This is a genomic window from Lysobacter tyrosinilyticus, assembly GCF_054779815.1.
Genome location: NZ_BAAGXN010000001.1, coordinates 455,774 through 511,888 on the forward strand (window position 1 = coordinate 455,774; position 56,115 = coordinate 511,888).

At 66.6% G+C, this 56,115-nt stretch carries 50 protein-coding genes (2 of these 50 only partly in view); 28 read left to right on the forward strand and 22 right to left on the reverse strand.

What is annotated here, in order from left to right:
• The 9 genes from ACYVGK_RS01925 to ACYVGK_RS01965 all read left to right on the forward strand — a co-directional run.
• Window positions 1–15, forward strand: the 3' portion of a protein-coding gene (locus ACYVGK_RS01925; protein WP_460731537.1) for a gamma carbonic anhydrase family protein. Its footprint begins 525 nt before the window's first position; only the last 15 of its 540 coding nucleotides appear in the window; its start codon lies beyond the left edge, outside the window; its stop codon occupies window positions 13–15.
• An 83-nt stretch (window positions 16–98) separates the two neighbouring features.
• On the forward strand, window positions 99–680 hold the full coding sequence (locus ACYVGK_RS01930) for an RDD family protein (protein WP_460731538.1): 582 nt from the start codon (window positions 99–101) through the stop codon (window positions 678–680).
• A complete protein-coding gene (locus tag ACYVGK_RS01935) occupies window positions 680–1,360 on the forward strand; it encodes an RDD family protein (RefSeq protein ID WP_460731539.1) in 681 nt (226 codons plus the stop codon). The genes ACYVGK_RS01930 and ACYVGK_RS01935 overlap by 1 nt, the downstream gene beginning before the upstream one ends.
• A 130-nt stretch (window positions 1,361–1,490) precedes the next feature.
• Window positions 1,491–2,501 carry a stage II sporulation protein M gene (locus ACYVGK_RS01940; protein WP_460731540.1) on the forward strand — a complete coding sequence of 337 codons (1,011 nt, stop codon included), beginning with the start codon at window positions 1,491–1,493 and terminating at the stop codon, window positions 2,499–2,501.
• 22 nt (window positions 2,502–2,523) lie between these two features.
• Entirely contained in the window at window positions 2,524–4,095 is a 1,572-nt protein-coding gene (locus ACYVGK_RS01945; protein WP_460731541.1) for a DUF4129 domain-containing protein, read from the forward strand.
• Window positions 4,092–5,315, forward strand: a complete 1,224-nt coding sequence (locus ACYVGK_RS01950) for a DUF4350 domain-containing protein (protein ID WP_460731542.1) — start codon at window positions 4,092–4,094, stop codon at window positions 5,313–5,315. Before ACYVGK_RS01945 ends, ACYVGK_RS01950 begins: the two co-directional genes overlap by 4 nt.
• Window positions 5,312–6,337 carry an AAA family ATPase gene (locus ACYVGK_RS01955; protein ID WP_460731543.1) on the forward strand — a complete coding sequence of 342 codons (1,026 nt, stop codon included), beginning with the start codon at window positions 5,312–5,314 and terminating at the stop codon, window positions 6,335–6,337. Before ACYVGK_RS01950 ends, ACYVGK_RS01955 begins: the two co-directional genes overlap by 4 nt.
• Before the next feature lie 292 nt (window positions 6,338–6,629).
• Window positions 6,630–7,910 carry a DUF58 domain-containing protein gene (locus tag ACYVGK_RS01960; RefSeq protein ID WP_460731544.1) on the forward strand — a complete coding sequence of 427 codons (1,281 nt, stop codon included), beginning with the start codon at window positions 6,630–6,632 and terminating at the stop codon, window positions 7,908–7,910.
• Between the two features lie 226 nt (window positions 7,911–8,136).
• The gene (locus ACYVGK_RS01965) at window positions 8,137–8,436 is read left to right on the forward strand and encodes a hypothetical protein (RefSeq protein WP_460731546.1); all 300 of its coding nucleotides are present in this window, start codon (window positions 8,137–8,139) and stop codon (window positions 8,434–8,436) included.
• Window positions 8,437–8,459: 23 nt separating this feature from the next.
• Here the strand turns inward: ACYVGK_RS01965 and ACYVGK_RS01970 are convergent, their stop codons facing one another.
• Window positions 8,460–8,717, reverse strand: coding sequence for a YkgJ family cysteine cluster protein (locus ACYVGK_RS01970; RefSeq protein WP_460731547.1), 258 nt, complete (start codon window positions 8,715–8,717; stop codon window positions 8,460–8,462).
• Between the two features lie 11 nt (window positions 8,718–8,728).
• Window positions 8,729–9,574, reverse strand: a complete 846-nt coding sequence (gene aroE, locus ACYVGK_RS01975; protein WP_460731548.1) for a shikimate dehydrogenase — start codon at window positions 9,572–9,574, stop codon at window positions 8,729–8,731.
• 180 nt (window positions 9,575–9,754) lie between these two features.
• Here aroE and ACYVGK_RS01980 point away from each other — a divergent pair, with 180 nt between their 5' ends.
• Window positions 9,755–10,645, forward strand: coding sequence for a TolB family protein (locus tag ACYVGK_RS01980; protein WP_460731549.1), 891 nt, complete (start codon window positions 9,755–9,757; stop codon window positions 10,643–10,645).
• A gap of 739 nt (window positions 10,646–11,384) precedes the next feature.
• Here the strand turns inward: ACYVGK_RS01980 and hemB are convergent.
• The 6 genes from hemB to ACYVGK_RS02010 all read right to left on the reverse strand — a co-directional run bounded on the left by hemB (window position 11,385) and on the right by ACYVGK_RS02010 (window position 18,245).
• The gene (gene hemB, locus ACYVGK_RS01985; protein WP_460731550.1) at window positions 11,385–12,374 is read right to left on the reverse strand and encodes a porphobilinogen synthase; all 990 of its coding nucleotides are present in this window, start codon (window positions 12,372–12,374) and stop codon (window positions 11,385–11,387) included.
• Between the two features lie 150 nt (window positions 12,375–12,524).
• Complete coding sequence (locus tag ACYVGK_RS01990) at window positions 12,525–13,586, reverse strand: sulfate/molybdate ABC transporter ATP-binding protein (protein ID WP_460731551.1); 1,062 nt, start codon at window positions 13,584–13,586, stop codon at window positions 12,525–12,527.
• A 204-nt stretch (window positions 13,587–13,790) separates the two neighbouring features.
• Window positions 13,791–14,612: a sulfate ABC transporter permease subunit CysW gene (gene cysW / locus ACYVGK_RS01995; RefSeq protein WP_460732421.1), complete on the reverse strand. Its 822-nt coding sequence runs from the start codon at window positions 14,610–14,612 to the stop codon at window positions 13,791–13,793.
• Between the two features lie 31 nt (window positions 14,613–14,643).
• Complete coding sequence (cysT, locus tag ACYVGK_RS02000) at window positions 14,644–15,510, reverse strand: sulfate ABC transporter permease subunit CysT (RefSeq protein ID WP_460731552.1); 867 nt, start codon at window positions 15,508–15,510, stop codon at window positions 14,644–14,646.
• A 250-nt stretch (window positions 15,511–15,760) separates the two neighbouring features.
• The gene (locus ACYVGK_RS02005; protein ID WP_460731553.1) at window positions 15,761–16,777 is read right to left on the reverse strand and encodes a sulfate ABC transporter substrate-binding protein; all 1,017 of its coding nucleotides are present in this window, start codon (window positions 16,775–16,777) and stop codon (window positions 15,761–15,763) included.
• Window positions 16,778–16,793: 16 nt separating this feature from the next.
• Window positions 16,794–18,245 (reverse strand): OprO/OprP family phosphate-selective porin, encoded by a 1,452-nt coding sequence (locus ACYVGK_RS02010; RefSeq protein WP_460731554.1) that lies wholly within the window; start codon window positions 18,243–18,245, stop codon window positions 16,794–16,796.
• Between the two features lie 179 nt (window positions 18,246–18,424).
• On the opposite strand from ACYVGK_RS02010, the gene ACYVGK_RS02015 reads away from it, so the two are divergent.
• Genes ACYVGK_RS02015 through ACYVGK_RS02025 form a run of 3 tightly spaced genes read left to right on the forward strand, consistent with a single transcriptional unit; the run spans window position 18,425 to window position 21,008 of the window.
• Window positions 18,425–19,282: an ABC transporter permease gene (locus ACYVGK_RS02015; RefSeq protein WP_460731555.1), complete on the forward strand. Its 858-nt coding sequence runs from the start codon at window positions 18,425–18,427 to the stop codon at window positions 19,280–19,282.
• Entirely contained in the window at window positions 19,279–19,461 is a 183-nt protein-coding gene (locus ACYVGK_RS02020; RefSeq protein WP_460731556.1) for a hypothetical protein, read from the forward strand. The genes ACYVGK_RS02015 and ACYVGK_RS02020 overlap by 4 nt, the downstream gene beginning before the upstream one ends.
• Entirely contained in the window at window positions 19,458–21,008 is a 1,551-nt protein-coding gene (locus tag ACYVGK_RS02025; RefSeq protein ID WP_460731557.1) for a dipeptide ABC transporter ATP-binding protein, read from the forward strand. The genes ACYVGK_RS02020 and ACYVGK_RS02025 overlap by 4 nt, the downstream gene beginning before the upstream one ends.
• 265 nt (window positions 21,009–21,273) lie before the next feature.
• Here ACYVGK_RS02025 and ACYVGK_RS02030 read toward each other — a convergent pair whose 3' ends face one another.
• Both ACYVGK_RS02030 and ACYVGK_RS02035 read right to left on the reverse strand, forming a co-directional pair.
• A complete protein-coding gene (locus ACYVGK_RS02030) occupies window positions 21,274–21,522 on the reverse strand; it encodes a hypothetical protein (protein ID WP_460731558.1) in 249 nt (82 codons plus the stop codon).
• Between the two features lie 99 nt (window positions 21,523–21,621).
• On the reverse strand, window positions 21,622–22,626 hold the full coding sequence (locus tag ACYVGK_RS02035; RefSeq protein ID WP_460731559.1) for a chorismate transformation enzyme, FkbO/Hyg5 family: 1,005 nt from the start codon (window positions 22,624–22,626) through the stop codon (window positions 21,622–21,624).
• Between the two features lie 316 nt (window positions 22,627–22,942).
• Between ACYVGK_RS02035 and ACYVGK_RS02040 the strand changes: the two genes are divergently transcribed.
• The 9 genes from ACYVGK_RS02040 to ACYVGK_RS02080 all read left to right on the forward strand — a co-directional run bounded on the left by ACYVGK_RS02040 (window position 22,943) and on the right by ACYVGK_RS02080 (window position 30,308).
• Entirely contained in the window at window positions 22,943–23,221 is a 279-nt protein-coding gene (locus tag ACYVGK_RS02040; RefSeq protein WP_460731560.1) for a phosphopantetheine-binding protein, read from the forward strand.
• A gap of 112 nt (window positions 23,222–23,333) precedes the next feature.
• A complete protein-coding gene (locus ACYVGK_RS02045; RefSeq protein WP_460732422.1) occupies window positions 23,334–23,942 on the forward strand; it encodes a COG4648 family protein in 609 nt (202 codons plus the stop codon).
• A gap of 63 nt (window positions 23,943–24,005) precedes the next feature.
• Window positions 24,006–24,287: a hypothetical protein gene (locus ACYVGK_RS02050; RefSeq protein WP_460731561.1), complete on the forward strand. Its 282-nt coding sequence runs from the start codon at window positions 24,006–24,008 to the stop codon at window positions 24,285–24,287.
• Window positions 24,284–25,279 (forward strand): LpxL/LpxP family acyltransferase, encoded by a 996-nt coding sequence (locus tag ACYVGK_RS02055; RefSeq protein WP_460731562.1) that lies wholly within the window; start codon window positions 24,284–24,286, stop codon window positions 25,277–25,279. The genes ACYVGK_RS02050 and ACYVGK_RS02055 overlap by 4 nt, the downstream gene beginning before the upstream one ends.
• A complete protein-coding gene (locus ACYVGK_RS02060) occupies window positions 25,203–25,862 on the forward strand; it encodes a LolA-related protein (protein WP_460732423.1) in 660 nt (219 codons plus the stop codon). Before ACYVGK_RS02055 ends, ACYVGK_RS02060 begins: the two co-directional genes overlap by 77 nt.
• Before the next feature lie 330 nt (window positions 25,863–26,192).
• Window positions 26,193–28,586: an MMPL family transporter gene (locus ACYVGK_RS02065; RefSeq protein WP_460731563.1), complete on the forward strand. Its 2,394-nt coding sequence runs from the start codon at window positions 26,193–26,195 to the stop codon at window positions 28,584–28,586.
• Window positions 28,587–28,603: 17 nt separating this feature from the next.
• Window positions 28,604–29,041 carry a phosphotransferase gene (locus tag ACYVGK_RS02070; protein WP_460731564.1) on the forward strand — a complete coding sequence of 146 codons (438 nt, stop codon included), beginning with the start codon at window positions 28,604–28,606 and terminating at the stop codon, window positions 29,039–29,041.
• Complete coding sequence (gene fabG, locus ACYVGK_RS02075) at window positions 29,038–29,784, forward strand: 3-oxoacyl-ACP reductase FabG (RefSeq protein ID WP_460731565.1); 747 nt, start codon at window positions 29,038–29,040, stop codon at window positions 29,782–29,784. Before ACYVGK_RS02070 ends, fabG begins: the two co-directional genes overlap by 4 nt.
• A 116-nt stretch (window positions 29,785–29,900) precedes the next feature.
• On the forward strand, window positions 29,901–30,308 hold the full coding sequence (locus ACYVGK_RS02080; RefSeq protein ID WP_460731566.1) for a hypothetical protein: 408 nt from the start codon (window positions 29,901–29,903) through the stop codon (window positions 30,306–30,308).
• A 129-nt stretch (window positions 30,309–30,437) separates the two neighbouring features.
• On the opposite strand, the gene ACYVGK_RS02085 is transcribed toward ACYVGK_RS02080, so the two are convergent.
• The 8 genes from ACYVGK_RS02085 to ACYVGK_RS02120 all read right to left on the reverse strand — a co-directional run bounded on the left by ACYVGK_RS02085 (window position 30,438) and on the right by ACYVGK_RS02120 (window position 43,140).
• Entirely contained in the window at window positions 30,438–31,259 is an 822-nt protein-coding gene (locus tag ACYVGK_RS02085; RefSeq protein ID WP_460732424.1) for a glycosyltransferase family 2 protein, read from the reverse strand.
• Entirely contained in the window at window positions 31,253–32,053 is an 801-nt protein-coding gene (locus ACYVGK_RS02090; RefSeq protein WP_460731567.1) for a beta-ketoacyl synthase chain length factor, read from the reverse strand. Before ACYVGK_RS02090 ends, ACYVGK_RS02085 begins: the two co-directional genes overlap by 7 nt.
• The gene (locus ACYVGK_RS02095; RefSeq protein WP_460732425.1) at window positions 32,050–33,249 is read right to left on the reverse strand and encodes a beta-ketoacyl-[acyl-carrier-protein] synthase family protein; all 1,200 of its coding nucleotides are present in this window, start codon (window positions 33,247–33,249) and stop codon (window positions 32,050–32,052) included. The genes ACYVGK_RS02090 and ACYVGK_RS02095 overlap by 4 nt, the downstream gene beginning before the upstream one ends.
• Before the next feature lie 209 nt (window positions 33,250–33,458).
• Entirely contained in the window at window positions 33,459–35,276 is a 1,818-nt protein-coding gene (locus tag ACYVGK_RS02100; protein ID WP_460731568.1) for a DUF885 domain-containing protein, read from the reverse strand.
• Window positions 35,277–35,462: 186 nt separating this feature from the next.
• The gene (locus ACYVGK_RS02105; protein ID WP_460731569.1) at window positions 35,463–38,111 is read right to left on the reverse strand and encodes a sensor domain-containing protein; all 2,649 of its coding nucleotides are present in this window, start codon (window positions 38,109–38,111) and stop codon (window positions 35,463–35,465) included.
• Entirely contained in the window at window positions 38,108–38,554 is a 447-nt protein-coding gene (locus ACYVGK_RS02110) for a response regulator (RefSeq protein ID WP_460731570.1), read from the reverse strand. Before ACYVGK_RS02110 ends, ACYVGK_RS02105 begins: the two co-directional genes overlap by 4 nt.
• Window positions 38,555–38,568: 14 nt before the next feature.
• Window positions 38,569–40,779, reverse strand: coding sequence for a PAS domain S-box protein (locus tag ACYVGK_RS02115; RefSeq protein ID WP_460731571.1), 2,211 nt, complete (start codon window positions 40,777–40,779; stop codon window positions 38,569–38,571).
• A gap of 138 nt (window positions 40,780–40,917) precedes the next feature.
• Window positions 40,918–43,140 (reverse strand): S9 family peptidase, encoded by a 2,223-nt coding sequence (locus ACYVGK_RS02120; RefSeq protein WP_460732426.1) that lies wholly within the window; start codon window positions 43,138–43,140, stop codon window positions 40,918–40,920.
• Between the two features lie 211 nt (window positions 43,141–43,351).
• Here ACYVGK_RS02120 and ACYVGK_RS02125 point away from each other — a divergent pair, with 211 nt between their 5' ends.
• Window positions 43,352–44,401, forward strand: coding sequence for a saccharopine dehydrogenase family protein (locus tag ACYVGK_RS02125; RefSeq protein ID WP_460731572.1), 1,050 nt, complete (start codon window positions 43,352–43,354; stop codon window positions 44,399–44,401).
• Between the two features lie 68 nt (window positions 44,402–44,469).
• The gene (locus ACYVGK_RS02130; RefSeq protein ID WP_460731573.1) at window positions 44,470–45,117 is read left to right on the forward strand and encodes a TIGR00645 family protein; all 648 of its coding nucleotides are present in this window, start codon (window positions 44,470–44,472) and stop codon (window positions 45,115–45,117) included.
• 9 nt (window positions 45,118–45,126) lie between these two features.
• Here the strand turns inward: ACYVGK_RS02130 and ACYVGK_RS02135 are convergent, their stop codons facing one another.
• On the reverse strand, window positions 45,127–46,089 hold the full coding sequence (locus ACYVGK_RS02135; RefSeq protein ID WP_460731574.1) for a M61 family metallopeptidase: 963 nt from the start codon (window positions 46,087–46,089) through the stop codon (window positions 45,127–45,129).
• 105 nt (window positions 46,090–46,194) lie between these two features.
• Between ACYVGK_RS02135 and uvrD the strand changes: the two genes are divergently transcribed.
• Together uvrD and ACYVGK_RS02145 are read left to right on the forward strand one after the other, a co-directional pair.
• Entirely contained in the window at window positions 46,195–48,381 is a 2,187-nt protein-coding gene (uvrD, locus tag ACYVGK_RS02140; RefSeq protein ID WP_460731575.1) for a DNA helicase II, read from the forward strand.
• A gap of 172 nt (window positions 48,382–48,553) precedes the next feature.
• On the forward strand, window positions 48,554–48,922 hold the full coding sequence (locus ACYVGK_RS02145) for an HU family DNA-binding protein (RefSeq protein WP_187711007.1): 369 nt from the start codon (window positions 48,554–48,556) through the stop codon (window positions 48,920–48,922).
• 273 nt (window positions 48,923–49,195) lie between these two features.
• Here ACYVGK_RS02145 and ACYVGK_RS02150 read toward each other — a convergent pair whose 3' ends face one another.
• Entirely contained in the window at window positions 49,196–49,483 is a 288-nt protein-coding gene (locus ACYVGK_RS02150) for a DUF2782 domain-containing protein (RefSeq protein ID WP_460731576.1), read from the reverse strand.
• A 118-nt stretch (window positions 49,484–49,601) separates the two neighbouring features.
• Between ACYVGK_RS02150 and polA the strand changes: the two genes are divergently transcribed.
• Window positions 49,602–52,376: a DNA polymerase I gene (polA, locus tag ACYVGK_RS02155; protein WP_460731577.1), complete on the forward strand. Its 2,775-nt coding sequence runs from the start codon at window positions 49,602–49,604 to the stop codon at window positions 52,374–52,376.
• A gap of 653 nt (window positions 52,377–53,029) precedes the next feature.
• Complete coding sequence (locus ACYVGK_RS02160; RefSeq protein WP_460731578.1) at window positions 53,030–53,548, forward strand: DUF421 domain-containing protein; 519 nt, start codon at window positions 53,030–53,032, stop codon at window positions 53,546–53,548.
• 11 nt (window positions 53,549–53,559) lie between these two features.
• Here ACYVGK_RS02160 and hemF read toward each other — a convergent pair whose 3' ends face one another.
• Both hemF and ACYVGK_RS02170 read right to left on the reverse strand, forming a co-directional pair.
• Complete coding sequence (gene hemF, locus ACYVGK_RS02165) at window positions 53,560–54,477, reverse strand: oxygen-dependent coproporphyrinogen oxidase (RefSeq protein WP_460731579.1); 918 nt, start codon at window positions 54,475–54,477, stop codon at window positions 53,560–53,562.
• Window positions 54,478–55,134: 657 nt separating this feature from the next.
• Window positions 55,135–56,115, reverse strand: partial view of a S9 family peptidase gene (locus tag ACYVGK_RS02170; protein WP_460731580.1) — the final stretch only. It continues 1,380 nt past the right edge of the window; 981 of the gene's 2,361 nt are visible here — the last part of the coding sequence; the start codon falls outside the window, past its right edge; the stop codon is at window positions 55,135–55,137.

The window sequence follows — 56,115 nt, forward strand, 5'->3', positions numbered from 1 at the left end:
ACCGGCGCGGCCTGAGGGGCACGCGCCGAGGTTTCGCCGGTGATGCCTCAGCGGCTAAAGTCAGCGTCGGGGAAACACATCACAAAACCGGGGAAATCATGGATCCGTACAACAGCGCCGACGCGCATCTGCCCAAGCAGCCGCCTGGATTGCCGCCCGCATTGCCGCCCGCATTGCCGCCAGCGAATCCGTATGCCGCGCCCGCGGCTCGTGTGGCCGACATGCGCGACGACGAGGTGCTGGTGATGTCTTCGCGCGGCTCGCGCCTAGGCGCAGTGCTGCTCGATGGCGTCATTCCAGGCGCCGTGGCGATGGTGTTCGCGGTGATGTTGCCGGCCTTCGGCAGCAGCGCGGACGGTGGACTTTCCATCGGCGGCAGCGTGGTGGTCGGATTGTTCGTGCTGGGCCTGATCGCTTTCGTGGCCATGCAGCTGATCCTGCTGTATCGCCACGGCCAGACCATCGGCAAGAAGCTGGTCGGCATCCGCATCGTGCGCACCGACGGCAGCCGTGCCGGGTTCGCGCGTCTCTTCTTCCTGCGTGGGTTCGTACCCGGCCTGATCGGCGCGATCCCGCTGCTCGGTCCGCTCTTCAGCCTGGTCGACGCGTTGTTCATCTTCGGCGAAGAGAAGCGCTGCGTGCACGACCTGATCGCGGACACGATCGTCGTCGACGCCTGATGCTCGATACCTACCGCGAAGTCGTCACACCCGAAGGCGTGGCCCTGCACCTGCCCGCGGCCGGACCGGTGCCGCGCGCGCTGGCCTGGGCCATCGACCTGGCCATCCGCATGGCGGCGCTGATGGTCGCGAGCATGGTGCTGGGATTGCTCGGCACCGCGGGGATGGGGCCTTACCTGGTGCTGATGTTCGCGGTGTTCTGGTTCTACCCGGTGTTGTTTGAAGTGCTCGATCGCGGTCGCACGCCGGGCAAGCGCGCGCTCGGGTTGCGCGTCATCGCGGTCAACGGCGCGCCCGTCGGCTGGCTCGCCGCCTTCACCCGCAATCTGCTGCGCACCGTGGACATGCTGCCGTTCGGTTACGCCACGGGCCTGGTCGCAAGCCTGGCCGATCCCTGGGGACGCCGCCTGGGCGACATGGTCGCGGGCACGCTGGTGGTCCACAACGCGCGGCCGCGCGAACGGCAGGCCGCGCTCGCAGGCGCCGCGCTGGCGCCGGCCGTCGTGCTGCTGCCGCACGAACAGGCGGCCGTGGTCGCCTTCGGCGAGCGCGGTCCGCAACTGACGCCGGAACGCCAGGCCGAACTCGCCGATCTCGCCGAACCCCTGGTGCAGGCGCGCGGCACGCTCGCGGTGGCGCGCCTGTACGGCATCGCCAACTGGCTGCTGGGACGCCGATGAGTCGCCGCAACGTCCATCCTCTCTTTGTAGAGCGGAGCTTGCTCCGCTGCTTTGGCTCCTGCGCGTTTGGCAACAGCAACAACAGCAACAACAGCGGAGCAAGCTCCGCTCTACAAGGCGGGAGCGGCGGGTGAGGCAGGAAATCTTCGTCCAGCGCCACCAGGCCGAATGGACGGCGCTCGAGCAGTGGCTCGAGGCGCGCGGCGACAACGCACGCAAGGCGCGCGCGCACCGGCGCGAATGGCACGGCCTGCCGGATCACGAAATGCCGGCGCGTTATCGCCGGCTGTGCCAGCAGCTCGCGCTTGCGCGCCGCCGCGGCTACAGCCCGGTGGTCACCGATCACCTGCAGCAACTGATGCAGCGCGGGCACGGCGTGCTCTACCGCACGCCCTCGCCGCGCTGGCGCCGTGCGGTCGAGTTCCTGCTCGCCGGCTTCCCGCGCCTGGTGCGCGCGGAGAAAGGTGTGATGCTCGCGGCCCTGGCGCTGTTCGTGCTGCCGCTGTTGACGATGTACATCGCCATCCAGATCCAGCCCGATCTCTCCAGTGCGCTCTACGACCCAGTGCAGCTGGCCGGCATGGAGGACATGTACGACCCGAACGATCCGCAACGTGCGCTCGGCCGCGACGACGGCACCGACGTGGCGATGTTCGGCTTCTACATCTGGAACAACATCAGCATCGGCTTCCGCGTGTTCGCCAGCGGTCTGCTGGTGGGGCTGGGCCCGATCCTGTCGCTGGGCACCGAAGGCATCCGCGCCGGCGCGATCGCCAGCCACCTGCAGGCGGTGGGGCATGGCGATCCGTTCTGGCGCTTCGTCTGCGGCCACGCCGCCTTCGAACTCACCGCGATCGTGATAGCGGGCGGTGCGGGACTGCGCCTGGGCCTCAACTTCATCGCGCCGGGCCAGCGTCGCCGTATCGATGCGCTGGTCGAGGCCGGCCGTCGCGGCGCACTGCTGTGCGTGGGCGTGCTGGTGATGCTGCTGATCGCCGCCTTCATCGAGGCCTTCTGGTCGTCGATCGGCTGGATGCCGGCATGGATCAAGTATTCGGTGGCGGCGGCGCTGTGGAGTGGTGTGTTCACGTGGCTGCTCGCCGGTGGGCGCAACGCGCTGTACGCGGAGGAGAGCCGATGAGCGCGCGCTCAGGATCGGGATCATGAGGATCGAAGATCTCAACGTCGCGCTGCGTCCGCGCACTGCGTGGGAGGCCGTCGAACTCGGCACTGCGCTGGTGCGCCGGCATGCGGCCGCGATATGGACGCCGTGGTTGCTGGTGACAGTGCTCGCGTGGACGGTCGTCAACGCTCTGTGCTGGTCGATCGGTGCGATCTGGCTGGCGAGCCTGCTGATGTGGTGGCTGAAGCCGGCGTTCGACCGCATCCCGCTGTATGTGCTCTCGCGTGCCGTCTTCGGCCATGTGCCGGCCACGCGCGAGACCGTGCGCGCGCAATGGTCGTTCGGGCGCCGCTGGCTGCTGCCATACCTGACCTGGCGACGCCTGAGCCCAGTGCGCAGTATGTATTTGCCCATCGATCTGCTCGAAGGCGGCGTCGGCGAGGAGGCGCGCATGCGTCGCGGCGCCCTGGGTTCACCCGCGTACGGCGTGGCGGCCCTGGTGCAGCTGGTCATGGTGCATTTCGAAATGGTGCTGGTGCTCGGCATGCTGTTCACGGTGATGCTGTTCGCGCCCAACGACCTGCTGCAGGAAACCGGTGCGCGGATGTGGAACGCGCTGGAATCGCAGGAAGACTGGGTCCAGCTCGCAAGCAACGCGCTGCTGTGGTTGGCCGTAAGCGTGCTGGAGCCGTTCTATGTCGGTTCCGGTTTCGGCCTCTACCTCAATCGCCGCACCGAGATCGAAGCCTGGGACATCGAAATGGTGCTGCGCCGCCTGCGCAAGCGCCTGGCGAATGCCGCCGCGCCGTTGCTGTTGCTGTGTGTGCTGTCGCTGGGTGCGCTGGCACCGGTGCGTGCGCAGGACGAGCCCTTCGTCGATGAAGACGAAGCGACTCAGACGGTGGAGGCCGCGCCGGCCGATGCAGCACCGTCGTCGACCCTGCGCGAGGTCTTCGGCGACGAGGTTCTCGATGACGACGACTGGCGCCAGTCGATCAAACGCGCCTACGAGGATCCGCGCGTCAGTCCGAAGCGCACGTTGACGCAGTGGGTGCCCAAGGATCCGCAAAAGCCCGCCGACCCGAAGCAGTGGCGCGGATTCGCCGGCTTCGGCGCATGGCTGGCGACCATCGGCGAATACGGCCTGTGGATCGTGGTCGGTGCGCTGGTGCTCATATTGCTGCTCACCGCGCCCAAGTGGCTGGGTTGGGTGCGCGATCCGGCGCGGCGTCGTCCGCAGAAGGCGGAGGAAGTCCAGCACGAGGTGGCGCCGCAAGAGGCGCCGCTCCCCGACGATGTGCCGGCCGCGGCGCGTCGCCTGTGGCAGTCGGGTCATCAGCGCGATGCGCTGGCTTTGTTGTATCGGGCCAGCGTCGACGCGATGACTCATCGCGCGCATGTCGTGCTGGTTCCCGGCGCGACCGAGGCGCATACGTTGCGTGCATCGCGCCAACTGCCCCTCGCCGAGGATCGCGAACTGTTCGCGCGCGTGGTGAAGATCTGGCAGATCGCGGCGTATGCGCATGGCCTGCCGGGCGGCGATGAGTTCGAGGAACTGGTTGGGCAGTTGTCGCAGCGCTTCTTCCGCATGAAGACGGGAGCGCCGGCATGAACGCAAAACGCGCGGGACGCCCCAGTCTGCTCGTAGTGTTGCTGGTCCTGCTCGGCCTGGTCGCGGCCTTCGGCCTGATCGGTTGGTGGCTGCACACCCACGAGCGCGTGCAACGCGTGGTCGACATGCCACGCACGGGCGAGGCGCGGCGCAATCCGTTGTTCGCCCTGCAGGTTGCGCTGGAGAAGGACGGCATTGCGGTGAAATCGCGCCGCCGCCTGCAGTTGTTCACCGAGGGCGCCCGCGAACCCGTCGTACCGCTGGCGCCTCGCGACACGCTAGTGCTCTACAACGATCCGCGCGCACTCAGTACCCGGGAAGTCGATGCACTGCTGCAGTGGGTCGGGAACGGCGGACACCTGATCGTACGTACGCCGCCGCTGGGTCTGCTGGCGAGGAATTCGCCGGTGCCGCTGCTGGGCAAATTGCAATTGCTGGCGCTCGACCAGGAGCACAGCGGCTGCGAGGACGTGACAGGCGCGCACGCGCATCCGATGGACACCGCGGAGGCAGTGGCCAAGGCGGTCGAGATGGGCGATGAAGGTTCGGGCTTGATGTTCTGCGGCGCGCGCCGTTTCACCCTGACCGGCGCCAATCCCGTCCACAGCTGGGGCGACTTGCAGAACGGCTACGTGTTCGCCCGCGTGCAGCGCGGCCGCGGCAGCGTCGATGTGCTCGCCGATCTGGATTTCCTCGGCACTGACAATCTCGACGACGCGGCCAGCTATCAGCTGACGCGCCAGCTGCTGCAGCCCAACCACGATGCCGGCACCGTGCACCTCGTCTATGCCACGCAGATGCCGTCGCTGTGGGCGACGATCATCCGGCATAGCTGGATGGCGTGGGCACCGTTGCTGCTGGCGCTGGCGTTCTGGCTGTGGCGGCGCATGCAGCGTTTCGGCCCGGCGTTCGCCGCGCCGACGCTGGAGCGCCGTTCGCTGCTCGAACACATCACCGCCAGCGGCGAACTCGCCTATCGCTACGGCTACGCGCACCTGCTGTACGACGCCGCGCGCAATGCCTTCCTGTCGTGCCTGCGCCGCCGCGATCCGCAGGCGGCTGCGCTGCAGGGCGAGCCGCAGTTGATGCTGCTCGCCGAACGTTTCAAGGACGTACCAGCCAGCGAGATTCGCGACGCGCTGCTGCCGCCGTTCGCGAACGACCACACCGCCTTCCGCACCCGCATCGCCACCCTGATCCGACTGAGAAACCGACTATGAGCGACACGCTGATCCCACCGCTGGCACCGGACCATGTCGCTGCACCGCGCGCGATCGAACCGATCATCGGCGCGGCCCTCGCGGAGCGCGCCGCCGCGATTCGCGACGAAGTCGGCAAGGCCTTCATCGGCCAGGCCGATGCGCTCGACCACGTGCTGATCGCGCTGCTCGCCGGCGGTCACGCCCTGATCGAAGGCGTGCCCGGTCTGGGCAAGACGCTGCTGGTGCGCGCCTTGGCAAAGGCGCTCGACTGCGGCTACGCACGCGTGCAGTTCACGCCCGACCTGATGCCGAGCGACATCAGCGGGCATGCCGTGTACGACCCGAAGACCGAGACCTTCAATATCCGTCGCGGCCCGGTGTTCACCAACCTGCTGCTCGCCGACGAAATCAACCGCGCCCCGGCGAAGACCCAGTCGGCGCTGCTGGAGGCGATGCAGGAACAACAGGTGACGATCGAAGGCCACAGCTTTGAACTGCCGCCGCCGTTCCTCACCCTGGCGACGCAGAACCCGGTCGAGCAGGAAGGCACCTATCCCTTGCCGGAGGCGCAGCTCGACCGCTTCCTGCTCAAGGTCCTGATCGGCTATCCCACGCGCGCGGACGAGAAGAAGATGGTCGCCGCCGTGAGCCAGGGACGCATGGCTTCCGATTTCGATCTGTCGCAGGTGCGGCGCGTGGTCGGTCCGGAAGAGATCGTCGCGATGCAATTGGGCACCGCGCAGGTGACCGTCGATGACGCGGTGATCGACTACGCGGTGCGCATTGCCGCAGCCACGCGCGACTGGGCCGGCATCGCGCTCGGCGCCGGTCCGCGCGGCAGCCTTGCGTTGGTGCGTGCGGCGCGCGCGCAGGCGGTGCTATCCGGCCGCGATTTCGTCACGCCCGACGACGTGCGCGAAATCGCCAAGCCCGCCCTGCGTCATCGCATCGCGCTGGCGCCGGAGCTGCTGATCGAAGGTCAGGAACCCGACGACGTGCTGCACGCGCTGCTGTCGAAGGTGGAGGCGCCGCGGCAGTGAGTCTGGTCCGCGATCCAGGATGTTCCGTTCGTCCTGAGCGTAGGCGCGAAGCGCCGAAGTCGAAGGACAACCCGGAAGCCACGGGTCCTTCGACTCCGCGCCTCCGGCGCTACGCTTCCTTCGACTCCAGCGACTACGCCGCCTACGCTTCCTTCGACTTCGGTGGCTATGCCGCCTACGCTTCCTTCGACTTCGGCGGCTACGCCGCCTACGCTCAGGACGAACGGTAAATATCCAGGTCATGGCGACGAATCCCAACCCACAACGCAGCTGGCCACGCCCAGCACCAGCAATGCTGTTACTGCTGGCGCTATGGGCCGCGCTCGGCCTGGCCGCGAGCATCGAGGCCGTGCCGGCGGCCGCTTGGTGGTTCGCGGGTCTGGGCTTGCTGTTGCTCGGCGCGCTCGACGCCTGGCGTGTGATCGCGTCGGCCACTCCCAGCGTGCAGCGTCGCGTGCCGGACACCTGGCCGATCGGCGTCGAGCGGCCGGTGACGTTGAAGCTGGAAACCGCGAGCGCGCAGCGACTCGATGTCTTCGACCTGCATCCGGGCAGCTGGGCGATGCACGGCCTGCCGCGCCGCCTGCAACTACGCCGCGGCGAAGCCACCAGCTTCGAATACGCGCTGCGCGCCAACGCGCGCGGCGACTTCGTCTTCGACGGCGTGCAGGTGCGGCTGCATTCGCCGTGGCGGCTGTGGTGGCAGTCACGCGTGGCCGGCGAGCCGCAGCGCGTGCGCGTGTTTCCGAACTTCGCGCCGCTCGCGCGCTTTGCGATGTTCAGCGCGGAACAGGCCTCGCGCCTGGTCGGCGCGCATGTGAAGCGCCGGCGAGGCGAAGGTACCGACTTCCACCAGATGCGCGAATACCGCGTCGGCGACAGCCTGCGCCAGATCGACTGGAAGGCCACGGCACGCGCCCGCCGCCTGATCTCGCGCGAATACCAGGACGAGAAGAACCAGCAGCTGGTGCTGCTGCTCGACACCGGTCGACGCCTGCTCGCTCGTGATGGAGAACTCGCGCATTTCGACCACGTGCTCGATGCCGCGCTGGTGGTGTCCTATCTCGCGTTGCGTCGGGGCGACGGCGTCGGCCTGCTTGCCGCCGGCGGCGACAGTGCCTGGGTCCCGCCGCAGCGCGGCGTCGGCGCGATCGACAACCTGCTGCGCGCGACCTATGCGCTGCAGCCCAAGCCGGTGGCCACCGATTTCTTGCAGGCCGCGACCGAGCTCTCGCTGCGCCAGCGCCGCCGCGCGCTGGTGATGCTGGTCACCAACCTGCGCGATGAGGATATGGACGATCTGCTTGCCGCCGTGCAGATGCTGCGCAAGCGTCATCTGGTCTGCGTGGCGAGCCTGCGCGAAGCCGCGCTCGACGAGACCCTCGCGCAGGATGTACACGATCTGCCGTCGGCGATCCGCGCCGGCGCCACCGCGGAGTACCTGGCCAAGCGCAACGCCGCGCACGATGCGCTGCGCAGCCACGGCGTGATGGTGCTGGATGTCGCCTGTGAGCAGCTGGCGGCGGCGTTGGTGGAGAAATATCTGGCGGTGAAGCGCGATGGGTTGCTCTAAGCGATTGCCGTGGTCGAAAGTGTTCGTCCCCAAGCTGGTATCGATCCCGGATTGCAACGCGGAAAGGTGACGTCGTCGGCCAAAAACGTCGATGCATGCTCCGCCACCCCGATGAACGGATCATGCCGATAAAACACCGCTAAAAGGGCTGGTCGCGACGTCGCGATTTCACTAGACCGGCACATCGCGCCGCGCGCAATGGAGGTCCTGGAATAGGAGGGACTCCATGGACCGCCTCCATTGCTCCCGCCGCATGCAAGTGGCGCTCGCAATCATTGCCACCATTGCCGTGATCGTCGTTGGCGTGGCCATCAAACTGGGAAACGACATGGCCGGTTATCTCGAAACCTCGGTCGCGCACACCGCCGAAGATATTGCCATCGATGGTGCGACGCCCTCGATCGCGCCGGCGCCACGCGGGGCGCCCACGCCCGCCGTCGTAGCGAGTTCGCCGTCAGCGGAAACCGGTACGGCTGGCGATGCCGCAGACCCGCGCACCGACACGAGCGTCGCCAGCGTTCATTGAACGACGGTGAATGAGGTGTCGACTCAATCCGGGCGCGTCGCGCATTCGAGCGCGAGCAAGGTGGCTATCGCTTCGTCGCGCGAGAGCCCACACATCGACTGCAACGGCCGCAACGACGCACAGAACGCCGGTCGCTCCGGCTGGCCGAACAAGCGGCAGCGGTAGTCGTCGTCCAGCTGCACGCAGGGAATTCCCGCGGGCTTGCCGTGCGGCATGCCGGGAATGGGCGAGGTAATCGAGGGCGCGATGCAGCACGCGCCGCAGCGTTCGCGGCAGTCCATCGGGTACGGCTTCAGTCAGCGTTGACGAGAATCGAACTGCGATCGCGCAGCATCGCGTAGACCGCGTCGGTTTCCGGGCGCACCTTGTGCCAGCGCTCAAAGCTTTCCGCGGCCTGCTCGACCAGCATGCCCAGGCCATCGATGCAGTCGTGCGCGCGCGCGGAGCGCGCCCAGGCCAGGAACGGTACGGCCGCTTCGCCATAACTCAGGTCGACCGCCGCGCCGCGTGGCGCGAGCACGTTCACCGGCAGCGCGGGCAATGCGGAGCCGCGGGCTGCCGAAGTGGCGTTGATGACCAGATCGAAGTTGCCCAGCGTCCCGACGTCCTCGAGATAGCGCGGATGCACGCGGCCGGGCAGGGCGAGCGCATCGGCGAGCGCGTCGGCACGTTCGGGCGTGCGGTTGACGATGTACAAGTCGCCGATCAGCGCATCGAGCAGCGCGGGCGCGATGCCGCGCGCGGCGCCGCCGGCGCCGATCAGCAAGGTGCGACGCGCGCGCAGGTCCAGGCCGTGGCGTTCGGTGAGGTCGCGCACCAGGCCAACGCCGTCGGTGTTGTCGCCGTGCCAGCCGGTGGTCGAACGGATCAGTGTGTTGACCGCGCCGGCCCGCTGCGCCGCTTCGCTCAGGTGCGTGCAGATCTGCGCCGCGCGCGGCTTGTGCGGCAGGGTGATGTTGGCACCGACGCCGCCTTCGGCCGCAAACTCGGCCAGTGCTGCATCGAAGGCCTCCGGCGCCGCGTCGATCGCGGTGTATTCCAGCGCGATCCCGGTCTGCTGCGCGAAGGCCGCATGGATGCGCGGCGACAGGGAATGGGAAACCGGGTGGCCGATGACGGCGAAGCGCTGGATGGACATGGATTCCTCGCGCGACAGGCGGGTGGATATTGGGCGGAACGCGAAGGGCGCCGCAGGACGGCCGCGTCCGTCTACGAGTCTACGCCCGCGATCGCGAACTGTGCGCCGACGACAGCTTTTGCGATGGCGGCGAGTCAGCAACTGCGGCACATTGATGGCTCGTTCATCCGGAACCTCACGATGCGCCGCCATTCCTTGCTTCTCGCTGGTACGTTGCTGCTGACTTGTGGCCTGGCGCATGCGTGGCTGGCGGAATTCGGCATCGAAGGCATGCATGTGGTCTCCACGCCGGCCGCGGAAGTGCGCGCGACGATCAGCCCGGACGGCAAGCGCATCGTCTGGGGCAGCACCGACCGTGAAGGCGGCAAGGGCGGCTGGGACTTGTGGCAGGCCACGCTGAAGCAGGGGCGCTGGCAGGACCCGCAGCCGTTGTCGATCAATTCCAAGGCCAATGACTTCGACCCGGCGTTCAGCGCGAATGGGCGCTGGCTGTATTTCTTCTCCAATCGCGACGGTGGCCTGGGCGGCGACGACCTGTATCGCGTCGCCGTACGCGAGGACGGCGGCTTCGGTGCCGTGGAGAACCTCGGCCCGGGCGTGAACAGCAAGGGCAACGAATGGGCACCCGCGCCGAGCCTCGACGGCAAGTCGCTGATGTACGCCAGCGACGGTTTCGGTGGCGCGGGACGCCACGACCTGTTCGTCGCGCACTGGGACGGCGGCGCCTTCGTCGACCGCAAGCCGGTGCCGGGCGTGAATACGAAGGCCGACGAATTCGACGCGGCCTGGCTGGATAGCGGCAAGGCGATCGTGTTCACGCGCTCGGCTAATGCCGATGAGAAGCCGATGCAGCTGTTCATCGCGCAATGCGATGGCAAGCGTTATGGCGAGGCGACGCCGGTGGCGTTGTCCTTCAACACGGCCGATGCCTGGACGCTGGGTCCGTCGGTCGACTGGAACAAGCCGGGCGAGCTGCTGGTCACCGGCAAGGCGAAGGCGCCCAGTGCCGGCAAATTGGACATCTATCGGATGAAGGCGCCGGCGGTGACGGGGAAGCCGGGCTGCGTGTGATGTTGATGGTTGCTCGTCATCCCGGCGCAAGCCGGGATCCATTTTGCTGTTGCCTTTGTCTTCTCGTCGCCAAAGCAGGATCAACAGCTTCCGCCTTGCGGCGGGTCACTTTCTTTGCTGGCCCAAAGAAAGTAACCAAAGAAATGGCCATCTTTGACACTGCACACCCATAGCGTCATTGCTACGGGGATTTTTCGACACGCCATCCATGGCGCGGTCGAAAAACGGCGCGCATCCATGCGCGCCGCCCTTCGGGTCTACGAATCAACGGGCGTTCGGGCAAAGAGGCACATGCGAACGCGCGTGCTTTTCGTTCTGTATCAAGATGGCCTGGAGGCGATCTGGCGGCAGACTCGCTGACGCAGCCTCAGTGCAGTGCTGGAGGTATCGGGCGCAGAAGCGCTGGGCCAAACGCCGGCATGAGAACTGGGCGCCGCGTTTGCTTCGAGTCTACGTGCTAGGTGCACAGACAATTTCGGTGCGGATTTCGCAGCGGTGGCCACGGTAAACAATTGCTACGTTTGGAGACCCGTAGGGCGGCCGGCATGGATGCCGGCCGTTTTTCGACCACGCCATGGATGGCGTGTCGAAAAATACCCGTAACAATGAAGCTATGGGTGTGACGTGTCAGGGACGGCTCTTTCTTTGGTTACTTTCTTTGAGCCAGCAAAGAAAGTGACCCGCCGCAAGGCGGAAGCTCTTGAGCTTCGCTCCTGATTTCGAAAGCGAGAGAAGGCGATCAGCCTTCGCGCAGCCACCGCGCTGCATCCAGCGCAAAATACGTCAGCACCGCATCGGCGCCAGCGCGCTTGATCGACGTCAGCGCTTCCAGCGCGCAGCCGCGCTCGTTGATCCAGCCGTTCTGCGCGGCGGCCTTGAGCATCGCGTACTCGCCGCTCACCTGGTACACGAACGTCGGCACGCCGAACTCGTCCTTCACCCGGCGCACGATGTCGAGATACGGCAGGCCCGGCTTCACCATCACCATGTCCGCGCCTTCCTCGAGATCCTGCGCGACTTCCTGCAGCGCCTCGTCGGAATTGGCCGGATCCATCTGGTAGGTGTACTTGTTGCCCTTGCCCAGCGCCGATGCGGAACCCACGGCATCGCGGAACGGGCCGTAGAACGCGCTCGCATACTTGGCGCTGTAGGCAAGGATGCGCGTGTGAATGTGGCCTTCGCCTTCCAGCTGGCCGCGAATCGCGCCGATGCGCCCATCCATCATGTCGCTGGGCGCGACGATGTCGGCGCCGGCGCGCGCATGCGAGAGTGCCTGTTGTACGAGTGCTTCGACGGTCTCGTCGTTGAGCACGTAACCATTGGCATCAATCAGGCCGTCCTGGCCGTGCGTGGTGTACGGATCGAGGGCGACGTCGGTGATCACGCCCAGTTCCGGGAAGCGTTGCTTGAGCGCGCGCACGGCGCGCTGCACCAGACCATCGTCGGTCCATGCGGCCTCGGCGGTGAGCGATTTGGCGTCGGGCGCGGTGACCGGGAACAGCGCGAGCGCGGGCACGCGCAGTTCGCTGGCCTGTTCGGCGACCTTGAGCAGTTCGTCGATGGAGACGCGCTCGACGCCTGGCATGGACGCCACGGCCTCGCGGCCCTTCAGTTCGTGCACGAAGACCGGATAGATCAGGTCGTTGGCGGTGAGCACGTTCTCGCGCATCAGCCGGCGCGAGAAGTCATCGCGGCGCATCCGCCGCAGGCGCGTGTAGGGGTAGCTCATGGGGCGCCATTGTACGCCGCGGCCGCGGCAAAGCTTGGCTGACGGGACGCGACAGTCTGTTGCTGCCTTGTAGAGCGGAGCTTGCTCCGCTAACCGTCAGGTCACGTAAAAAAGCAGCGGAGCAAGCTCCGCTCTACAAAAAGATCCGGATCATGGTTTCTGCGGATACACCTGATACCGCAGCGGTCGCACTCCGATCAGCTGCCCCACCGCCGGCGTCTCCACATCCGGCGTCGCGGCGAAATCGACTTCCAGCAAGCGCGGCTGGGCTTCGATGTCCAGTTCCAGAGTGATGCGATCAGCCAACCGGTGCGCGGCGATCACCCGCGCCGGCCAGCCTTCGTTGGCGCTGGTGATGGCCAGGTCGTGCGGACGCACGTACAGACGCGCGGGCTGCGTGCCGGCGGCGAATGCCTCGCTGGTGACCGGCAAGCGCAACTGGCTCGAGTAGGCGATGAAGTGGCCGTTGTCGTAGCGACCCTCGATCGAATTCGCGCGGCCGATGAAGTCGAATACGTATTCGGACGCCGGCGCGCTGTAGATCTCCTGCGGCGTGCCGACCTGTTCGATGCGGCCTTCGCGCAGCACCACCACGCGGTCGGCCAGCTCCAGCGCTTCTTCCTGGTCGTGGGTCACGAAGACGGTCGTCTGCCCCGTCTGTTCGTGCAGGCGGCGCAGCCAGCGGCGCAGATCGACGCGCACCTTGGCATCGAGCGCTCCGAAGGGCTCGTCGAGCAGCAGCACGGTCGGATCGATCGCGAGCGCGCGCGCGAGCGCCACGCGCTGGCGCTGGCCTCCGGACAGTTGCTCCGGATAGCGCTCGCCTAGGTCCGCGAGCTGAATCAGCGTCAGCAGCTCCTCGACGCGACGCTTGATCGTTGCCTTGTCCGGTCGCTTCGAGCGCGGGCGGCTACGCAGGCCGAAGGCGATGTTCTCGGCTACGGTCATGTGCTTGAACAATGCGTAGTGCTGGAACACGAAGCCGACGTTGCGTTCGCGCAGGCTCAGCCGGGTGGCATCGGTCTCGCCAAACAGGACCTGGCCGCTATCCGCGTGCAGCAGGCCGGCGATCACGCGCAGCAGCGTAGTCTTGCCCGAGCCGGAAGGACCCAGCAACGCGACCAGCTCGCCGGAGGCGATGTCGAGGTCGACCGCATCGAGTGCGGCGACGTCGGTGTAGCGCTTGCTGAGTTGGCGGATGTGGAGGTCCATGCCGCGCCGCGCTGCCGGAGATTTGGGCTCATGTTGTACCAGCACCGGCGCCCCGAGTGGGTGAGTCCCGGCTGGCGGCGCCTTTGCTTTTTCGAAATCGACTCTGACGACGTTCAATTCAATGTCTCCGCGCCGCTGTGAAATCGGGCCATGAGAATGTGGTGCTACCGGTGTACCGGGTGACGAACTTTCAGTCGCGGACACTCAATGCCTCCGATGCGACTTGGCCAAGGCATCGCTATGCCGCGCCTCCAGCCAGAACTTGACGATCAGCGTCACCAACGCCAACCCACTCAACAACGACGCCGCCGCAAACGCCGCCGTGCTGTCGAACTCGTTGTAGAGGATCTCGATATGCAGCGGCAGTGTGTTGGTGAGGCCACGGATATGTCCGGAAACCACCGAAACTGCGCCAAATTCGCCCATCGCACGCGCGCCACACAGCAGCACGCCGTAGAGCAGACCCCACTTGATGTTCGGAAGCGTGACGCGCCGGAACATGGTCCACGCACCGGCACCGAGCGACCGCGCGGCGAGTTCCTCGTCGGCGCCCTGCTGCTGCATCAGCGGAATCAGCTCGCGCACCACGAACGGGAAGGTGATGAACAACGTCGCCAGCACGATGCCTGGCCGCGCGAACAGGATCTTGATGTCGAAGTATTCGAGTAGCGAGGCGAACCAGCCGTGCGTCGTGCTGAACAGCAGCACCAGGCACAGGCCCGCGACCACCGGCGAAACCGCGAAGGGCAGATCGATCAGCGCCAGCAGCACGCGCTTGCCGCGGAACTCGAAGCGCGTCACCGCCCACGCCAACAGCGCGCCGAATACGGCATTCACCGGCAGCACGATCGCGACGGTGAACAGCGTGAGTTTGAGTGCCGACACCGCATCGGGTTCGCGCAGCGCCGCCCACCAGGCCTTGAAGCCATCGCCGAACGCGGCACCGAGGACCATCGCCAGCGGCAGCACCACCAGCCCGAGCATGATCAGCACGGCGAGCGCGATCAGCAGCGTGCGCAGCCACATCGGTTCATGCAGCGCATCACGAGGGCGCGACTCAGCCACGGCCCTTCTCCCGGCGCTCGTGCGCGAACAGCGACGGAATCGCGTTGATCGCCAGGAGGCACACGAACGACGCGGCCAACAGCAACGCCGCGATCGCGATCGCGCCGTTGTAGTCGTATTCCTCCAGCCGGATGGTGATCAGCAGCGGTGCGATCTCGGTCGCGAATGGCTTGTTGCCGGCGATGAAGATCACCGAGCCGTACTCGCCCAACGCACGCGCGAATGCGAGCGAAAACCCGGTCAGCAGTGCCGGCAGCAGTTCCGGCAGGATCACCCGGCGCAAGGTGGTGAAGCGCGAGGCACCGAGCGATGCGGCGGCTTCTTCCTGCTCGTGACCAAGCGTTTCCAGCACCGGCTGCACGGTGCGCACCGCGAATGGCAGGCCGATGAAGACCAGCGCGATCACGATGCCCACCGGCGTGTAGGCGATCTTGAAGCCGAGGGCTTCGGCGTAGCGGCCGACCCAACCGTTGCCGGAGTAGATCGCAGTCAACGCGATACCGGCCACCGCTGTCGGCAACGCGAACGGCAGGTCGACCAAGGCATCGAGCAAGCGCCGTCCCGGGAAGCGGTAGCGCACGAGTACCCAGGCCACCACTGCGCCGGCGAACAGCGACAGGATCGCGGCGACGAAGGCCGCGCCGAAGCTGAGCTTGAGCGCGGCCTGCACGCGTTCGTCGTGGATCGCGCGCAGCCAGCCTGCGCTGCCCAGGCCGGCTGCGCGCACGGCGAGCGCGAGCAACGGCAGCAGCACGACCACGCCCAGCCACGCCATGCCCAGACCCAAGCTCAGGCCGAAGCCCGGCAGCGGATTGCGCTTCCGGAAGGGAATCAGCGATGGCAGGACGGCGGTGGTCATTTGGGCTTGGTTTTTGCTGTTGCCTCTGTCCCCTCCCTTTCGCCGCAGGCGAAGGGGAGGGTTAGGGTGGGGTGCTTTTGCTTCTGTTGTTGCTCCTCTCTCGAAGAGCAGAAGCAAAATCAAAGGCACCCCTCCCCGGCTGTCCGGCCATCGGGCATAGCCCGATGGCGTTCGTCAGCCCGCGAGCCAATGGCTCGCAAGCGGGGCCTCCTCACCCCTTCGCTGCGCGAAAGGGAGGGGGAATGCAAGATCACTTCGGCTGATAAATCCGATCGAAAAATCCACCGTCCGCGAAATGCTCCGCCTGCGCCTTCTTCCAGCCACCGAAGGCCTGGTCGATGGTCACCTGCGTCACCTTGGGGAAGCGCGCGAGTTCGGCAGCGGGCACCTTGTCCGGCTCGGCCGGACGATAGAAATGCTGCGCCGCCAGACGTTGGCCTTCGGGCGAATACAGGAAACGCAGATACGCTTCAGCCTGCTTGCGCGTGCCGTGTTTGGCCACGTTTTTGTCGACCCACGCCACCGGCGGTTCGGCGCGGATGCTTACCGACGGAATCACGACTTCGAACTTGTTGCGCGTGTCGGCATCGTTCACCGTCAGCAGCGCCTCGTTCTCCCACGCGATCAGCACGTCGCCGATGCCGCGTTCGACGAACGTCGTGGTCGCGCCGCGCGCACCGGTATCGAGCACCGGCACGTTCTTGAACAAACGGGTGAGGAAGTCGACGACCTTGCCGCCATCGCGATACTCCTTCGACGCCCAGGCCCACGCCGCCAGGTAGTTCCAGCGTGCGCCGCCCGAAGTCTTTGGATTGGGCGTGATCACGCCGACGCCCGGCTTCACCAGGTCATTCCAGTCGTGGATGCCCTTGGGATTGCCCTTGCGCACCAGGAACACGATCGTCGAGGTGTATGGCGCGCTGTTGTGCGGCAGGCGCGCTTGCCAGTTCGCCGGTAGCAGCTTGCCGTTGGTGGCGATCGCGTCGATGTCGGCGGCGAGCGCGAGGGTGACGACGTCGGCCTCGAGGCCGTCGATCACCGCCCGCGCCTGCTTGCCCGAGCCGCCGTGCGAGGCGCGCACGGTGACGGTTTCGCCCGTCGCCTGCTTCCACTGCGCGGCAAACGCTCGATCGACGTCGGCATACAGCTCGCGCGTCGGATCGTAGGAGACGTTGAGCAGCTCAACGTCCTTCGCCTGCGCGGCACCGCCGAACACGGCAAGTGCGAGCAGTGCGGTATGGAGCAGATGGCGGGGGCGTGGGGTCATGGGGGACTCGTTTCGGCTAGAAGGAAATCTGGGCGCGGGTGAAGACAGACTTCTCATCCTCGCGATCGGCGCCGGCCGCGGCACCGCCGTCGAACGTCGCTTCGGTGTAGTTGGTGACCAGCTTCAGGTTCTGGGTGAGGTACCAGTTGAGGCCGATGGTCCAGGCGTCGATGCCGCTGGCGGACGTGGCCGGATTGGCGAACAGCGGGAACGCGTCGTCGTCGATGTCGAGTTCGCCATAGCGCGCGACCAGTTCGAAGGCGCCCCAGCCTGCCCCACCCACCGTAAAGGGGTGGTTAGGCTTGGCGACGCCCTTGTAGGACGCGTCTTCGCCGGTCAGCACCCAGCTGCCGACCGCCTGCCAGGCCTGGTTTTCCAAATGCTTCACGCGACCGGCGTTGGCGCCTGATACGAGGCGAACTTCCTGTTCGGAGGTGACGTACTCGCCGAGCAGACCGAGCGGGCCGTTGTAGTAGTAGGCCTGCGGTGACCAGCGACGATGCAGGCCGTCGGCCGCGGCTTCGTTGCGATAGGCGAAGAACTGCGCCTGGCCCGGCGTGCGGTAACGCGGCAGGAAGTTGTTGCCCTGGCCGAACACGTCGCCGACGCTCGTGGCGATGCCGACGCCCAGGCCCGACCACGCATTCGCGGAATTCTTGAACGGCTCCCAGAACACGCGCGCGCTGGCTTCGAGTTCGTTGTCCGGATTCGATGTGATCGCATCACGGCCATCGACGCCGCCGTTGAACACGCCCGCCGCGTAGTTGAGCGTGCCCTTGGCGAATTCGCCCTGCAGCTGCACGCCGTAGTCGCGCGCCGGCACCAGTTCGTTCGGCAGGCCGCGTTCGACGGCGATCAGCGTGCTGGTGGATTGCAGCTGCTCCAGTCCGAACGGCTGCTTGAACTTGCCCACTCGCAGCGTCGCGCGCGGATCGAAGCGTAGGTCGAGATAGGCATCGTTGACCGTGGCGGCGTCACCGGCCAGCTGCGCCTGCAGCCTGAAACCGATCAAGGGACCCCAGCTGCCTTCGATGGTGGGTTCGACGCGACGCAGCAGGAAGCCGTCGTTCTGCGGTACCTGTTCGTCGCCGAGGAAGAAGCGGCCGTCTGCCTGCACCAGCGCCTTGAACTTCACTTCGATGCCGTCGCTGGCCGGCGACTTGATCGCCAGGCCCTTCGGGCTGAGGCTCACGACCGGATCCTTGGCGGCCTTTGCCGCGGCTTCCTCGGCCTGCAGTTCCAGCTTGCGTTCGATCACGCGCAGACGCTGGTCGAGGTCGGCCAGGCCGGCGCTGTCGGTGTTGGTGCTGGCATCGGTCGAACCGTTCACCCCCAAGCGCTGTTCCAGCGCCTGCAGGCGCTTGGCGAGTTCTTCGACCGTGACCTCGCCCGCATGCACGGGCAGGGCGGAGAAGGCGAGCGCAGCGAACAGGGCGGTACGACGAGGGAGGCGGACGGATACGGACATGGAAGTCACCGATATGGGAAAGACACAGTGGCGATGCACAGGTTGGGACGGAAACGGCCATGCCTTATCTGCATATGCCGGTTGCGCATCTGGGCCGGCAGGGTGCCTCCGTCTCGGTCCCGCGGCAATAATCCGGGTCAACCGGCCGGCGTATCGGTGCCGCACGTAAGATGGCGCGGATGCCTTCCCACCTCTCTTCCCTGCCGCCGCTGGCGCGTACCTGTCTGATCGCGCTGGCGGTCCTGGCCGTGCTGTGTTGGCTGGGACCCTGGGCGACTCGCTTCGAACCGCATGCGCCCGACTGGGGTGCGCTGTCGGTCCGGCCGGGCACGGGCGGGCACTGGTTCGGGACCGATGCGATCGGGCGCGATGTGTTCGCGCGCACGCTGGCCGGCGGACGCCTGTCGTTGACCATCGGGCTGCTGGCGAGCGCGGTCGCCCTGGTCATCGGGCTGGGCTACGGCGCGATCGCCGGCCTCGCCGGCGGCCGGATCGAACGCGCGATGCTGCGCGTGCTCGATGTATTCAGTGCGCTGCCGTTCCTGCTGGTGGTGATCCTGCTGCTGACCCTGTTCGAACGTTCGCTCGCGCTGCTGCTCGCCGCGATCGGCGGTTACGTGTGGATCGACCTGGCGCGGGTGATGCGCGCGGAGGCGGCGCGCCTGCGCGAGGCGCCGTTCGTGCTCGCCGCGCAGGCTGCCGGCGCCGACTTCGGCCAGCGTCTGCGTTGGCATGTGCTGCCGAATCTGTTGCCGCTGGCGTTCGTGTATCTGGGCCTGATCCTGCCCCAGGCGATTCTGGTCGAGAGTTTTCTCGGCTTCCTCGGGCTCTCGGTCGACGAGCCCTCCGCGAGCTGGGGCACGCTGTTGAGCGAAGGCGTGCAGGAACTCGACAGTGCACCGTGGACGCTGCTGTTTCCGGCGATGTTCCTGGTGACGACGTTGGCGGCGTTCCAGTTTCTCGGTGATGGCCTGCGCGATTGGCTGGATGTACGCGGTGGTACGCCGCGCGATGAAGCCGAGAGCGCGGCGGCATGAGCGGCGTTACGAACGGCGTCGCTTCTGTCGTCATCCCGGCGAACGCCGGGATCCATTTTGATCTTGTTGTTGCTCTTGCCGTTGCCTTCGCCGGTCGGAAAAGCAGGCGCAAAGACAACAGCAAAATGGATCCCGGCGTTCGCCGGGATGACGATCAGGCGCGGGAGGATTTCGCGTGAAGCCCGCCCTCGTTCAACTCGATCAACTCGAAGTCGTCACTCCGCGGCGCCGGCTGCTTGATCCGCTCTTGCTGGAATTGCATGCCGGCGAATGCCTGGGCCTGGTCGGCGAAAGCGGCAGCGGCAAGAGCCTGACCGCGTTGGCGCTGCTGGGGCTGTTGCCGCCCGGCTTGCAGGCGCGAGGCCGCGTGCTGCACGACGATCGTGCGATGGCGCTGGGGTCGCGCGAACACGCCGCATTGCGCGGACGCCTGCTCGGTTGGGTGCCCCAGGATCCGCTTGCGAGCCTGCACCCGCTGCGCAGCGTCGGTGCGCAACTGGTCGAAACGCTGCGCGCGATGCGTGGCCTGGCGCGGATCGCCGCGCTGGGCGAAGCCGAAGCGTTATGCCGACGCGTGCAATTGCCCGAGCCCGCGGCGGCGTTACGCAAGTATCCGCACCAGTTTTCCGGCGGGCAACGCCAACGCATCGCCATCGCCCTGGCCCTGGCGGCGTCGCCGCGCGTGCTGATCGCCGACGAACCGACTTCCGCGCTCGATGCGCGTATTGCCCGCGACATTCTCGATCTGCTCGACACCCTGCGTCGCGAAGAAGGTCTGTCGCTGTTGCTGATCAGCCACGACCTGCCGCTGGTGGGCGAATACGCGCAGCGTCTGTTGGTGCTGCAGCGCGGTGTGGTGGTCGAACAGGGTGCGACCCGCGCCGTATTCGCCAATCCACAACATGCCTACACGCGCGAACTGCTCGCCGCGGACCGGTTGGCGCCGTTGCCGGCGTCGACGCAGGCCCGGGACGAGCTGCTGCGCGGCGACCGCCTGCGCGTGCGCTATCCGCGCGCGCGACACGACGCGCTCGATGGCGTGACGCTCGCACTGCATCGCGGTGAAGGCCTGGCCCTGGTCGGCGAAAGCGGCAGCGGCAAGAGCACGCTGGGTCGCGCGTTGCTGCGCCTGCTGCGAGGTGTGCAGGGCGAAGTGCGTTTCGATGGCGTCGACCTGCTCACGTTGGATCGTGCCGCGTTACGGCGATTGCGTGCGCGCACGGGTGTGGTGTTCCAGGATCCCTATGCGTCGCTCGACCCGCGCCTGCGCGTCGCCGAGATCGTCGCCGAACCGCTGCGCATCCATGGTCGCGGCGATGCGGCATCGCGGCGCGCCAGGGCGGGTGAGTTGCTGCAGGCGGTCGGGCTGGACGCGGCGATGCTCGATCGTTATCCGCACCAGTTCAGCGGCGGTCAGCGCCAGCGCATCGCGATCGCGCGTGCGCTGGCGACCGATCCGGATCTGCTCGTGTGCGACGAAGCCGTGTCGGCGCTGGATGCGCACCATCGCGCGGCGATTCTTGGCTTGCTCGTGCAGCTCAAGCGCGAGCGTGGAGTGGCGCTGTTGTTCGTCACCCACGACCTGGCTGCGGCGGCCGCCGTGGCGGAACGCATCGCCGTGCTGGAAGCCGGGCGCATCGTCGAGATGGGGGCGACGGCGGAAGTGCTGCGTGATCCGCAGCATGCGCATACGAAGGCGTTGTTGGCGGCGCGACCGGCGGCTTAGGGGACCTATCCCTCGCCCCGCTTGCGGGGTGAAGGCGGGCGCTTGTGCGCCACTGGCGCACGCCCGACCGAACGCCCTTGCGCTATGCGCAAGGGCCGGGGGCAGAGCGAGGGACAGCGTCGCGTCAGCGGCGCAGGGTGAGGGGGCATGACGCGGCCGCGAAAAGCGCCCCTCATCCGCCTACGGGCACCTTCTCCCCGCTGCACGGGGAGAAGGACAAGACTTGCTTCCGCCCTCGCTTGCGGGGCGAGGAGACGTCGCGCGATCAGATCAACCCACCACCCATGCTCAGCCGGATCGCCGCCACCACGATCACGATCCCATTGAGCACCAGTCCCGCCTTCGCGCGACCACGATGCTCGCTGCGCGTGAACAGGATGCCGATCGCGGCGATCGCCGCACCCACGGCGGCGAACGGGATCAGCAGCCAGTTGGTGATGCCGACTACTGGAATCAGCGCGAGCACCATCCAAAACAGGGCGAAGATGCCCCACAGCAGGCTGATCAGTCCCATCGCAACGACTCCATCGCAGGCCGCGGCGCGGCCGATGCGTACAAGATGGTGCGTGGTGCGATGGGCTTCAAGTAAACCAATGGCCCACCCGTCGCGGCACTACTCCGCGGAGCCGTGGACGCCGTCGATCTCCACGCTGAGTTCGCGCCGGCAGATCGCCGAGTGCAGGACGATGAAGCGAATCGCCGGGTCCAGGCGCTCGCGCAGGCGTGTGGCAACGGTGTCGAGTTCGCCGCGATCACGCACGTACACCTTCAGGCGCGTGCCTGCGCCCATCCGCGCCGGCAGTTCCGGGCGGCGCGCGCGTGCGGTGGCGATCAGGCTGTCGAGGTTGGCAAGGATCTCGTCGATCTGCGCGGTGACATCGCCCGCGTGCTGCGATTCGTGGCCGACGATGGCGGCGGTACCGGAAACCAGCAGCGGCATCGCCAGGCCCGAGGGCAGCGTGGCGCGCGCGAAGCTCGGCGGTTGTGGGCCGTATTGGCGCGGGTAGCGGTAGGCGCTCATCTGGCGCGGGTTTTCCAGCGGCGTGCCCGGTGTGCGGGCGGCGAGCCAGTACACCTGCAGGCGCCGGGCGCCGTCGGCGCTGCTGTGGCCGGTAGCGGTGGCCGCAGGCAGGGCGTGCGGATCGAAATCGCCCAGGCCGCGCGCGCGACCGACGCAGAAGAGGCGGTAGCGCTCCATATCGCCATCGCCGTAGGTGATGCCGTCGAGGTAGTTCCACACGCGCTGCAGGTGCGGATAGCCGCGCTCACGAGTGAACTCGATAAGGCGCGCATAGGCCGCGGTGGCGATCTCCTCGATGCCCTCATCGCCCTCGTCGACTTCGATCGCGCCGAATTGCAGCGCGCCGTCTTCGCTCCAGGCCACATTGCCATCGCGGCCGTGCGTCACCGGGCCATGGGCGCGCCAGTGTTCGAAAGGAATGGTGCCGTGCGGCTGCAACGCCACGCGCAGGTAGCGCGGATCGGCGTGTGCCGGTGCGTCGGTGCCGAAGCCGAGCACTGCCAGGGTGTCGGATTCGGCCAGCAGCGCCTCCAGCGCGGCGTCGCGGTAGTCGACATGCAGCTGCGCCGGCAGCGCCTGGGAAGCGAGCGCGCTCATGCGGCGCCCCGCTGCGGGCGGAAGTTCAGGGGCTGCGGTGCGCTGCTGCACCGCGTTGAAGGATGGTCGAAGACATCGCCTGCCAACATCGAAATCACTGCTTGTTCCACCTGCCAGATATTGCCGACCGGTACGTCCGCTCCGGGCGCCTTTTGCAGCCCTAAGGGACGCGAGACGAGGGCCGCGGCCGGGAGGCCGGGCGGGAGCGGGTCGGTCATTCCCGACATGATAGTCGGTGGGCAAGGGGACGCGGCTTGCGCGGCGGGGCGCGATGCTGGATCGTTGCGCCCCCGTATCGATTTACCCGGATTTTCCGATGTCCGCAGCAAACCCCGCCCAGACCGCCGCCGAAGCCGAACTCGCCCAGCTGCTGGTGTCCAGCCTCAACCTGGACGGGGTGGACCCGGCCGGGATCGATCCGGAGGCGCGCCTATTCGGCGAGGGGCTGGGCCTGGACTCGATCGACGCGCTCGAACTGGCGCTGGCGATCTCCAAGAAGTACGGCTTCCAGCTGCGCTCGGACAGCGACGAGAACCGCCGCATCTTCGGCTCGCTGCGCGCGCTGTCGACGCATATCGAGCAGCACAAGGCCTGATCCGGCCCGCTTGCCGCGCTGACATCGCGTGAGTTTCGCGATCGCCGCCCGGGTCGGATTCGCCCTGGCCTATGCACCATTGGCCTATTGGGCCACGCGGTCCGAGAGCGGCATGGCCGCCGCCGTCGCGCTGGGCGACCTGGCCCTGGTGTTCCTGATCGACCCCCTGTCGCGCGGCCGCGGCTGGGCGTGGGGACTGACCGCCCTGCTCGGTGCCGGCCTGTATGCGATGGCCCAGACCGAACTCGCGCAGATGGCACTGCTGGCGCCGCCAGTGCTGATCCTGGCGCTGCTGGCGTGGCTGTTCGGGCGCAGCCTGCGCGCGCCGCGCGAGGGCCTGATTACCCGCATCGTCGCCGCGCTGCACGAATGCACGCCGGTGCAACTGCCCCCCGGGTTGCTGCGCTATACGCGCCGGCTCACCGCGGCCTGGGCGCTGCTGCTGGCGATGCTCTGTCTGGTCAACGGCGTGCTGGCGCTGTGCGAAGTGCCGGGAGGCGTGCTGGCGCGGCTGGGGCATCCACCGGCCTGGGGGATCGCCCGCGAGCACGGCTCGCTGCTGGCCAACGTCGTCAATTACGGCGTGGTCGGCGGATTCTTCGTCGTTGAGTACCTGCTGCGCCGTCTGTGGGTCAAAGAAGTCCCGTATCGCAACTTCGCCGACTTCCTGCATCGCATGGCGAAGCTGGGGCCGGAGTTCTGGCGCGGCTTGTTCCGCTGAAGCACTCAGCCCCGACGCATCACAACGCGCTGCGGTCGCGCGACGCCCGGTCATAATTGCCGCATGGATTTCATGATTGCCCACGACCATCCCTGCCTGCCCGGTCATTTCCCGGGCCGGCCGCTGGTGCCTGGCGTGGTGCTGCTGGACCAGGTGGTCGCCGCCATCGAAGCCGCGCACGGTCCGCTCGGTCCCGTGCGATTGCCGCAGGTGAAATTCCTGCAGCCGCTGCTGCCGGGCGAGCAGGCCCGCATTGAATTGGAAGGCGGGCCACCGCGCTGGCGCTTCCGCATCCTGCGCGAGGACGTCGTCCTGGCCAGTGGCGAAATCGTGGTCGCGGCATGAGTGCGACGACCTGGAAGCAGCGCCCCGAAGGGGGCGGTTTCTTCGCGATCTGGTTGATCCGCGCCATCGCGCGTCGCGGGGGTCGTGCCGTGGCGCGCAGCCTGCTGTGGCCGATCACCGGCTACTTCCTGCTGATGCGCGCGCCGGAGCGTCGCGCCTCGCTGGCCTACCTGCGCCGCGTCCTGCCGATGCAACCGCGTCTGTGGCACGTCGCCCGGCACATCCACACGTTCGCCTCGACCATTCTCGACCGGGTGTTCCTGCTCGGTGGGCAACTCGAACGCTTCGACTTCCAGGTCGAGGGCCTGCCGCCACTGGAGGCGCAGCTGGAACAGGGTCGCGGCCTGCTCGTGCTCGGCTCGCACCTGGGCAGCTTCGACGCGCTACGCGTGCTGGCGACGCGCAAGCCGGACCTGCGCGTGCGCGTCCTGCTCGACAAGGCGCACAACCCGGCGATGCAGCAGCTACTCGACGCCATCAATCCGCGCCTGGCGGCCGACATCATCGATGCCGGGCAACCCGGCCCGGCGATCGTGCTCGCGATCAAGGAAGCGCTGGATGCCGGCGCACTGGTCGCCATGCTCGCCGACCGCGCAATGGCCGGCGAACCCGCGGTCGAAGCCGAGTTGCTCGGTGATCGCGCGCGCTTTCCGACGGCGCCGTGGTTGATCGCCGGGGTGCTGCAGGTGCCGGTTGCGCTGGCGTTCGGGTTGTATCGCGGCGGCAACCGCTATGAACTCGTGTTCGAGCCGCTCAGCGATGGCCTGTCCTTGCCGCGCAATGAACGCGCCCAGCGCCTGTCGGGCCTCGTGCAGACTTACGCCGCACGGCTGCAGCATCATGCACGGCGGGCGCCTTACAACTGGTTCAACTTCTTCGATTTCTGGCAAACCCATGACGCGATTCCAGCGCCAGATTCCACTGGCAACTCCACTGGCCATCCTGCTGACGACGCTGCTCGCGACGGCGAGGTTGCACGCCGCCACGGCTGAGCCCGCGCGCGTCGACAGCGACTGGATCCTGGCGAAGCTCGTACAGCCCGTGCCCGCGCGCACCGACTTCGTCGAACTGCGCGGCTCCCGCTTGTTGAAGAAGCCGCTGCGCCTGCAGGGCGAATACCTGCGTCCCGACGTCGACACGCTGGTGCGGAAAGTGACCGCGCCTTACGTGGAGACTTCGACGATCCGCGCCGGCGAAGTCGAGATCGCGCGCGCCGGCAAACCGGCGCGACGCTTCTCGCTGGCACGCGCGCCGGAACTGATGGGATTGCAAGCCAGCTTCGGCGCACTGCTGACCGGCGATCGTCGCCAGCTTGAACAGCATTACCGGGTCGACACGCTGGGTACGCGCCAACGCTGGACCATGACGCTCACGCCGAAGGACGCGGCGCTGCAGGGCAAGCTGCAGACCATCACGCTGTACGGTCGTGGCTCCGAACTACGCTGCATCGAAACGCAGCCCACCCAGGGTGAAGCCCAGCGCACGCTGCTGGCGGGCGCCGCGCGCGCGGCCGGGAATGTCACTGCGCCTGGTGCGCTTGCGGCGTTGTGTTACGGCGGTAGCAAGGCGCAATGAGCGCCCGCCTGCCTCAGCAAAAGGCGTGCGCGAGAGTTCAAAGCCGCGCGCGCGGCTTGCCATCGGCCCGCCGCAGCAATTGGAGTGTACGAATGTTGGAAGCCGCGCCCGCGGCCAGCCATCGTCGAGGCTCGCTCGCATGACATCGCGCGGACGCATCGCATTGGCATTGCTCTGGCTCGCACTGCTCGCACTAGCCGGCTGGCTGCTCGGCAGTCGCATGGAACTCACCGGGGACCTGCGCAAGTTCATGCCCGCCCGCCTCAGCAACAGGCGTGCGCAAGAATTCAGAGCCGCGCGCGCGGCTAGCCATCTCCAAGGGGCGCTGGCATGACGTCGCGCACGCGCATCGCCGCGGCATTGCTCTGGCTCGCACTACTCACGCTGGCCGGCTGGCTGCTCGGCAGTCGCATGGAACTTACCGGCGACCTGCGCAAGTTCATGCCGTCCGCCGAAACCCCGGCGCAGAAACTGCTCATCGACGAACTCGGCGAAGGCCCCGGTTCGCGCCTGCTGCTGGTGGCCTTGTCCAACGCCGATGCCATGACGCTGGCCGAACAGTCGCGCACCCTGCGCGAACGGCTTGCAGCGCAAGCGCAGTTCCGCCTGGTCGCCAACGGCGGCGAAGCCGGGCTCGACGCGATTCCCGAACACCTGCGTCCATACCGCTATCTGCTGTCGGACACCCTCGACACGCAGCCCTACGATCGCGAGTACTTCAGCGCGGAACTCGCGCAGCGTGTGCAGGACCTGGGTTCGCCGGCGGCGGCGCTGGTCGAGCCGCTGTTGCCGCGCGATCCCACGCTGGAGACGCTCAAGCTCGCCGAGGCCTGGCAGCCGGCGAATGCACCGCGTCGCCTGCACGGCGTGTGGTTCGATCGCGCCGGGCGCGAAGCGTTGCTCGCGGTGGAAACCCAGGCCGCGGGTTTCGACCCGAAGGGCCAGCAGGCCGCGGTCGACGCGATCCGTGCGGCCTTCGCCGAAGTCCATGGCGGCAGCAGCAGCCAGCTGACCATCAGTGGCCCGGGCGCGTTCTCCGTCGAAGTGGGCGGTCGCACCGCGCGTGAAGCGGGCTGGATCGGCACCATCGACGGCGTGATCTTCGCGCTGCTGCTGTGGCTCGCCTATCGCAGTTGGAAGGCGCCGCTGCTCGGCGGATTGCCGTTGGCCAGCGGTGGCCTGGCCGGTCTTGCCGCGGTGACGCTGCTGTTCGATGGGGTGCACGGGATCACCGTGGCGTTCGGCTTCACCCTGATCGGCGTCGCCCAGGACTATCCGATCCATCTGTTCTCGCACCAACGCGCCGGGCTGTCGCCCTGGGCGAGTGCGCGCGCGCTGTGGCCGACCTTGGGCACGGGCGTGGCCTCGACCTGCATCGCCTACTTCACCTTCCTGGTCTCCGGCGTCGACGGCTTGAAGCAGTTGGCGGTGTTCACCGTCGCCGGCCTGGGCGTGGCCGCGTTGAGCACGCGCTTCCTGTTGCCGGCGCTGATCGATCCCGCGCCGCGCGATGCCGCGGATTCGGCGCATCTGGAACGCTTGTGGCGACGCATCGCGGGCTGGCCGCGTCTGCATGTCGGCCCCTATGCGACGCTGGCCGCGGTCGCGCTGGCTATCGCGGTGTGGGCGCCGGGAGCGTTCTGGCAGAACGACCTTTCGCGATTGACGCCGGTGGCCGCGCCGTTGCTGGCGCGCGATGCGCAGTTGCGTCATGAACTGGGCGCGCCCGACGTTCGCTACGTCATCGCGCTGGAAGCGCGCGACGCGGAAGTCGCGCTGCGCGCGCTCGAGCGCCTGCAGCCGGCGCTGGATAAGCTTCGTGCACAGGGCGCGATCGGTGGTTACGAATCCGCCGCACGCTATCTGCCGAGCCAGGCGACGCAGCGCGCGCGCCAGGCGAAGCTTCCGGAGGCCAAGGCACTGCGCCGCAGCTTCAATGCCGCCGTTGCGGCCAGCGCCTTCGATGCCGAGGCCTTCGACGGCTTCCTCGATGATCTGGAAATCGTGCGTACCGCGCCGACGCTGTCGCCGCAGGATCTCGACGGCACGCCGCTGGCGCCCACCGTCGCCGGCCTGCTGCTGCAACGCGCGGATCACACCACCGCACTGGTTTCGCTTGCGGGACTGCGCGATCCCATCGCCGTGTCGCGTGTCGCGCGACAGCAGGGCGCGCAGCTGCTCGACCTGAAGCAAGCCTCCGAATCGCTGGTCGCCGCCTATCGACAGCGCGTGCTGTGGGCGTTGGCGCTGGCGTCGTTGCTGCTGATCGTCACTGTGTGGTTCGCGCTGCGCCAGCCGCGGCGCGTGCTGCGCGTGCTCGCGCCGATGGCGCTCACCACCCTGCTGGTGCTGGCCGTATTGCGCGGCTGCGGTGTCGAGCTGAACCTGTTCCACCTGGTCGCGCTGATCCTGGCGGCCGGGCTGGGTCTGGACTACGCGTTGTTCTTCGACCACGCCGGCGACGATCGTGCGGAACAACTGCGCACGCTGCACGCACTCATCGTATGCAGCCTGACCACGTTGATGGTGTTCGTACTGCTCGCGCTGTCGTCGATTCCGGTGCTGCGCGCGATCGGCGTGACGGTGGCGCTGGGCGTGCTGTTCAATTTTGTGCTGGCCTTACTCGTGACCCGACAGTCCGCCCGCGACAATCCTGCCGCTCCCGACCCGAGTGATGCCGCGCGCGCGGCTGAAACCAGTGAGGCGCCGGCGCTTTCGCCATGATGTCGAGCAACGGAACCATGATCGCCCGCGCCGAAATCCAGGCGCTGATCCCGCATCAGGGCGCGATGTGCCTGTGGGATGAAGTCGTCGGTTGGGATGCCACGCGCATCGTGCTGCGCACCCAGGGCCATCGCGATCCCGCGCACGCGTTGCGCAGCGCGGATCGCCTACACGCCGTGCATCTGTGCGAATACGGCGCGCAGGCGATGGCCGTGCACGGTGGGCTGCGCGCACGGGAACGTGGTGGTCGCGCGCGTCCGGGCGTGCTGGTGGCGTTGCGTGGCGTCAGCCTGCAGGTCGAACGCATCGACGACCTTGCCGGTGCGCTGGAGTGCGAAGCGACTTCGCTGGCCGAAGACGCCAACAGCCAGCAGTACGCCTTCCGCATCGTGCATGCAGGGCAACTGATCGCCGAAGGGCGCGCCGCCGTGATGCTGCAGGGAGACGAGGCATGAACAACACCGTCGCGAATGAAATCCGCAAGCGCGCGCTGGTCACCGGCGGCAGCGGCGATCTGGGTGCGGCGATCTGCCGCCAGCTCGCAGTAGCCGGGTTGCACGTGATCGTGCACGCCAACGGCAATCGGGCGCGCGCCGACGAGGTGGTCGCGGCGATCCGTGCCACCGGCGGCAGCGCCGAGGCGGTGGTGTTCGACGTCACCGACGGTGCGGTCACGCGCACCGCGCTCGAAACCCTGCTGGAAGCCGGGCCGATCCAGGTCGTGGTCAACAACGCCGGCGTCCACGACGACGCCCCGCTGGCCGGCATGAGCGAAGCGCAGTGGAAGCACGTGATCGACGTGTCGCTGCACGGCTTCTTCCACGTCACCCAGCCGCTGCTGCTGCCGATGGCGCGCACGCGCTGGGGGCGCGTGGTCAGCGTGTCGAGTGTGGCGGCCGTGCTCGGCAACCGCGGTCAGGCCAACTACGCCGCGGCCAAGGCGGCCCTGCACGGCGCGACCAAGTCGCTGGCGCGGGAAATGGGTTCGCGCGGCATCACCGCGAATGTGGTCGCGCCCGGAGTGATTGCCGGCCGCATGACCACGGACGTGTTCAGCCCGGAGGCGATCCGCCAGATGGTGCCGGCCGGCCGGGCCGGGCAGGCGGACGAAGTCGCGGCACTGGTGGCCTTCCTGTGTTCCGACGCGGCCAGCTACGTCAACGGCCAGGTGATCGGGATCGACGGCGGCATGAGCTGACGCGCGTCGCGTCGCGACCGCCGGTTCGGGCGTATTGTTTGACCCAACGTTCAGCCGTGCGGTCGGAAGATCGTTCCAGCTGGCTGCAACACTCCCTTCGCAGGTAGAGGTGGCCCATGCGCAAGCTTCTGATCCTCGTGCTGTCGCTCGCGCTCGGCGCCTGCGCCAGCTCCCATCACATCATGGTCGGCCAGGCACGGCCGGCGATCGATCCGGCCCAGGTCAAGGTGTACCAGGTGCCGCCCAAGCACTATGAAGAGATCGCCCGGGTCGATGCGCGCAGCGCCGCCGGCTTCGGCACGCAGGGGCAGATCAATTCCGCGATCAATCGCCTCGCCAGCGAGGCCGCGAAACTCGGAGCCAACGGCGTGATCCTGCTCGGCGTCGATCAGAGCGGTTCGCCGGTCAGTCTCGGTGTCGGTGGTGCCAGCTACGGCCGTCACAGCGGCGCCTCGGTCGGATTCGGCATTCCCACGACGCAGCAACGCGCGGAAGGCATCGCCATTTACGTTACTGAGGAATAGGTCGAGTCTGGAACGTCAGATCGGGCCTGCTGAAAGATCGTCATTCCGGCGAATGCCGGAATCCACGCTGCTGCAGCGATCAACGACTGGATCCCGGCGTTCGCCGGGATGACGAACTGAAAACGCTCCTTACGCGCCGTTCTGCGCCGGCGCATGCTGCATCGGCGCCGGCGCGAATTCACCGCTGGGATCGAAGATCACCGGCCGGTGCGCGCGGGTGATGCGGTATTCGCGAACGATGTTGCCGTAGGTCCACACCTGCCTCACCACGTGCGAGGTGATGCGCCACAGGTCGCGCAACGGACGGAAGTGACTCTTGCGGAACTGCGGGCCTTCGGGCTCTACGCCCTGGTAGCGCGATTCAATCGGTACCGACACGCAACGCACGCCGAGCCGGCGCGACGCGGTGATCAGGATCTGCGCCTCGAACACGAAGTCCTCGCCCGGGACATCGCGCAGCGCGGCGACCTTCGCGGGATATAGACGCTGGCCGCTCTGTGTGTCCGCCACCAGGAAACCGCAACCCCAGGAGATGCCCCAGTCGCCGAATTCGTTGGCCAGGCGCCGGTAACCGGGCTGCGCGGCCCGCTTGCGCAGGCGCGCGCCGATGACGATGTGATCGGGATACGCGTTGGCGGCCTCGATCAGGCGCGGAATGTCGGCGGCGTCGTGCTGGCCGTCGCCGTCCATGCTGATCACGGCGCGTGCGCCCCGGCGCAGCGCTTCGGCGAAACCGTCGCGCAATCCGGCGCCCTTGCCCATGCGCTGCGCATGGCGCAGGACGGTGACTGGCAGGTCGGCGATGCGTTCGCCGGTGCCGTCATCGGAACCGTCATCGATCACGATCACGTTGCGGCATTCGCGCAGTGCGGCTTCGACCACGCCGCGGATGCGCAGCGCTTCGTTGAGCGCGGGAATTACGATGTAAACGTCGTTGCTTTCGATCACCAGTGGATCCTGACGGTGAGGGCGCGGCCGGCGCCAGCAGGAAGTATCGCGGCATCCGACGCACCACGCACGCCGTTGCGCGCGAGTACATCGAACACCGGCAGCATCTGCGCCATCGCGTTGCGCGCGGCGTGCTGGGCGAGCGGGCCGGGGGTGGGATTCGTATCAACCGCTTCGCCCAATACCGCTTCCAGCACCGGCGCGTCCTCACGCGCATGGCGCGAGAGCACGAGCGCCGCGCCAAGCAGACCTTCGCTGGGCACTACCTGCGTCAGCGGCCCGACCGCGGCGCAGTCGTAGGCGGCGAGCAGTACGGCGTCGGCACCGCTGGCGAGCTGTGCGAGCGCCTCGATCAGACCCTGGGCGAAGCTGGCGTCGCCGGCGCACAGCGCGGTGGCCGGTTGCATGACGCCGGCGCCGATCGTCCAGTAGCCCGCAGCCGCGTTATGCACCGAGTTGTGGAAACGCGTCGGCGAGAGACCGCGCGGATCACTGGCCAGCGTGGTGCACATGTAGTCGGTGATGGCGAGGTCGCCGCGTGCCGAGACGAACACCGACGGCAGCGCGGCCGGGTCGCGACCCGCGTGCGCACAGGCGGCAAGAGCGGTCTCGAGCGCCACCGCCACCGGCTCCGGTGCGCGACGGCGTTCATTCGGTGCCAGCAACTGCGGCGAGGGGCGCGTCGGAGCATCGGCGACCAGCGTGCCGCCGTTCGCGTAAGCGCGGGCCGCCTCCCACGAGGGCAGGCCGTTGCTCCAGAAGCCGATGCCTTCGACGGTGGCGCGCAGCGGCTTCATGCGGGCCTCCGTCCGAATACCAGCGAGCAGTTGTTGCCGCCGAAGCCGAAGGAGTTGTTCATCGCGTAGCCGATCTCGCGTTGCGCGGCGTCGAAGCGGATCTGCGGACCGCAGGCGGGATCGGGCGTGATGCTGTTGAGGATGCCCGGCAGCTCGCCGTGTTCGAGCGCGAGCAGGGCGAAGACCGATTCGACGATGCCCGCCGCGCCCAGCGTGTGGCCGGTCCAGCCCTTGGTCGAACTGGCATGCAGCGTATCCGGGAACAGCGCGGCCACCGCGAGTGCTTCCACCGCGTCGTTCGCCTGCGTCGCGGTGCCGTGCAGATTCAGATAGCCGACGGCATCCGGCGTGAGCCCGGCGCGGGCGAGCGCGTCGCGCATCGCCAGTTGCGCGCCCAGGCCCTGCGGGTGCGGCGTGGACATGTGGTGCGCATCGCTGGATTCGCCGTAGCCGCGCAATTGCAATTCCGTTGCGGCGTCGCTGGCACGTTCCAGCAGCGCATAGCCACCGGCTTCGCCCAGCGACAGGCCGTTGCGCGCCGCGTCGAATGGCTTGCAGGGTTCAGTGGAAACCAGCTGCAACGAGTTGAAGCCGAACAGCACGCTGCCGCACAGCGTATCGATGCCGCCGACCAGGGCGGCATCGCACAGATCGGCCTCGATCAGCCGTGCGGCTTGTGCGAACACTTTCGCGCTCGACGAACAAGCCGTGGCCACGGTCACGCACGGCCCGCGCAGTCCCGTCGCGGCTTGCACGAAGGAGCCGGGCGAGTGCGGCGAATGCACGATCGAGCGCTGCAGGTCGGCGGGCATCGCGCCGTGGTCCAGGCGCGCATAACCGTCCTCGGTGGACCCGATGCTCGCCGTGGACGTGCCGATCACCACCGCGACGCGCTCGGCGCCGTGGCGCGCGGCGGCCTCCGCGATGGCTTCCCGCAGGCCGTCCTGTTGAAGAGCCAGCCAGGCCAGGCGGTTGTTACGGCATTCCCATTCCGCCAGCGCCGACGGCAGCGCGGCGTCTTCCAGGCCCTCGACCCGACCGATCCAGCATTCCAGCGGCGCCTGGCCCGGCGCGAGCACCGGCAGGTCGTTGCGGCGCAGGCCGCCGCGGGGTTCGCGCAGGGCCTGCAGCTGGGCATCGCGGCCGCGGCCGAGCGCCGTGGTGGCGGTGTACGCGCGAATCGCCAGCGGCGCCATCGGCGGCGGGCGGACATGCGACGACATCGGCGACACGGGGTACTCCTGGGTGGCAGGCGCGGGAGTATAGCCAGCGCTCCGCGCGCGCCAACCGTAGGCCGCCCGGGGTGTTCATCCTGTGTGCGGCGGCGATGGCGGTGGTCCGGCACCGCCAACGAAAAACGGGATGGCGGTAGCGCCCGCCATCCCGTCCCGGATTGCCCTCGCGCTTACTTCGCCTTCTGCGCCGGTACGAACTCCTCGCGCACCGCCTTGGCCAGCAGGGCCGGTGGCAGCAGGCCCTGGTCGAGCAGGAAGTCGTTGAAGGCCTTGCGGTCGAACTTGTCGCCCAGGGTCAGCTCGGTTTCCGCACGCAGCTGCATGATCCGCGAATAGCCGTAGAAGTAGCTGCCGGCCTGGCCCGGCGACTGCACCGTATAGCGGTCGACTTCCTGCCGCGCCATCGCCTTCGAATACCCGACCTTTTCGGTCAGCACCTTGAACACGGTGTCGCGGTCGGTCAGGCCGAGATTGACCATCGGATCGAGCATCGCGCGCGCCGCACGCAGCAGGCGGAACTGCAGCGCGATCAGCTGGCCTTCCTGCGGCTCGTAGGGAACCATCTCGGCTTCCGCGTACAACGCCCAGCCTTCGACGTTGACCGAATTGAACGCGTACAACGTGCGTGCCAGCGACACGCCGCGTTCGACCATCGCGGTGAACTGCAGCTCGTGGCCGGGACGGCCCTCGTGCGCGGTCAGCGTCCAAGCGGCGGCGGGATAGTTGAAGTCGTCGTACGGGCCGTCGGCGCCCGCATTGGGATTGCTCAACGGCAGCACGAAGGTGCCCTGCTGGCCGGTGTTGCCGACCAGCGGCGCGGGCACCATGTGCGGCGCGGGCTGCGCCGCGTTCTCCGCCGGCGTGCCCAGGCGCATCTGCATCGGCCGCTGCGGCAGGGCTACCACCCTGTTCGCCGCGATCAGCCGATCGAGTTCGGGGATCACCACGTTGCGGTAGTGCGGCTCGACCTCATCGTCCTTGAGCTGCGGATGCTTGAGCTCCCTGATCACGCCGATGTAATCGGTCGACTTCAGGCCCTTGGCCTTGGCCACCAGCGGCGCGAGCTGTTGCATGGCATTGCGGGTTTCCATGAACTCCAGTTGCGCGCGCTCGATCAGCACGCGTGGATCGATATCGATGCCGTAGCCCTTCAACTGCAGCGAGTACAGCTCGTCGGGAAGCTTGTAGTCGGTGCGCGCGGTCGGCAGCACGTTTGCCTTCGACCAGGCGGCGTACTCGTCGAGCTGCTTGTCCATCGCATCGAGCGCGGCGGCAGCTTCGCCGTCGAGCTTGTACTTGGCGAACAGCTCGCGGATGCCTTGTTGGTAGGTCTTCAGATTGTCGAGCGACTGCTGCACTTCGATCTGCGTCGGCTGCAGCAGGGTCTTGTCGTTGCGCTCCTCGTAACGCTGGCGCGCCAGCGTCGCAAGCGGCGTGGTGCCGGCGGTCATGCCGACGTAACGCTGCAGGCGCTGCACCGCCTTGGCGCGGCGCTCCTGCGGGGTCTGGTCGGACAGAAGCGACTGGATGCCCTGGAAGATCACCTGGCCCGAATCGAGCCACGGACGGACGAGGCGTTCGTTCACCTCGCTGGCCTTGATCTGGTCATCCGCGGCCTGCAACAGGATCGCGACGTCCTGCTTCACGTTTGAATCGGCTTCCTTCGCCGACTTCGCGATCAGCGCGGCCTTGGCCTTGGCCGTGGCATCGCGGAAGCGCTTCGCATAGCCCGGGCCGTAGTCGAACACCTGGTCGTCGAAGCCGGGCACGCCGAAGAACGACACCTGCTCGGGCTGGAACGGCGCCTGCGCGAGGATCAGGATCTGGGTGTATTCGTTGCTCTTGGCGACCCAGTCCGATGCGGGTTTCGCGGTGGGCTTGGCCGGCGCGGTTTTCGCCGCTGGGGTCTTGGCTGCCGATGCTGCCGATGGTGCAAGCAGCGCCAGGGAAAGTGCTGTTGAGATCGCAAGAACGAGAGGCTTGGTCATGACCGTGTCCGGGATGGGATGGGGGCAGCATCTCGCGGGCAGGCTCCACGGCCATGCGCCGAAGGTCACGCCAACCCAACAATTAATGTCCGTTCGCGCCAGCTCGGCGCGAAGAGCCGCGCTTCTAGGCGGAACCTTTGCTTCGGCAGTGCAACTTACGACGCACCGCGGCGACCCGTCTGAGCATCAGCGCAGCAGCATCGGCGAAGGCTGCTGCGAGTGAGGACTGAGCTCATGCGCATGTGACTGCAATCCCAGCAACGTCCGCGCGAACACGTCGGCCGGCATGGGCTTTCCGAGCAGGTAGCCCTGAAGTACATCGCAACGTAGCAGGCGCAGCAGCTTCGCCTGCTCCTGGTCCTCGACACCTTCGGCCACGACCTTGAGCGACAGCGAATGCGCCAAACCGATGATGTTGGTGACCAGTGCCATGGTCTCCGGGCTCTCGGTAATCAGGGCGACGAAGGAGCGATCGATCTTGATCTCGTCGGAAGGCAGCCGGGCCAAATAGTTCAGTGACGAGTAGCCGGTGCCGAAGTCGTCGATCGAGACCCCGCAACCCAAGTCGCGCAGCGCATCCAGCACATGCATGCTGTGCTCGATGTCATCGACCAGGACGCTCTCGGTGATCTCGATGTCGAGCGGCTGGTCGCCGACGTGCGGGATCAACAGCTCGCGACAGTTGTCGAGGAAGCCGCTGAAGCGCAGCTCCTGCGCGGACACGTTCACCGCGATACGCAGCCCGGGGTGCAGCTCACGCCACTTCAGTGCCGTGCGCAGCGCCTCGCGCATCGCCCAGTTCCCGGCCTGCACGATGAGCCCGCTTTCCTCCAGCACGCCGATGAATTCGCCGGGGGCCAGCACGCCGCGCTGCGGATGGCGCCAGCGCAGCAGCGCCTCGGCGCCGATCAGCGTCTGTGAGGCGGCGTTGTACTTCGGCTGATAGTGCAGCTCGAACTGGTTGCCGTCGATCGCCGCACGCAGCTCGTGTTCCAGCTCCAGGCGCCGGGCCGCGCGCCCGCGTAGTTCGTCGCCGAAGGCATACACCAGCTGCTTGCGCCGCTGGCCTTCCAGTAGTGCTGCGGCAGCGTTGTGTTCCAGTGCTTCGGGATCTTCGCCAAGTTGGGCCAGGACGTAACCCGCGCGCAGGTCGATGCGGGCCTCGCTGCGCTCGATCAGGAAAGGCTCGCGGCGGATGCTGTCGAGGACTTCGCTCAGACGGCTGGTTTCGTCTTCGCTATTGCCTGTAGCGCTCCTGGCGATCGCGAATGTATCGGCTTCCAGATGGGCCACGATGGCCTGGTCGCCCATGAACTGGCGAAGGCGCTGCCCGAGTTCCCGCAGCAGGCAATCGCCGAAGCTGCGGCCGTGCGATTCGTTGATCGCGGAGAAGCGATCGACATCGGTCAGCGCGACCATCATCGGTCCGCGGTTCAACCGTGCACGCAGCAGGTTCTGGAACGAGGCGCGATTGGGCAGGCCGCTGATCGGGTTGTGGTAGGCCAGGTATTCGAGCTGCTCGCCCTTGGAAATGAATTCCACGGCGAAGTCGATTTCGTCGGACAGTCGCTCGAACAGCGCGATCTCTTCCACGCCGAAACTCTGGGGCTCGGCGGCGTACAGTCCCAGTGCGGCCCAGGCCGGCTCGCCGATGGGGAGCACCGCCTGGGCCGCGATACCGGCCGACTGCCAGGTCTCGCGTGCCCATGCCGGCACCACCGAATACGTGCCCAAGTCGGAAATCAGGGTCGCGGTGTGGTGGTTGAGCGCGCGTAGGGCAGGGGCCCAGTGCGCCGCGTCTTCGAGGTTGTTGCGCGCGTGGCGACTTACGGCCGCCACCGCTGCGAGGGCTTCGGCGTCGCCGTGTTGGCTGACCATCGTGACGCCACCGTCGTCGGTATGACGGATGCACGCGGCCAGGAAGCCGCCCTGTTCGACCGCCACGCGGCACGCAGCATCGAGCACGCCCTGGCGGGTGCCGGCACGGAGCACGGCATTGCCCAGCGCACTGAGTACGGCGTGCAGGCGCGCGAGGTGACGGATGCGGCCTTCCTGGGCCAGATGCGCGGTCACGTCGCGATTGAGTCCGCGGAATCCGATCGTCCGGCCTTCGCCATCGCGCAATGGCGTGCCGGTGCTTTCGAGAATGCGATGACTACCGTCCCGATGCAGGAAGCGGAAGCGCAGGTTCTGCCAGGGCGCGGCCCCATCGGCATCCTGGAACATGGCCGCCGCCGCGGCGCGGTCTTCGGCGGGCAGCAGACTGGCCCATGCGATCCCGGCGACCTGCGCCTGGCTGAGCCCTAGGATCGGTTCGACTGCTGGGTTGCTGTAACTCAGGTTTCCGGTGCGGTCGGCTTCCCAAATCCAGTCCTGGCTGCTTTCCACGATGCTGCGGAAGCGCTCCTCGCTCTCGCGCAGGGCGCGCTCCATCCGCTCGCGCTCGCTGCGCTCGTGCGCTGCACGCAGGGCCCGCTCGACCGCGGGCGGCAGCCGGCGCAGATTCTCCTTGAGCACGTAGTCGGCCGCGCCGCGTTGCAAGGCATCGATCGCTACGTCTTCGCCGATGGTGTTGGAGACGAACACGAAGGGAATCTGCGGTGCCATCTCGCTGGCCAGCTCGAGGGCGTCGTGGCCACTGAAGCCTGGCATCGTGAAGTCGCTGAGAATCACGTGCGGCACGAATTCCTCGATGGCCGCGCGCAGCTTGAAAGCGCTGTCGACGCGCCGGAACTCGAGTTCGGCGCCGAGCCTGCGCAGTACATGCGCGATCAGCTCGGCATCGGCAGCCGAATCCTCGACGAGCAGTATCTTGAGCGGGCTTGGCAGGGTCATGGTCCGACAGGTGTCTGATTGGCGATCATCCAGTACATGCCGATCTGGGCGATGCGCTCGGCGAATTCGGAAAAATCCACGGGTTTGACCACATAGCTGTTCACTCCGAGCCCGTAGCTCGCGAGCAGGTCTCCTTCTTCGCGCGACGAGGTCATCATGACGATCGGGATCGAGCGCGTATGCTGGTCTGACTTGATCACTTCCAGCAGCTGCAGTCCGTCCATGCGCGGCATCTTGAGGTCGAGCAGTACGAGCTTTGGGAAGCCGTTGGTGCGGGTGGCGTAGTCATTGCGGCAGTTCAGCCAGTCCAGCGCTTCCACGCCGTCGCGCACCCATTCCACGTTGTTGGCGATGCCGCGCCGCTTGAGCGTGCGCAGCGTCATCTCCGCGTCGGCGGCGGAGTCTTCCACCAGAAGAATTTCGACTTGCTGATATCCATTCATGCGAGAGTCCTGGGTCAGGTAACGGGAAGTTCAAATACGAATTCGGCGCCGCGGCCGGGTTCCGACTTGGCCGAAACGCGACCGCGATGGCGCGCGATGATGCGCTGCACGATCGCCAGGCCCACGCCGGTGCCTTCGAAATCGTCCTGCGAGTGCAGGCGCTGGAACACGCCGAAGAGTTTGTCGGCGTAACGCGGGTCGAAGCCAACGCCGTTGTCGCGCACGCGATAGCGCACTACGTCGGCATCGCGCTCGCCGTCGATGCGAATCACTGCACCCGAACCGCGTGGCGCGCTGTACTTCACGGCGTTGGAAAGCAGGTTGGTCCAAACCTGACGGAGCAGCACCGGATCGCCAAGGGCCTTGGGAAGCGGTGCGACATCGATACGCGCCTGTCGATTCGGGATCGCGCCGGGCGCGCCCAAAGCGGAAGCCACGATCGCGTTCATGTCGATTTCGATCGGCGTCATCATCTGCCGGCCCAGGCGCGAGAACGCCAGCAGATCATCGATCAGCGTGCCCATGCGACGCGAGCTGGCAGTGATCTCGTCGATATATCGCAACAACGAGGGATCCAGCTGCTTTCCTGCTTCCTCGCGCAGGATCTGCGCATAGCCGCCCATGTGCCGCAGCGGAGCGCGCAGATCGTGGGAAACGCTGTAGCTGAACCCTTCCAGCTCGCGGTTGGTCTCGGCCAGCTGCTCGGTCTGCAGGGTCAGTTCCGTATTGAGCTTGCGGATCGCATCCTCCGCCTGCTTGCGCTCGGTGATGTCCTGGAGGAAGGCGTTGAAGCTGATGTGGTCGCCCGACCGGATCGGCCAGATGGTCAGCTCGATCGGAAATTCGCGGCCGCTGCGGTCGAGCGCGCTGATCTCGATGCGGCGATTGAGCACCGGGCCGTGACCGGTGGCGATGTAGTTCGCCATGCCGTCGCGATGCGCGGAGCGGTAGCGTTCGGGAATGAGGAGGTCAGAAAGCAGGCCGCCGAGTGCCTCCTCGCGGCTCCAGCCGAGCATGCGCTCGGCCTGCGCGTTCCAGTCTTCGATTCGGCCGCCGCGGTCGATGGCGATGAAGGCATCGGATGCGGTTTCGATGATCGCGCGCGTGCGTTGTTCGCTCAGAAGCAGGCGCTCATGGGCGAGTTCGTGCTCGGTCACGTCCTGGGCGAGCGCGACGAAGCCGCGTAGCTCACCATCCGGATCGCGTACCGCGGATACCGCGAGTTGCACTCGCAAGCGGCTGCCGTCGCGACGTACGAACGTCCAGCGCCCCACATCAGTACCGCCGCGCCGTGCTTTGGCGACCAGGACTTCGTAGCCGGGGGGCACCGGCGTATCGAGTTCTTCGGTCAGTTCGAGTGCGCGCGATCCTATTTCGGATTCGAGATGGAACACATCGAGCGTGCGTTGGCCGGTCAGCTCCTTCGGGTCGTAGCCGAGGGTTTCCCGCGCGGCCTGGTTGAACACCGTGATGACGCCCTGCGGATCGACGGCGATCATCATCAGGCCCGCGCTGTCGAGGATCGCGCGTTGCAGCGCGTCCGAGCGGGCAAGCGCGCCACGCAGCGTTTCGCCGTGCCGGTTCTGCATCCATAGCGCCACGCCGCAAGCCAACATCAGAAGCAAGGCGATGGCGGAGCCCAGGCTCAGGATGTCGTTGAAGCGACGCGCGCTGGCGTCGGCTTCCGTCGTATAGCGCACCAGCCGCTGTTGTTCCGCATCGCGCAGAGTGTTCAGGCGTTGGCGAATGGTCTCGAAGCCGGCGCTGCCGTATTGATCGAAGGCGCTGCGCGCGGCAGACAGGCCCTGATTCTCGGCAATGGCCGACGTGACGAGCATGCGCGAGTGCCGTTGCTCGATGGCCTGGTCAGCCGCGTCGATCCGTGATGTCTGGGCACCATCGTGGCGGAGCAGGCCACGCAGCTGGGCGACGGCCTGGAGCGATTGGGCATAACTGGTTTCACGCGAGCGCAGCAGATCGGGCGCGCCCGTGATCAGATAACCGCGCTGGTCCGCCTCGGTGCGGGTGACCAGAGTTTCCAGTTGCTGGACGCCACTCAGTACCCGACCGGTGTGGCTCAGGAACTCGCGCATGGCCTCGGCCCGGCGCGCGGAGCGCGAGGCCTGCAGAATCATGAAGGTAAGCGCCAGCAACGCCAGTACGAAACCGACGCTCCAGATCCATTGGCGCCACGGATTTCGGCGGCTTGTCACGGCTTCCTGCATCGTGCCCCTTCCTGGGTTACACGGCTTTCCGACGGACGTGCGGACAATCCGCAGCCTAAGCCCGTCTGGGGCCGGGCCGCCAGTGCGGCCGGTACCGGCGGATTCCCGCATGGGAGCCCGCCACTACCGGCTTGAACCTTACGGAGCGGGTTTCAGGCAGCGCGTGAAGAAGGCTTCGCTGATCTTCAACCGGTGCAGCAGGTCGACACCCTTGAGGCCATGCTTGGCCCCGGGGTAGGTCATCAGTTCGAACGGCTGGCCGCGCTTCTGCAACGCACTCATCAACGCCGTAGAGTTGGAGAACAGCACGTTGTCGTCGGCCATGCCGTGGATCAACAGCAGCTTCGAGCTCAGGCCATCGATGTGCTGCAGCACGCGGCCGTCGCGGTAACCGTCGGGATTGGCGGCTGGCAGGTTCATGTAGCGCTCGGTGTAATGGGTGTCATACAGACCCCAGTCCGTGACCGGCGCGCCAGCGATACCACAAGCGTACTGATCGCTGGCCTTTGCCAGCAGCATCAGGGTCATGTAGCCGCCGTTGGACCAGCCATGCACGCCGATATGGTGTCCGTCGACCCACGGCTGCGCCTTCAGCCACTTGATGCCTTCGAGCTGATCGGCGACTTCGACCGTGCCTTGCTTGCCGTACAGCGCGCCACCGAAGGCGGCACCTCGGCGCGGCGTGCCGCGGTTGTCGAGCGAGAACACGACATAGCCCTGCTGCGCGAGGTACTGGTTGAACCAATGATCACCGCGTCCGGGCCAGCTGCGCGTCACCGTCTGCGAAGCGGGACCGCCGTAGACATAGACCACGACCGGATAGCGTTTCGAAGGATCGAAGCCCTCCGGCTCGATCAGGCTGTAGTGCAGCGTGGTCTTGCCATCGGCGGCGGTGAGCGTGCCGAACTCCTGCGGCCGCTGCGCGGCGCGGTACTTCGCGTAGGGATGCTGCGGATCGCGGATGTCGTTTTGCAGCAAGGTCGCCAGCAATGCGCCGTCGTTGCGGAACAGTTGCAGTTGCGGCGGCGTGTCAGGCGTGGACCAGTTGTCGACGTAGACGCTGGCGTTGCTGGCGAACGTCGCCTTATGCACGCCGTCGGGCTTCGACAGACGCTCGATCGCGCCACCATGCAGCGGCACGCGGTACACCTGCACATCCAGCGGCGAATCCTTGCCGGCGCTGAAGTAGACATAGCCGGCGGCTTCGTCGACCGCGAGTACCGAATCAACCGGCCAGTCGCCCCAGGTCAGTGCGGTCGCGTGGCCCTTCGCGTCGAACACGTAGAGATGTTCGAAGCCGGTGTGCTCCGAGGACCACAGCAGGCCGCCGTCCTTGAGGAAGCGCAGGTCGTTATGCAGCGGTACCCAGGTCTTGCTGGTCTCGGTGAGCAGCACGCGCTGCTTGCCCGAGCCGAGGTCGGTTTCGATCAGCTCCAGCTTCTTCTGATCGCGCGTCTGGCGCTGGAACGTGAGGTGTTGCGGATCGCGCCAGTCGACGCGGGCCAGATAGATGTCGGCATTGCTGCCCAGCTCGACCCAGCGCGGTTGCGCACCGGCACGCGGCGCGATCGTGCCCAGCTGGATCAGCACATTGCGATCGCCGGCCGCCGGGTAGCGCTGCTCGACCACTTCGGTGCGATCCGGATACACCTCGTAGCGCTTCTGCACTGGCACCGGCGATTCGTCGATGCGGGCGAAGGCGATGGCGGAGTCGTCCGGCGCCCACCAGTAACCGGTGTGGCGATCCATTTCCTCGTCGGCGACGAATTCGGGCACGCCATTGCCGATGGTGGCGCTGCTGTCGCGGGTGAGCTGGATCTGTTTGCCCGAAGCGAGATCGATCACCCACAGGTTGCGATCGCGGATGAAACTGACGAAGCCGCCCCTGGGAGAGATCTTCGGATCGGTGGCGAAGCCTTCGCCATGGGTGAGCTGACGCACCGCGTCCTTGCCGGACTTGGCCAGGTCGTAGAGGTAGAGCTCGCCGCCAAGCGGAAACAGCAGCGTTTTGCCATCGGGCGACCACTGGTATTCGATGATGCCGCTGAGCGAGGCGGTGCGCGCGCGCTCGCGACGGGCCTTTTCGGCATCGCTGAGCACTTCCTCGCCCGGCAGGACCACGTTGCTGTCGACCAGCAGCTGCGTGGCGCCGGTGGCGACGTCGAAGGCCCACAGGTCGAGCCGATTCTTGTTGTCGGCCTTGCCGCGCAGGAAGGTCACGCGGCTGCCATCGGGCGCGATCTGCGGCTTCTCCAGGCTCGGCCCGGACAGTGGTGCGTCGCCGGCGATGGCTTCGAGCGTGAGCTTGCTCTGCGGAGCCGCGAGGGGTCTTTGGGGTGGGGTCTGAGAGTGGGCGCTCATAGCGAACGTGACGGCGGCGACGAAAGCGGGCCAGCGCATGGGCGCATGCTCCGGTGAGTGGGTAGGATGGCGATTCTAGGGGCGCTGCCTACGCTTTGTAGAGCGGAGCTTGCTCCGCTGCTTTCCGGGTTCGTGGCGTTGTCGTGGAAAGCGGCAGCGGAGCAAGCTCCGCTCTACAAGGCAGGGTCGGTCCGGTCATCGGAGTACTCGCATGCAATGGATGATCTACGGCGCCAATGGCTATACCGGCCGCCTGATCGCCGCCGAAGCCGTCAAGCGTGGCCTGCAGCCGATGCTGGCCGGGCGTAATGAAGCCGAGGTGCGCGCGCTGGCCGAAGAGCTGGGGCTGCGCTGGCGCGCATTCACGCTCGATCTCCCCAGTGCCGTCACCGAGGGCCTGCGCGGCATCGATCTGGTGCTGCATTGCGCGGGCCCGTTCTCGGCCACGAGTGCGCCGATGCTGGAAGGCTGCCTGGCCACACGGACGCATTACCTCGATATCACCGGCGAGATCGACGTGTTCGCGTACTGCCACGCGCAGCATGTTCGCGCGCAGGAAGCCAGCATCGTGGTCACGCCCGGCGTCGGCTTCGATGTCGTGCCCAGCGATTGCCTGGCCGCGCAGCTGCATCGCGATTGCCCGTGGGCGACGTCACTGGTGCTCGGCTTCGACGCCGGTGGGGGCTTCAGCCCGGGTACCGCGAAGACCAGCGTGGAAGGCCTTGGCAATGGTGGTCGCGTGCGCGAGAACGGCGTGCTCAAGCGCGTGCCGCTGGCCTGGAAGACACGCACCTTCACCCGTGACGGCGCCGATCGCACGGCCATGACGATTCCGTGGGGCGATGTGTACACGGCGTTCGTCAGCACCGGAATTCCCGACATCGAGGTCTACACCACGGCCTCGCCCAAGACCATTGCGCGCATCCGACGCCTGCGCCTGCTCGGACCGCTGCTGCGCACGCAGTTCGTGCAGCGCTGGCTCAAGCGTCGGGTCGAACGTAGCGTGAAAGGTCCGGATGCCGCCACGCGCGAGAACACACAGGCGTACTTCTGGGGCGAGGTGCGCGGTCATGGACGCGCGCAGGTGCGCCGCATGGTCACGCCCAATGGCTACGCGCTCACGGTGACGTCGGCACTGGGCATCGTGCAGTGTTTCGTCGACAACCCCGCGCCCGCCGGCGGCTACTACACGCCATCGCAGTTGATGGGGCCGGATTACGTGCTCGAATTGCCGGGTGTGGCGATTGAAAGTCCGCAATGAGTTTTGACTTTGCAGGGCGCATCGGCCGCCGTTACGCTGCGGCCTCTTGATTTGAGCCCTGAGTCCCGATGTCCGACGTCCGTTCCGATGCCCGCCTCAATCCGCTGCCCGCGCTGATCTTCTCCTCGCGCTGGCTGCAGCTGCCGCTGTACCTGGGCCTGATCGTCGCGCAGGGTGTCTACGTCGTCCTGTTCGGCAAGGAACTGTGGCACCTGATCCACGAGACGCCGCGCCTGAGCGAACAGGACATCATGCTGATCGTGCTCGGCCTGATCGACGTGGTGATGATTTCCAACCTGCTGATGATGGTGATCGTCGGCGGTTACGAAACCTTCGTCTCGCGGCTGCGCCTGGAAGGCCATCCTGATCAGCCCGAGTGGTTGAGCCACGTCAACGCCAGCGTGCTCAAGGTAAAGCTGGCGATGGCGATCATCGGCATCTCCTCGATCCACCTGCTCAAGAGCTTCATCGAAGCGGGCATGATCGACGGCCTGCCGCTGTGCAGCTCGATCGCCGGCATTGAAGCGGTGAAGGCGATGCAGCCGCTGATCGATGCGGGCGGCAAGAGCATCAAGGCCTGCACGTCGGTCACGTCCATCGGCGTGATGTGGCAGACGATCATCCACGGCCTGTTCATCCTGTCGGCGATCGGCATCGCCTACACCGACAAGTTGATGACCGCTACTACCAGCCGGCGCGAGCACACCGCGCATTGAGGCTGCGGATCAGCGCCGTCCCATCACCGCGCGGCGCAGCCGCACTGCGGCCACATCGTCGGAAAGCCGTAGTTCGCCGGTGTCGGCTTCGCTGAGGCCCAGCGCCGCATAAGTCGAGTCCAGGGACGGGAAGCTGCGCGCGGCGACGTAGCTTCGGTACAGCGCAGCGAACCGCTCGCCGCCGGCGATGCGATCTAATCGCGCGACGAAGTCTTCGGGCGCGACTTCGCCGCCGCCTTGTAGGCAGCAATCGGAATAGCGCGCCAGCACGTTGTCCAGGCTGCTGCCCGCACGGCGCAGGGCCAGGTCCATCTCCAGCCAGTACGCGGCGCCGGCCCAATACACCCGCATCGTGCCGCGATGACTGCGGCTGAGCTCGTCCAGGCGCAGGCCGCTCCCTTCAGCGCGCCCACGACCGAAGCCGCCATCCAGCCGCCGCCAGGCTTCCGCTTCATCCAGCAGGCCGCTGCGCGCGCGCAGCACGTTCTGGTAGTAGCTCGCCAGGCCTTCCGCGAGCCAGCGCCCATCGTCGCCCAGGTAGGGATGGAACAGATGCGACAACTCATGCACGGCGGTCCAGTCCGCGCGTAGCTCCTCCATCGTGGCGCCCTGGCGCACGTACAGCAGCACGGCAACCCTGCCGCTGCGCTCGGTCTGTCCCCAAGGCACGGGGCTGCGGCTGCGGCTACGGACTTCCTCGACCCGCACAGTGGCCTCGCGCAGGGGGAGCCGACCGTAGGCGGTCAATGTGGCCTCGGCGGTTTCTGCGAGCCAGCGACGCAACTCCGCGCGGCGCTGGTCGTCTTCGACGCCGACGAATTCGACATGCAGGGAATGGTTGCCGGTGTGCAGCAATTCGTCGTTCTCGCGCGCATGGGTGCGCAGAGCGTCCGCTCCGTGTGCCGCGCCGGCCGCTGCCAGCGCTGGGGCGAGCAGCAAGCGCGCGAATGAGGTCGGCCAGGGCAGGGGCATGCCGAAACGATGGCGCCGCAGCCCGAAATGTGGCGTGACTGGCGCGAAGAACATTGGAAATGCCGATTCTCAGCCTGCGACACGCCCGCCCGGTAGAATGCCGGCATGGATGTTTCGTATTTGCTCGACGCGCTGAACCCCGCCCAGCGCGAGGCCGTCAGCGCACCGCCGGGCCACTTTCTCGTTCTCGCGGGTGCCGGTTCCGGCAAGACCCGCGTGCTCACCCACCGCATCGCCTGGCTCAATGAAGTCTTCGGCGTGCCGCCGCACGGCATCCTGGCGGTGACCTTCACCAACAAGGCCGCCGGCGAGATGCGGGCGCGTGCCGAACACCTGCTGCGCCACGGCGCGCGCGGGCTGTGGATCGGCACCTTCCACGGCATCGCCCACCGCCTGCTGCGCCTGCACTGGCAGGAGGCGAAGCTGCCCGAAGGCTTCCAGGTGCTCGACAGCGACGACCAGCTGCGTCTGGTCAAGCGCGTGGTGCAGCAGCTGGAGCTGGACGACACGCGCTTCCCGCCGCGCCAGATCGTGTGGTGGATCAACGCGCAGAAGGACGAAGGCCGTCGCCCGCAACACATCCAGCCCGAACGCAACGACGACTGGCAGGACGTGATGCAACGCTGCTACGCGCTCTACCAGGAGCGCTGCGATCGCGCCGGCCTGGTCGACTTCGCCGAGCTGCTGTTGCGCGCGCACGAACTGTTGCGCGACAACCCGGCGTTGCTGGCGCATTACCGCCATCGCTTCCGCGAGATCCTGGTTGACGAATTCCAGGACACCAACGCCATCCAGTACGCCTTCGTGCGCGTGCTGGCGGGCGATACCGGCCATGTATTCGTGGTCGGCGACGACGACCAGTCGATCTACGGCTGGCGCGGCGCCAAGGTCGAGAACATGCAGCGGTTCCTACGCGACTTCCATGACGCGCAGACCATCCGCCTGGAGCAGAACTACCGCTCCACCAGCACCATTCTCGATGCGGCCAACGCGGTGATCGCGCACAACCCGGATCGGCTTGGCAAGAAGCTATGGACCGACACCGGTCACGGCGATCCCATCGACATGTATGCCGCCTACAACGAAATGGACGAGGCGCGCTTCGTGGTCGAACGCATCCGTCAGTGGGTACGCGATGGCGGCGATTACGGCGATGTCGCGATCCTTTATCGCAGCAACGCACAATCGCGTGCATACGAAGAAGTGCTGCAGGAAGAGCCGAAGATCCCGTTCCGCGTCTACGGCGGCATGCGCTTCTTCGAGCGCGCCGAAATCAAGGATGCACTGGCTTACATGCGTCTGATCGCTTCGCGCGTGGACGATGCCGCGTTCGAACGCAGCGTCAACACGCCGGCGCGCGGGATCGGCGATCGCACCCTGGAAGAAGTGCGCAAGCGCGCTCGTGCCGACGGTGTCGCGTTGTGGGAGGCGGCCCGCAGCATCACCGGCGATAACACGCTGGCGGCCCGTGCGCGCAACGCGCTGGCGGGCTTCCTGCTGCTGATCGAGGACCTGGCCAACGAAGTCGATGCCAAGCCGCTGCCGGACAAGATCGACCACGTGCTGGGCCGTTCCGGCCTGCGCGAGCATTACGCGAACGAATCGCGCGGGCAGCTGGATTCGCGCACCGACAACCTCGACGAGCTGGTCTCGGTGGCTTCGCGCTTCACCGGCCGCGAGGACGAGGAAGAGGCCGCGGCGATGCCGGAACTGGTCGCCTTCCTCAGCTATGCCGCGTTGGAAGCGGGCGAAGGCCAGGCCCAGGCGGGCGAGAACAGCGTGCAGCTGATGACCCTGCACAGCGCGAAGGGTCTGGAGTTTCCGCTGGTGTTCCTGGGTGGACTGGAGGAGGGCCTGTTCCCGAGCATGAAATCCGCAGAAGAGTCCGGGCGCGTCGAGGAAGAGCGTCGCCTGGCCTACGTCGGCATCACCCGCGCGCGACAGAAGCTGGTGCTCAGCTACGCGGAAACGCGGCGCATCCACGGTATGGACATGTACGGCACGCCGTCGCGATTCCTGCGCGAAATTCCTGCTGCACTGCTGCATGAAGTGCGACCCAAGGTGCAGGTGTCGCGGCCGGTGTATGCCTCCACGCCGCGCCGTGACTTTGGTCACGCCACGATCGAAGTGGCGGCGTTCCGGCTCGGCCAGGACGTCATGCATCCCAGCTACGGTCGCGGCGTGGTCACCGATTTCGTCGGCAGTGGCGCTTATGCCAACGTGCAGGTGAACTTCGAAAGCGCCGGAAGCAAGTGGCTGAAGCTGGCTTCGTCCAACCTGCAGCCGGCCTGAAATCCATTTCAACGGCGACGGATCGCCGCCATCCGTCGCCACGCCCGCAAAAAAACCGAAAAAAGTGCAAAAAGATGCTTGGCGTCGCGGCTTTTGTGCCCTACATTCCGCTTGCCGAGGGGTTTTTCCAGGCATACCTCAAACCAACTCTCCATCCGGGGGATATACAAAAATGGCGAAGAAGAAAGCTGCTCCGAAGAAGGCCGCCGCCAAGCCGGCCGCCGTCAAGCCGATCAAGGAAGTACTGGGCAAGTCCGGCCTGGTCGCTCACCTGTCCGAGACGACCGGTGTCGTCGCCAAGGACGTGCGTGCGATCCTGGGCGCGCTGGAAGGCGCGGTGCACGCTTCGGTCAGCAAGAAGGGCGCAGGCGCCTTCACCCTGCCGGGCCTGCTGAAGATCAACGTGGTGAACGTGCCGGCCAAGCCGAAGCGCAAGGGCATCAACCCGTTCACCAAGGAAGAACAGTGGTTCGCTGCCAAGCCGGCCACCGTCAAGATCAAGGTCCGCGCGCTGAAGAAGCTCAAGGACGCTGCAGCCTGATCCTCGGATCATCTGCAAAAACAAGGCCCGCGAAAGCGGGCCTTGTTTTTTGGTGCGGCGCGAACTTTGGCAATGCCGCAGTTCCGCGATGCACGCCTTGTAGAGCGGAGCTCGCTCCGCTGCTTTTGCCTTGTAGATCCGAGCCTGTTCGGATCGCTCTTGCTCGCCGCGCAGGCCGGGCCGGGCAGGCACGGCGCTAAAGCACTGCAAAAGCAGCGGAGCAAGCTCCGCTCTACAAAGAAGATGGTGCTCGTTCTGGGCGCGCGGCTGCACTCAATTCCACTGGAACAGCTTCCACATCACCGGCGACACCGGGCCTTCGCCCTTGCTGCTGTCCAGGCGTCCGTCGCCATTGCTGTCGATGAGGTAGTACGGCGCCCCACGCTTGGGCGTGACCTTCACCACCTGTAGCTGGCCCTGCACGCGGTATTCGTCGATGCGGTCGCCATCGACCATGCGGGTGCTGACATCCGCGCCTTGCAGGCCGGCCGTAGGGTCGTCGCTCATTGTGGCGCAGGCGCCGAGGGAGAGCGCGAGCAGCAGAGGGGCAAAGGCGCGCATGGGAACGGTCCAGTCCGGAGGGCTGTGCGCAGCATACGCGTCCACGCGTGAGCCAGTCGCAACGACGACGATCTGGTCGGGCAGAACGTCACAGCATCGCCCGCGTAGAATTCCCGGCATGAAACGACTCGTCCTGATCGATGGTTCCAGCTACCTCTACCGCGCGTTCCACGCACTACCGCCGCTGACCAATGAAGCCGGCGAGCCGACCGGCGCGCTGTTCGGCGTGGTCAACATGCTGCGTGCGCACCTGAAGGAGCAGCCCGACTACATCGCCTTCGTGGTCGATGCCCCGGGGCCGACCTTCCGCGACGAGCTTTATCCCGAATACAAGGCCAATCGCCAGGCCATGCCCGACGATCTGCGCGCGCAGGTCGAGCCGATGTGCGAGATCGTGCAGGCGCTGGGCTTCCGGATCCTGCGCGTGGGCGGGGTCGAGGCCGACGACGTGATCGGCACGCTGGCCATCCAGGGCGCGGACGACGGCGTCGACGTGACGATTTCCACCGGCGACAAGGACTTCGCCCAGCTGGTCCGCCCCGGCATCACCCTGGTCAACACCATGAGCGGCAGCCGCTATGACGGTGACGCGGCCGTGGTCGAGAAATTCGGCGTGCGTCCGGCGCAGATCGTCGATTTCCTCGCCCTGATGGGCGACAGCGTCGACAACGTCCCCGGCGTGGAGAAGTGCGGGCCAAAGACCGCGGCCAAATGGCTGGGCGAATACGGCACGCTCGACGGCGTGGTCGCGCATGCGGCCGACATCAAGGGCAAGATCGGCGACAACCTGCGCGCCGCGCTTGGACGCCTGCCGCTGAATCGCGAGTTGGTCACGATCAAGACCGACGTGCCGCTCGATCATCGGCCACAGGATCTGATGCTGCAGCCGCGCGACACCGACGCGCTGCGCCGCCTGTACGCGCGCTACGGCTTCAAGCAGGCGTTGCGCGAACTCGAAGGTCCCGTCGCCGCCGGCGAGGAAGCCGACAAGATCAGCGTGCGCGGCACGGCCGCCGGTTATGCGCGCGGTGCCGCCGCGGCCGAGGCGATCGATCCGGCGCTGTCCGCACCCGGGCAGTACGAGTGCCTCCTCGACGAGGCGCAGCTGCAGGCGTGGATTGGGCGACTGCAGGCTGCCGAAGCCTTCGCCTTCGACGTCGAAACCGATTCGCTCGATCCGATGCGCGCGCAACTGGTCGGTATCAGCTTCGCGGTCGAACCCGGCCACGGCGCGTATCTGCCGCTGGGCCACAGCTATCCCGGTGCACCGATACAGCTGTCGAGCGACATAGTGTTGGCTGCGCTGAAGCCGCTGTTCACCGATCCGGGCAAGCGCAAGATCGCCCAGCACGGCAAATACGATCTACATGTGCTGCGTCGACACGGGATCGAAGTGCAGGGCTACGCGGACGATACGATGCTGGAGAGCTTCGTCTACAACGCGACGGCGACACGTCACGACATGGATTCGCTGGCCAAGCGCTATCTCGGCTACGACACGATCAAGTACGAGCAGGTGGCCGGCAAGGGCGCCAAGGCGATCTCGTTCAGTCAGGTCGCGCTGGACGATGCGACCCGTTACGCCGCCGAAGATGCCGACGTCACCCTGCGCCTGCATCGCGCGCTCGCGCCCAAGCTGGCCGCCGAGCCGGCGCTGGAACGCGTGTATCGCGAGATCGAAATGCCTCTGGTGCCGGTGCTGGAGCGCGTGGAAGCCAACGGCGTACTGATCGACGCCGACGAACTGCGTCGCCAATCCAACGACCTCGGCAAGCGCATGCTCGCCGCGCAGCAGAAGGCGACCGAGCTTGCCGGGCGCAGCTTCAGCCTGGATTCGCCCAAGCAGCTGGGTCAATTGCTGTTCGACGAATTGAAGCTGCCTGCGCTGGTGAAGACGCCCAGCGGCGCACCTTCGACGAATGAAGAGGCGTTGGAAGCGATCGCCGACCTGCACGAACTGCCGCGTGTGATCCTGGATTACCGCGGCCTGGCCAAGCTGCGCAGCACATACACCGACAAGTTGCCGGAGATGGTGAATCCGGAGACCGGGCGCGTGCACACCAGTTACCACCAGGCCGGCGCAGCCACCGGCCGGCTCGCTTCGAACGATCCCAACCTGCAGAACATCCCGATCCGCACCGACGACGGCCGCCGCATCCGCGACGCGTTCATCGCACCGGCCGGTCGCAAGATCGTGTCGTTCGACTATTCGCAGATCGAGCTGCGGATCATGGCGCACCTGTCGGAAGACGCCGGCCTGCTGCGCGCGTTCGAATCCGGTGCCGATATCCACCGTGCCACCGCCGCAGAAGTGTTCGGAAAAGCGCTCGAAGAAGTCAGTAGCAACGAGCGCCGCGCGGCCAAGGCGATCAACTTCGGCCTGATGTACGGCATGAGTGCCTTCGGTTTGGCACGCAATCTCGGCATCGCCCGCGGTGAAGCCCAGGACTACATCGCGCTGTACTTCTCGCGTTATCCGGGCGTGCGCGACTTCATGGAGCGCACCCGCCAGCAGGCACGCGATCGCGGCTACGTGGAGACCGTGTTCGGTCGCCGCCTGTATCTGGAAAACATCAGCGCCCGCAACCAGGGGCTGCGTGCCGGCGCCGAGCGCGCGGCGATCAACGCGCCGATGCAGGGGACCGCGGCGGACATCATCAAGCGGGCGATGGTCGATATCGATGGCTGGTTGTCATCGCATCGCAGTGATACCGGCGAAAGTCCCGCGCTGATGGTCTTGCAGGTGCACGACGAACTGGTGTTCGAAGTCGACGTGGGCTTCGTCGATACGCTGCTCGCGCAGGTGCCGGCACGAATGGCAGCGGCAGCGCTATTGCGGGTGCCGCTGGTAGTGGACAGCGGAGTGGGGGACAACTGGGGCCAGGCGCATTGAGCGCCTATTGAAACCGCTAACGACGTCGGGCGCTGACACCGGACGCCGAAAATAGGCACCTAAGCGGGTGAATGGGGTCCTAGGGGAACACGTTCGCTGCTTTTAGGTCGCTGCTGAACAGGGAATCGTCCAGATGGGCGAAGTTTGCAGAAGTTGTTGGAATGAATCGGTCCTGAACCCAACAAATAGTTAACCTTTCCCTTCACGAACTATCCATGTGAAGGGTGGTCTTATTGCTCGCGACAGGTGCAACGCCTGTCGTCGATCTCTCCCTCCCCTGGAGTGATCCCAGGAGTGACGGCCCCTCCCCAGGCCCAGCTCCTCCAGCCCCGCCGGCCCCCCCTGCCAGCGGGGCTTTTTATTTCTGCTTCCGCAGAAATAAACCCAAAGTTTTGCGCGCAAAACTTTGGGCCCCAAGCTCAGGCTCCCAATCCCCGCGGCTTCGCCGCGCCCCCTTACTAAGGGGGCTCTCCTCCAGAGAGTTTTCCCGCAGAAGCTTGTCCCTCGCCCCGCGTGCGGGGAGAGGGTGCCCGAAGGGCGGGTGAGGGGAAGCGAGCGCAGCGAGCGTGCTCTTGCTGTTGCTCGCATTTCCACCATCTACTGTGCTCCCGCCACGACTGCGCTACCTTCGCGACACCAATGGGGAGATCGGTATGAGCGAGAGCACCTCGGCACTGCTGCACCTGAGCCTGCCCTGGTACCAGTTCGTGCTGCGCGCAGTGCTGGTGTACCTCGCGGTGATGGTGCTGGTGCGCGTGTCGGGCAAGCGCGCGGTGGGGCAGTTCACGCCGTTCGATCTGGTATTGCTGATTCTGATCGGTAACGCGGTGCAGAACGGATTGAACGGTGGCGACAACTCGCTGACGGCGGCGCTGATCCTCTCGACGTCCCTGCTCGCGCTCAACTACCTGGCCGCCTACCTGTCGGCGCGCTATCCGCGCATACGCAAGCTGATCGAGGGCGAGCCGGTCGTCCTGGTGCGCGAGGGAGAGGTATTCCGCGATGTACTGAAGCGCGAGCTGGTCAGCCGAGCCGACTTCGACAAGGCGATGCGCGAGGCCGGGCTGTTCGAGCCCGATCAGATCCGCCTGGCAGTCCTGGAAACCAACGGCCACATCACGGTCATCCCGCGCGAAGTACAGCCGTCAGGTTCCGATCCCGGCGCGCACTGACTCGCGCCGTTTCAGCTTGCGTCGGCCTCGCCGAGCCAGTCGCGCGGCCGCAAATAATCCGCCAGTCGCGCCTCGGCGCTGCCGGCTTCGGGCGTGAATCCGTATTCCCAGCGCACCAGCGGCGGCAGACTCATCAGGATCGATTCGGTGCGACCGCCGCTCTGCAGTCCGAATAGCGTGCCGCGGTCGAATACGAGATTGAATTCGACGTAGCGCCCGCGCCGATACAACTGGAACTGGCGCTCGCGTTCGCCATACGGCGCATCGCGACGACGCGCAACGATCGGCAGGTAGGCGTCGAGGAAACCATCGCCTACCGCGCGCATGTAGTCGAAGTCGCGGTCGAAATCCTGGTGCAAGTCGTCGAAGAACAGGCCTCCGACCCCGCGCGTCTCACCGCGGTGCTTGAGGAGGAAGTATTCGTCGCACCACTTCTTGTGAGCCTCGTAACGCTCCTGGCCACCGAACGGTTCGCACAGGTCGCGCGCGGTGCGGTGCCAATGCCGAACGTCTTCGTCGACGGGATAGAACGGAGTCAGGTCGAAGCCGCCGCCGAACCACCAGGCTACGGTTTCGCCATCGCGCGTCGCGCGGAAGTGGCGCACGTTGGCGTGCGTGGTCGGCAGGTGCGGATTGCGCGGGTGAAACACCAGCGACACGCCGACCGCGCGCCAGGATGCGCCAGCGAGTTCGGGGCGCGCGGCGCTGGCCGACGGCGGAAGCTTGGTGCCGGACACATCGGAGAAGCCGATGCCGGCCTGCTCGAACACGGCGCCGTCGCGCAGGATGCGGGTGCGCCCACCACCGCCTTCCTCGCGCTTCCATTTGTCTTCGACGAAGCGGGCTTCGCCGTCGGCGGTTTCGATCGCGGTGCAGATGCGGTCCTGGAGGCCGGTGAGGTAGTCGCGGACGGTATCGAGGTCTTTCATGGGCGGCATTGTAATTGGCGTGGCCCGTAGCCGGTCGGAGCTCAAGCAGTTGCTGCCTGCCCCCGCCCTAGCGGCAAACCACCGCTTCGCATCCAGACCCGAAGGGCGGCCGGCATGGATGCCGGCCGTTTTTCGACCACGCCATGGATGGCGTGTCGAAAAATCCCCGTAGCAACGAAGCTATGGGTGTGATTTGTCAGGGAGCGGCTCTTTCTTTGGTTACTTTCTTTGAGCCAGCAAAGAAAGTAACCCGCCGCGAGGCGGAAGCTCTTGATCCTAGCTTGCCGCGCGCTTCTCGCTTTGACCCTCACGAAAAGAGCGCTAGAGCGCTAGAGCAACAGCAAAGGCTTCCGCCTTGCGGCGGGTCACTTTCTTTGCTGGCCCAAAGAAAGTAACCAAAGAAATGGCCGTCCTTTGCCACTGCACACCTATCGTTTCATTGCTACGGGGATTTTTCGACACGCCATCCATGGCGTGGTCGAAAAACGGCGCGCATCCATGCGCGCCGCCCTTCGGGTCTACGAATCACCCGGTGTGCGAGCTATATATGAAAGACCAACAGTCAACGGCAACAGCCAACGGCAACAAACTGAGCGCGGCTCACAAACACAAAAAAGCCGGCTCCCGCCGGCTTTTTCGTATCCACGCGAGTGGAAATTACTTGAGCGTCCTCTCGAACAACTCGTAGATACGCCGATACTCGTCATACCACGCATCCGGATGCGTGAAGCCATGACGCTCCATCGGATACGGCGCGATTTCCCACTTGTCCTTGTGCAGCTCGATCAGGCGCTGCGTCAGCATCACCGAATCCTTGAAGAACACGTTGTCGTCGATCATCCCGTGCGCGATCAGCAGGTTGTCCTGCAACTTGTCGGCATATTCGATTGGAGACGACGTCAGGTAAGCCTGCGGATCGAGCTCCGGCGTGTTGAGGATGTTGCTGGTGTACTCGTGGTTGTACTGCGACCAGTCCGCGACCGGGCGCAGCGCCGCGCCGGCCTTGAACGTGCCCGGCGAGCGGAATAGCGCCATGAAGGTCATGAAGCCGCCGTACGAACCGCCATAGATTCCCGCGTGCTCGCGATCGCCCTGCTTGTTGGCGACCAGCCAGTCCAGACCGTCCAGGTAGTCCTCGAGCTCCGGATGGCCCATGTTGCGGTAGATCGCGGTCCGCCAGTCGCGGCCGTAGCCCTCCGAAGCGCGGTAATCGAGATCGAGCACGATGTAGCCGTGTTCGACCAGCATGTTGTGGAACATCTGCTCGCGGAAGTAGTTCGGATAACGCTCGCTGGTGTTCTGCAGGTAACCGGCGCCGTGCACGAACATCACGACCGGATACTTCTTACCGGCCTCCATCTGCTTCGGCCCGTAGTACTTGCCCCAGATCGTGCCGGCACCGTGCTTGCTCGGGACCTGCACGTATTCCGGCTGCATCCAGTCGCGCGACTTGAAGGCGTCCTTGCGCGTGTCGGTGAGTTGGCGAGCTTCGCCGTCGGCAACATTCACCACCGATACCTGCGCCGGGACATAGGAGCCCGAATGACGCACCAGCAACTGCCGGCTGTCGGGCGACAGTGCGAACGATTCGACACCGCCGCCCAGGTTGGTGACTTCGTGCAGATCGCGGCCATCGCG

What these genes read in the sequence shown, in the direction of transcription:
- ACYVGK_RS01930 (WP_460731538.1), top strand. Translation starts at nt 99, where the DNA reads ATGGATCCGTACAACAGCGCCGACGCGCATCTGCCCAAGCAGCCGCCT.
- ACYVGK_RS01935 (WP_460731539.1), top strand. Translation starts at nt 680, where the DNA reads ATGCTCGATACCTACCGCGAAGTCGTCACACCCGAAGGCGTGGCCCTG.
- ACYVGK_RS01945 (WP_460731541.1), top strand. Translation starts at nt 2,524, where the DNA reads ATGAGGATCGAAGATCTCAACGTCGCGCTGCGTCCGCGCACTGCGTGG.
- ACYVGK_RS01950 (WP_460731542.1), top strand. Translation starts at nt 4,092, where the DNA reads ATGAACGCAAAACGCGCGGGACGCCCCAGTCTGCTCGTAGTGTTGCTG.
- ACYVGK_RS01955 (WP_460731543.1), top strand. Translation starts at nt 5,312, where the DNA reads ATGAGCGACACGCTGATCCCACCGCTGGCACCGGACCATGTCGCTGCA.
- ACYVGK_RS01960 (WP_460731544.1), top strand. Translation starts at nt 6,630, where the DNA reads ATGCTGTTACTGCTGGCGCTATGGGCCGCGCTCGGCCTGGCCGCGAGC.
- ACYVGK_RS01965 (WP_460731546.1), top strand. Translation starts at nt 8,137, where the DNA reads ATGGACCGCCTCCATTGCTCCCGCCGCATGCAAGTGGCGCTCGCAATC.
- ACYVGK_RS01970 (WP_460731547.1), bottom strand. Translation starts at nt 8,717, where the DNA reads ATGGACTGCCGCGAACGCTGCGGCGCGTGCTGCATCGCGCCCTCGATT.
- aroE (WP_460731548.1), bottom strand. Translation starts at nt 9,574, where the DNA reads ATGTCCATCCAGCGCTTCGCCGTCATCGGCCACCCGGTTTCCCATTCC.
- ACYVGK_RS01980 (WP_460731549.1), top strand. Translation starts at nt 9,755, where the DNA reads ATGCGCCGCCATTCCTTGCTTCTCGCTGGTACGTTGCTGCTGACTTGT.
- hemB (WP_460731550.1), bottom strand. Translation starts at nt 12,374, where the DNA reads ATGAGCTACCCCTACACGCGCCTGCGGCGGATGCGCCGCGATGACTTC.
- ACYVGK_RS01990 (WP_460731551.1), bottom strand. Translation starts at nt 13,586, where the DNA reads ATGGACCTCCACATCCGCCAACTCAGCAAGCGCTACACCGACGTCGCC.
- cysW (WP_460732421.1), bottom strand. Translation starts at nt 14,612, where the DNA reads ATGTGGCTGCGCACGCTGCTGATCGCGCTCGCCGTGCTGATCATGCTC.
- cysT (WP_460731552.1), bottom strand. Translation starts at nt 15,510, where the DNA reads ATGACCACCGCCGTCCTGCCATCGCTGATTCCCTTCCGGAAGCGCAAT.
- ACYVGK_RS02005 (WP_460731553.1), bottom strand. Translation starts at nt 16,777, where the DNA reads ATGACCCCACGCCCCCGCCATCTGCTCCATACCGCACTGCTCGCACTT.
- ACYVGK_RS02010 (WP_460731554.1), bottom strand. Translation starts at nt 18,245, where the DNA reads ATGTCCGTATCCGTCCGCCTCCCTCGTCGTACCGCCCTGTTCGCTGCG.
- ACYVGK_RS02015 (WP_460731555.1), top strand. Translation starts at nt 18,425, where the DNA reads ATGCCTTCCCACCTCTCTTCCCTGCCGCCGCTGGCGCGTACCTGTCTG.
- ACYVGK_RS02020 (WP_460731556.1), top strand. Translation starts at nt 19,279, where the DNA reads ATGAGCGGCGTTACGAACGGCGTCGCTTCTGTCGTCATCCCGGCGAAC.
- ACYVGK_RS02030 (WP_460731558.1), bottom strand. Translation starts at nt 21,522, where the DNA reads ATGGGACTGATCAGCCTGCTGTGGGGCATCTTCGCCCTGTTTTGGATG.
- ACYVGK_RS02035 (WP_460731559.1), bottom strand. Translation starts at nt 22,626, where the DNA reads ATGAGCGCGCTCGCTTCCCAGGCGCTGCCGGCGCAGCTGCATGTCGAC.
- ACYVGK_RS02040 (WP_460731560.1), top strand. Translation starts at nt 22,943, where the DNA reads ATGTCCGCAGCAAACCCCGCCCAGACCGCCGCCGAAGCCGAACTCGCC.
- ACYVGK_RS02045 (WP_460732422.1), top strand. Translation starts at nt 23,334, where the DNA reads ATGGCCGCCGCCGTCGCGCTGGGCGACCTGGCCCTGGTGTTCCTGATC.
- ACYVGK_RS02050 (WP_460731561.1), top strand. Translation starts at nt 24,006, where the DNA reads ATGGATTTCATGATTGCCCACGACCATCCCTGCCTGCCCGGTCATTTC.
- ACYVGK_RS02055 (WP_460731562.1), top strand. Translation starts at nt 24,284, where the DNA reads ATGAGTGCGACGACCTGGAAGCAGCGCCCCGAAGGGGGCGGTTTCTTC.
- ACYVGK_RS02065 (WP_460731563.1), top strand. Translation starts at nt 26,193, where the DNA reads ATGACGTCGCGCACGCGCATCGCCGCGGCATTGCTCTGGCTCGCACTA.
- ACYVGK_RS02070 (WP_460731564.1), top strand. Translation starts at nt 28,604, where the DNA reads ATGATCGCCCGCGCCGAAATCCAGGCGCTGATCCCGCATCAGGGCGCG.
- fabG (WP_460731565.1), top strand. Translation starts at nt 29,038, where the DNA reads ATGAACAACACCGTCGCGAATGAAATCCGCAAGCGCGCGCTGGTCACC.
- ACYVGK_RS02080 (WP_460731566.1), top strand. Translation starts at nt 29,901, where the DNA reads ATGCGCAAGCTTCTGATCCTCGTGCTGTCGCTCGCGCTCGGCGCCTGC.
- ACYVGK_RS02090 (WP_460731567.1), bottom strand. Translation starts at nt 32,053, where the DNA reads ATGAAGCCGCTGCGCGCCACCGTCGAAGGCATCGGCTTCTGGAGCAAC.
- ACYVGK_RS02095 (WP_460732425.1), bottom strand. Translation starts at nt 33,249, where the DNA reads ATGGCGCCGCTGGCGATTCGCGCGTACACCGCCACCACGGCGCTCGGC.
- ACYVGK_RS02100 (WP_460731568.1), bottom strand. Translation starts at nt 35,276, where the DNA reads ATGACCAAGCCTCTCGTTCTTGCGATCTCAACAGCACTTTCCCTGGCG.
- ACYVGK_RS02105 (WP_460731569.1), bottom strand. Translation starts at nt 38,111, where the DNA reads ATGACCCTGCCAAGCCCGCTCAAGATACTGCTCGTCGAGGATTCGGCT.
- ACYVGK_RS02110 (WP_460731570.1), bottom strand. Translation starts at nt 38,554, where the DNA reads ATGAATGGATATCAGCAAGTCGAAATTCTTCTGGTGGAAGACTCCGCC.
- ACYVGK_RS02115 (WP_460731571.1), bottom strand. Translation starts at nt 40,779, where the DNA reads ATGCAGGAAGCCGTGACAAGCCGCCGAAATCCGTGGCGCCAATGGATC.
- ACYVGK_RS02120 (WP_460732426.1), bottom strand. Translation starts at nt 43,140, where the DNA reads ATGAGCGCCCACTCTCAGACCCCACCCCAAAGACCCCTCGCGGCTCCG.
- ACYVGK_RS02125 (WP_460731572.1), top strand. Translation starts at nt 43,352, where the DNA reads ATGCAATGGATGATCTACGGCGCCAATGGCTATACCGGCCGCCTGATC.
- ACYVGK_RS02130 (WP_460731573.1), top strand. Translation starts at nt 44,470, where the DNA reads ATGTCCGACGTCCGTTCCGATGCCCGCCTCAATCCGCTGCCCGCGCTG.
- ACYVGK_RS02135 (WP_460731574.1), bottom strand. Translation starts at nt 46,089, where the DNA reads ATGCCCCTGCCCTGGCCGACCTCATTCGCGCGCTTGCTGCTCGCCCCA.
- uvrD (WP_460731575.1), top strand. Translation starts at nt 46,195, where the DNA reads ATGGATGTTTCGTATTTGCTCGACGCGCTGAACCCCGCCCAGCGCGAG.
- ACYVGK_RS02145 (WP_187711007.1), top strand. Translation starts at nt 48,554, where the DNA reads ATGGCGAAGAAGAAAGCTGCTCCGAAGAAGGCCGCCGCCAAGCCGGCC.
- ACYVGK_RS02150 (WP_460731576.1), bottom strand. Translation starts at nt 49,483, where the DNA reads ATGCGCGCCTTTGCCCCTCTGCTGCTCGCGCTCTCCCTCGGCGCCTGC.
- polA (WP_460731577.1), top strand. Translation starts at nt 49,602, where the DNA reads ATGAAACGACTCGTCCTGATCGATGGTTCCAGCTACCTCTACCGCGCG.
- ACYVGK_RS02160 (WP_460731578.1), top strand. Translation starts at nt 53,030, where the DNA reads ATGAGCGAGAGCACCTCGGCACTGCTGCACCTGAGCCTGCCCTGGTAC.
- hemF (WP_460731579.1), bottom strand. Translation starts at nt 54,477, where the DNA reads ATGAAAGACCTCGATACCGTCCGCGACTACCTCACCGGCCTCCAGGAC.